At 61.7% G+C, this 57,671-nt stretch carries 27 protein-coding genes (1 of these 27 running past the window's edge); 24 read left to right on the top strand and 3 right to left on the bottom strand.

Features of this window, described 5'->3' with window-relative positions:
- The 12 genes from I8N66_RS05025 to I8N66_RS04970 all read left to right on the top strand — a co-directional run.
- Positions 1–1,263, top strand: partial view of an aspartate aminotransferase family protein gene (locus tag I8N66_RS05025; RefSeq protein WP_291150387.1) — the 3' portion only. 105 nt of this gene lie to the left of the window's left edge; 1,263 of the gene's 1,368 nt are visible here — the last part of the coding sequence; the start codon falls outside the window, past its left edge; the stop codon is at positions 1,261–1,263.
- 10 nt (positions 1,264–1,273) lie between these two features.
- Positions 1,274–2,218, top strand: a complete 945-nt coding sequence (locus I8N66_RS05020; RefSeq protein WP_291150385.1) for a 3-keto-5-aminohexanoate cleavage protein — start codon at positions 1,274–1,276, stop codon at positions 2,216–2,218.
- Between the two features lie 70 nt (positions 2,219–2,288).
- Complete coding sequence (locus I8N66_RS05015) at positions 2,289–2,792, top strand: GNAT family N-acetyltransferase (protein ID WP_291150382.1); 504 nt, start codon at positions 2,289–2,291, stop codon at positions 2,790–2,792.
- Positions 2,793–2,814: 22 nt separating this feature from the next.
- Positions 2,815–3,846 (top strand): histone deacetylase family protein, encoded by a 1,032-nt coding sequence (locus I8N66_RS05010; RefSeq protein WP_291150379.1) that lies wholly within the window; start codon positions 2,815–2,817, stop codon positions 3,844–3,846.
- A gap of 467 nt (positions 3,847–4,313) precedes the next feature.
- Entirely contained in the window at positions 4,314–5,834 is a 1,521-nt protein-coding gene (locus I8N66_RS05005) for an ABC transporter substrate-binding protein (RefSeq protein WP_291150432.1), read from the top strand.
- A gap of 58 nt (positions 5,835–5,892) precedes the next feature.
- Positions 5,893–6,864 carry an ABC transporter permease gene (locus I8N66_RS05000; RefSeq protein ID WP_113540653.1) on the top strand — a complete coding sequence of 324 codons (972 nt, stop codon included), beginning with the start codon at positions 5,893–5,895 and terminating at the stop codon, positions 6,862–6,864.
- Positions 6,865–6,874: 10 nt separating this feature from the next.
- Positions 6,875–7,825 (top strand): ABC transporter permease, encoded by a 951-nt coding sequence (locus tag I8N66_RS04995; protein ID WP_291150375.1) that lies wholly within the window; start codon positions 6,875–6,877, stop codon positions 7,823–7,825.
- Between the two features lie 3 nt (positions 7,826–7,828).
- Positions 7,829–9,022, top strand: coding sequence for an amidohydrolase family protein (locus tag I8N66_RS04990; RefSeq protein ID WP_291150373.1), 1,194 nt, complete (start codon positions 7,829–7,831; stop codon positions 9,020–9,022).
- On the top strand, positions 9,019–10,503 hold the full coding sequence (locus tag I8N66_RS04985) for an amidohydrolase family protein (RefSeq protein WP_291150370.1): 1,485 nt from the start codon (positions 9,019–9,021) through the stop codon (positions 10,501–10,503). The genes I8N66_RS04990 and I8N66_RS04985 overlap by 4 nt, the downstream gene beginning before the upstream one ends.
- Positions 10,500–11,486, top strand: a complete 987-nt coding sequence (locus I8N66_RS04980) for an ABC transporter ATP-binding protein (protein ID WP_291150368.1) — start codon at positions 10,500–10,502, stop codon at positions 11,484–11,486. The genes I8N66_RS04985 and I8N66_RS04980 overlap by 4 nt, the downstream gene beginning before the upstream one ends.
- A complete protein-coding gene (locus I8N66_RS04975; protein ID WP_291150365.1) occupies positions 11,483–12,463 on the top strand; it encodes an ABC transporter ATP-binding protein in 981 nt (326 codons plus the stop codon). Before I8N66_RS04980 ends, I8N66_RS04975 begins: the two co-directional genes overlap by 4 nt.
- A 271-nt stretch (positions 12,464–12,734) precedes the next feature.
- Positions 12,735–13,385 carry a DUF480 domain-containing protein gene (locus I8N66_RS04970; protein WP_291150362.1) on the top strand — a complete coding sequence of 217 codons (651 nt, stop codon included), beginning with the start codon at positions 12,735–12,737 and terminating at the stop codon, positions 13,383–13,385.
- A 67-nt stretch (positions 13,386–13,452) separates the two neighbouring features.
- On the opposite strand, the gene I8N66_RS04965 is transcribed toward I8N66_RS04970, so the two are convergent.
- Positions 13,453–14,187: an aspartate/glutamate racemase family protein gene (locus I8N66_RS04965; RefSeq protein ID WP_291150359.1), complete on the bottom strand. Its 735-nt coding sequence runs from the start codon at positions 14,185–14,187 to the stop codon at positions 13,453–13,455.
- Between the two features lie 369 nt (positions 14,188–14,556).
- Between I8N66_RS04965 and I8N66_RS04960 the strand changes: the two genes are divergently transcribed.
- Positions 14,557–15,243 (top strand): GntR family transcriptional regulator, encoded by a 687-nt coding sequence (locus tag I8N66_RS04960; protein WP_113540660.1) that lies wholly within the window; start codon positions 14,557–14,559, stop codon positions 15,241–15,243.
- A 69-nt stretch (positions 15,244–15,312) separates the two neighbouring features.
- Complete coding sequence (locus tag I8N66_RS04955) at positions 15,313–16,140, top strand: bifunctional allantoicase/(S)-ureidoglycine aminohydrolase (RefSeq protein ID WP_291150349.1); 828 nt, start codon at positions 15,313–15,315, stop codon at positions 16,138–16,140.
- Between the two features lie 132 nt (positions 16,141–16,272).
- Here I8N66_RS04955 and I8N66_RS04950 read toward each other — a convergent pair whose 3' ends face one another.
- Positions 16,273–18,081, bottom strand: coding sequence for an ABC transporter ATP-binding protein/permease (locus I8N66_RS04950; RefSeq protein ID WP_291150347.1), 1,809 nt, complete (start codon positions 18,079–18,081; stop codon positions 16,273–16,275).
- A gap of 204 nt (positions 18,082–18,285) precedes the next feature.
- Here I8N66_RS04950 and I8N66_RS04945 point away from each other — a divergent pair, with 204 nt between their 5' ends.
- Positions 18,286–19,131, top strand: a complete 846-nt coding sequence (locus I8N66_RS04945) for a methyltransferase domain-containing protein (protein WP_291150344.1) — start codon at positions 18,286–18,288, stop codon at positions 19,129–19,131.
- Between the two features lie 65 nt (positions 19,132–19,196).
- Here I8N66_RS04945 and I8N66_RS04940 read toward each other — a convergent pair whose 3' ends face one another.
- The gene (locus I8N66_RS04940) at positions 19,197–20,495 is read right to left on the bottom strand and encodes a S41 family peptidase (RefSeq protein ID WP_291150341.1); all 1,299 of its coding nucleotides are present in this window, start codon (positions 20,493–20,495) and stop codon (positions 19,197–19,199) included.
- Between the two features lie 631 nt (positions 20,496–21,126).
- Between I8N66_RS04940 and I8N66_RS04935 the strand changes: the two genes are divergently transcribed.
- The 9 genes from I8N66_RS04935 to I8N66_RS04895 all read left to right on the top strand — a co-directional run.
- Positions 21,127–35,385 (top strand): LEPR-XLL domain-containing protein, encoded by a 14,259-nt coding sequence (locus I8N66_RS04935; protein WP_291150339.1) that lies wholly within the window; start codon positions 21,127–21,129, stop codon positions 35,383–35,385.
- A gap of 150 nt (positions 35,386–35,535) precedes the next feature.
- Positions 35,536–48,096, top strand: a complete 12,561-nt coding sequence (locus I8N66_RS04930; protein WP_291150337.1) for a hypothetical protein — start codon at positions 35,536–35,538, stop codon at positions 48,094–48,096.
- Between the two features lie 164 nt (positions 48,097–48,260).
- Complete coding sequence (locus tag I8N66_RS04925) at positions 48,261–50,006, top strand: HlyD family efflux transporter periplasmic adaptor subunit (RefSeq protein WP_291150334.1); 1,746 nt, start codon at positions 48,261–48,263, stop codon at positions 50,004–50,006.
- 10 nt (positions 50,007–50,016) lie between these two features.
- The gene (locus I8N66_RS04920; RefSeq protein WP_291150332.1) at positions 50,017–52,164 is read left to right on the top strand and encodes an efflux RND transporter periplasmic adaptor subunit; all 2,148 of its coding nucleotides are present in this window, start codon (positions 50,017–50,019) and stop codon (positions 52,162–52,164) included.
- A gap of 111 nt (positions 52,165–52,275) precedes the next feature.
- The gene (locus I8N66_RS04915) at positions 52,276–53,100 is read left to right on the top strand and encodes a SapC family protein (RefSeq protein ID WP_291150329.1); all 825 of its coding nucleotides are present in this window, start codon (positions 52,276–52,278) and stop codon (positions 53,098–53,100) included.
- Between the two features lie 21 nt (positions 53,101–53,121).
- Complete coding sequence (locus tag I8N66_RS04910; RefSeq protein WP_291150326.1) at positions 53,122–55,098, top strand: preprotein translocase subunit SecA; 1,977 nt, start codon at positions 53,122–53,124, stop codon at positions 55,096–55,098.
- A 76-nt stretch (positions 55,099–55,174) separates the two neighbouring features.
- Positions 55,175–55,978 (top strand): efflux RND transporter periplasmic adaptor subunit, encoded by an 804-nt coding sequence (locus tag I8N66_RS04905; protein WP_291150323.1) that lies wholly within the window; start codon positions 55,175–55,177, stop codon positions 55,976–55,978.
- Between the two features lie 200 nt (positions 55,979–56,178).
- Complete coding sequence (cmoA, locus tag I8N66_RS04900) at positions 56,179–56,946, top strand: carboxy-S-adenosyl-L-methionine synthase CmoA (RefSeq protein WP_291150319.1); 768 nt, start codon at positions 56,179–56,181, stop codon at positions 56,944–56,946.
- A 12-nt stretch (positions 56,947–56,958) separates the two neighbouring features.
- Positions 56,959–57,671 (top strand): isoprenylcysteine carboxylmethyltransferase family protein (locus tag I8N66_RS04895; protein ID WP_291150316.1); only part of this gene is annotated, 713 nt, incomplete at its 3' end.

Here is a 57,671-nt window from a genome sequence, read left to right as displayed (position 1 = left end):
GACCAGGACGGACGCCGGGTGATCGACGGCTCCAGCGGCGCCATGGTGGTCAATATCGGCCACGGCAACCGCAATGTGCTTGACGCGATGAAGCGCCAGATGGACCGCGTAACCTTCGCCTATCGGCTGCACTTCGAGAACGAGCCTGCGGAAGACTTGGCGCGCCGTGCGGCCGAAAAATTGCCCGTGGGCATGGACAAGATCTTCTTCGTCTCCGGCGGCTCGGAAGCGGTCGAATCCTGCCTGAAGCTCGCGCGGCAATGGGCCGTCGCCACCGGCCAGAAGGATCGCTGGAAAGTGATCTCGCGCTTTCCGTCCTATCACGGCGGTACGCTTGGCGCCTTGGCGGTGACAGGCTATGCGGCACTCTCCGAACCCTTCTCGCCGATGATGCGCGAGATGCCGAAGGTGGCAGCGCCAACCGCCTATCTCGATCGCGACAACCTGACGATGGAGCAGCGCGGCATCAAATATGCCGACCTGCTGGAGGAAAAGATCCAGGCGGAAGGCCCGGAGAGCGTGCTGGCCTTCATCATGGAGCCGATCGGCGGCGCTTCCACCGGGGCGCTGGTTGCGCCAGACAGCTACTATCCGCGTATTCGCGAAATCTGCGACAAGTATGGCATCCTCTTGATCCACGATGAGGTAATGAGCGGCGCGGGCCGGACCGGAAAGTTCCTCGGCGGCGACCACTGGAACTGCCGTCCGGACCTGATCGCTTTGTCGAAGGGCTTTGCGTCGGGCTATTGCCCGCTCGGTGCCATGGCGGCACCGTCACGGATCGTCCAGCCGGTGCTTGACGCCGGCGGTTTTCAGCATGGGTTCACCTATGCCGGCAATCCGCTCGCTTGCGCCGCCGGCCTTGCCGTTCTCGACGAGATCGATCGCCTCGGCCTGATCGACAATGCCGCTGCCATGGGTGACGCCTTGAAGGCGGAACTGATGGCACTTTCCAACCGCTTCCCCTTCATTGGCGACGTGCGCGGCAAGGGGCTGCTGCTCGCCGCCGAGTTCGTCTCCGACCGCGAAACCATGAAGCCGTTGCCGAAGGAGTTGAATGCGCATCAGCGCATGGTCGATCTCGCCTATGAGCGCGGCCTGATCATCTATTCCAGGCGTACGCGTGGTGGCGTCGAAGGCGATCATTTCCTCGTCTGCCCACCGATGATCATCACGCGTGAACAGATCGGTGAGATCGTCGCCATCCTCGGCGACGTGCTCGAAGTGCTCGCCGAAGAACTCAATCTCCCCGTCAACCGCTGAGGGTTTGACCATGACGAAAGCCAGAACATCGCGCAAAGTGATCATCACCTGCGCGGTGACGGGATCGGTGCATACGCCGACCATGTCGCCCTATCTGCCTGTAACGCCCGACCAGATTGCATCGGAAGCGATCGCGGCCGCCGAAGCCGGCGCCTCCATCCTGCATCTGCACGCACGGAATCCTGAGGACGGTCGGCCATCGGCGGATCCGGCATTGTTCATGCAGTTCCTGCCGCGCATCAAACAGTCGACCGATGCCGTCGTGAACATTTCCACCGGCGGCTCGTCGCTGATGGCGCTCGAAGATCGGCTCGCCGCTGCAATACGCGCCGAACCGGAAATGTGCTCTCTGAACATGGGCTCGATGAATTTCGCGCTCTTTCCGGCACTCGACAAGCCGACGGAGTGGAAACACGAATGGGAGCCGCAGCTCCTTGAAGCGACCCGCAGCTCGATCTTCAAGAACACGTTTGCCGATATGGAGTTCATCCTGACGCGGCTCGGCCAGGGCTGTGGCACGCGCTTCGAGTTCGAGTGCTATGACGTCGGCCACCTCTATTCGCTGGCGCATTTCCGCGATCGGGGCTTGGTCTCCGGCCATCTCTTCATCCAGTTCGTCTTCGGCATTCTCGGCGGTATCGGTGCCGACCCTGAGAACCTGACACATATGAAGCGCATCGCCGACAAGCTCTTCGGCGACGACTACTCGTTCTCGGTGCTTGCCGCCGGCCGCCATCAGATGCCGATGATCACCATGGCTGCCGCCATGGGCGGCAATGTGCGCGTCGGGCTCGAAGACAGCCTCTATAACGGTCGGGGCACGCTTGCGACCAGCAATGCCGAGCAGGTTCAGCGCATCCGCACCGTTCTCGACGCCTTATCACTGGAAGTTGCAACCCCTAAGGAAGCACGCGCGCTTCTTGGCCTGAAGGGCGCAGATCAGGTGGCATTCTGAGACCGGCGGCATAGCATGCTTGGACTTAAGCCTTCGCCTGCCGGCAGTGAAAGGGAAGACTGTGACGACGATGCAGAGTTTAACATCCGATATCCGAATTCGCGCAGGCGAACCGGAGGATGCAGGCAGCATACATAGTGCGATCCTGGCCATGGGGCGCGGTCTTGATATGGCGGACAAGGTCACCTGCACGGTCGAGGACTTCAGCCGTTTCGGTTTCGGTCCGAATGCCGCCTTCCACAGCCTGATCGCCGAGGCGGGTGGAGACCTTGCCGGTCTTTGCCTGTTCTTCCCGATCTTTTCCACCTGGCGCGGGCGTGCGGGCGTCTTCGTACAGGACCTCTATGTTGAAGATCGTTTCCGGGGCTTCGGGGTCGGCGAAGCCCTGCTTCGCGAAGTTGCCGCATGGTCGAGCGTGCGGGGCGGAGACTACCTCCGGCTGGAGGTGGACGTGGATAATCTGCCGGCGCAACGGCTTTACGAGCGGATCGGCATTACCTGGCAGGCGAAGGACCGCGCCCATGCCGCCTATGATGAGGCCTTCGCGGCTCTCGCAGGCGGTCTGAAAGTTTGAAGACGAAGGAACTGGAGAGAGCATGAAAGCCTTCTACGCACTGGAACAGAAGCGACATAATCCGAAGGCTTTTCTTTCGAGCGGTGCGCCGCAGCCGAACCCGGAGCAACCCGAGCGCGTCGAGCGCCTTTTGGTCGGCGCCCGAAATGCGGGATGTAACGTCGTTCGGCCGCGCGATCACGGACTTGGGCCAATCGCCGCGGTGCATACGCCCGAATACCTCGAGTTCCTCGAAAATATCTATGCCCGCTGGCAGCGTATCGTCGATGCCTCTGAGGAGGTTATTCCGAATATCCATCCGCTCGCGCGCGATGGTCGTTATCCGGCGTCAGCCGTCGGGCAGGCCGGCTATCACATGGCCGATACCGCATGCCCGATCTCCGGGGAAACCTGGGACAGCGTGCGCTGGAGCGCCTGGAGCGCGGTCGACGCTGCTGATGCCGTGATGGCGGGAGAGCGGGCGGCCTATGCGCTTTGCCGTCCGCCGGGCCATCACGCCTTTGCCGACGTTGCCGGCGGATTCTGCTTCGTCAACAATTCTGCCGTCGCGGCGCAACGCTTCCTTTCGAATGCGGCCCGGGTGGTCATCCTCGATATCGACTTGCACCACGGCAATGGCACGCAAGGCATCTTCTATCAGCGGGCCGATGTACTGACGGTCTCGATCCACGCGGATCCGGTGCGGTTCTACCCATTCTTCTGGGGGCATGCGGACGAGCGCGGCGAAGGGCCAGGTCTCGGCTACAACTTCAATCTCCCGCTCGAACGTAAATCGGGCGACGGCGAATTCCTGGCCGCTCTCGACGTTGCCTTCCGTCGCATTCGTGCCTACGCGCCGGACGCACTCGTCGTCGCTCTCGGCCTCGATGCCTTCGAAGGCGATCCCTTCGGCGGCCTTTCCGTATCGACGCCCGGTTTTGCCCGGATCGGCGAGGCGATCTCCGGCCTCGGCATCCCGACAGCAATCGTGCAGGAGGGCGGCTACCTCTGTGACGCGCTCTCCGACAATCTGACGGCATTCCTCACGGGTTTCGGTGCCGCTGCCGCTCGGTAACCGTTAGAACCCGGCCCCCATTTGACAAAGGCGCGGACGTGTAGCCGCGCTCGCAACTTTTTTAGGGACTGATGGGCAGGCGCAATTCGGTGTTCCGCAAGAGCAGATAGCCCTAACCACTTGTCTTTTCGGTAAATTCCCAATCACCTGACGGTGTCTCGATACGCCGTCGGGTGATTTGGTTTGGGATTTTTCTTGGACGAGATTCGCGCTTTGGTTGTCTTTGTGCCTGCTATTCGTGGCTCTGGGCGTCCGGAAAATGACCCGTATTTTTGGGCTGTATTCCATATTAAACATTTATGCATACAAAATTGTCGACAAAATAGTTGACATTGTCGCCAACAGCTTCAAATCTAGGGCGGCTTGCTCACGGGTGGGCGAGGGCGCCGTTCTGTGGCGACTGACGAGAAAACAGAGGGAACGACATGAAACTGAGAAAGCATCTCCTCGCGGGGTTGGCATTTGCCATGCTCGCATCCTCCGCATCTGCGGAAACGCTGCGCTGGGGAAGCCCGCGGGATATCTTCTCGCTCGACCCCTATTCCTACGGCAGCACCTCGAACCTGGCCTTCCTCAATCACGTCTATGAGGGCCTGACCCGCTACACGCCCGAGTTCAAGGTTGAGCCGGCGCTCGCCACCAGCTGGGAGATGGTTTCCGAGAAGGTCTGGCGCTTCCATCTGCGCAAGGGCGTGAAGTTCCACAACGGCGCCGATTTCAACGCTGACGACGTCGTCGCCTCCATGGCCCGCGTCAGCCACCCGACGTCGCCGCTGCGCGGCAACATTCCGGCCTATGTCTCGACCACCAAGGTCGACGACTACACCGTCGATATCGAAGTGACCTCGCCGAACCCGCTGTTCCTCAACGACATGACCAACATCTTCATGTTCGACAAGGACTGGCTGGTCGACAACAAGTCCGAGCTGCCGACCGACGTCGGCGCCAAGGTCGAAGGCTTTGCCACCTACAACACAAACGGTACCGGCCCGTTCAAGGTTGAATCCCGCGTTCCCGACAGCAAGACCGTGCTGATCAAGAACGACGGCTGGTGGGATACACCGAAGCACAATCTCGACCGTATTGAATTCATGCCGATCACCTCGGCAGCAACTCGTGTTGCAGCGCTTCTTTCGGGCGAAATCGATCTCACGGACGGCGCCCCAGTACAGGACCTGGAACGCCTGAAGAGCTCGCCGGAGATCAAGGTCATCGAGCGCACTGACCTGCGCACGGTCCATATGGTCTTCAACCGTCACGAGACCTTCGCCGACGGTCGTGAGAACATCTTCAACAACATCAAGGTGCGCCAGGCAATCGATCACGCGATCGACCGCCAGCTCATCTTCAAACGCGTGATGCGCGGCAAGTCGCATGTCGCCGGCACCATGGTCGCACCGGAAATCCCGGGCTACAGCGCCGAGCTCGACGTGCCGACGAGCTACGATCCGGAACTCTCCAAGAAGCTGCTCGAAGAAGCAGGCGCCGTCGGCAAGGAGTTCACGCTCGTCTGCATGAACGATGAAAGCGTCAACGAAGAGGACGTCTGCAGCGCGCTGGTCTCGATGCTGTCGCGCGTCGGCCTCAAGCCGACCCTCGACATCGGCCCGCGTGCCGTCCAGGCGCCGAAGCGCGCAAGCGGCAAGTCCGACGCCTACATGATCGGCTGGGCCAACGAGCCGACGCTCGATGCCTATTCGATCCTCGTTCAGGTGCTTTCGACCCGCGAAGGTGCGGCAGGCGTCGCCAACTATGGCGGCTGGTCCTATCCGGAACTGGACGCGATGGTGAAGAAGGCCGCGGTTGAGATGGACCACGACAAGCGTCTGGCGATCGAAACCGAAGCGCTGAAGTTCGCCAAGGACGAGGTCATCATGATCCCGCTGCACCAGCAGCCGATGGCCTGGGCAATGTCCAAGAACGTGACCGACGTGACCATCCGCGCCGACAACAAGCCGCGCCACTGGCTGACCCGTATCGGCGATTGAGTTTCCTTGCCCCGGCGGAGTGTCCTTCGCCGGGGCTCCTCATTCTGCGAGAAACCCAATGATTGTCTTTCTCATCAAGCGGCTGGCCAATGCCGTGCTGGTCATGCTCGCCGTCGCGCTGCTCGCCTTTCTGATCTTCCGCTTTGCCGGAGATCCGGTCGAGCTGATGGCAAACGAACAGATGTCGCAGGCCGACAGGATCGAGCTGCGCGAAAAGCTCGGGCTCAATGATTCCTTCCTGACCCAGTTCGGCCGGTTCGTCGGCAACGCTGCCCAGGGCGATTTCGGTATCAGCTACCGCAACGGCCAGGACGTCATGAAGCTTATTGCCGAGCGATTCCCGGCGACGATGGAGCTTGCGCTCGTCGCAACCGTCCTGTCGCTACTGATCGGCATTCCGCTTGGCGTTCTAACCGCGATCCATCGAGGGCGATGGTACTCGGAAGGGCTCCAATTCGTCAGCATCATCGGCGTCTCGTTGCCGAGCTTCGTCGTCGGCATCCTTTTGATCCTCGTCTTTGCCGTAACGCTTGGCCTCGTGCCCGCCTTCGGGCGCGGCGATGTGGTGCAACTCGGCTGGTGGAGCACTGGCCTCTTGACGCCATCCGGCCGGGCATCGCTGCTTCTGCCATCTCTCGCGCTTGCGCTCTACCAGATCACCCTGGTCATGCGGCTCGTCCGCGCCGAGATGATGGAAGTGCTTCGTTCCGACTTCGTCAAGTTCGCCCGCGCCCGCGGCGTACCGCGCTGGCGGATCTATTTCCGTCACGCGCTCAGGAACTGTCTGATGCCCGTCGTTACCATGACGGCGATGAATTTCGGTTCGCTGATCGCTTTCGCGCTGATCACCGAAACCGTGTTCCAGTGGCCGGGCATGGGCATGCTCTTCATCCAGGCGGTAACCTTCCTCGATATGCCTGTCATGGCTGGTTATCTCTGCATCGTCTCCTTCATCTTCGTCACGCTCAATACGCTCGTCGATATCGCTTATGCGGTCATCGATCCGCGGCTGCGCGACGCTACCCGTTGAGGTCGCTGCCATGACAGATCACGTCCAGCAATCCACACAGCCACGCCGACCCTCGCGGCTTGCCCGCTGGCGCCAGAGCGACCTCTGGTGGTCCTTCACCCACAAGCCTTCGGCAATCATCGGTGCGGCCATCCTCACCTTCCTGATCGTGACCGCGTTTGCCGCTCCGCTGATTGCGCCGCAGAACCCCTTCGATCCGGCTCAGCTCGAACTCTGGAATTCCGAGTTGCCACCGATCTGGGAGGCAGACGGCCAGTGGCCCTATGTGCTCGGTACCGACACGCAGGGCCGCGACATGCTCTCGGCCATCCTCTACGGCTCGCGCATCTCGATCCTGATCGGCGTCGCGTCGGTCGTGCTTTCACTCGCCGTCGGTCTTAGCCTCGGCCTCGTCGCCGGCTATTTCGGCCGCGTCATCGACAACGTGCTGATGCGCATTGGCGATGTACTTCTGTCGATCCCGACGATCCTGATCGCGATCCTCGTCAGTGCCGTCGCACGCCAGATGCTGCCGCCGGAACTGAGGGACGTCGGCTCGGCCGCTGTCCTGGTGTTGGCAATCACGCTCAGCGCCTGGGTGCAATATGCCCGTACCGTCCGCGCCCAGACGATCGTCGAACGCGGCAAGGAATATGTTCAGGCCGCGCGCCTTCTGAAGACGCCGGCACGGCGGATCATGCTGAAGCACATCCTGCCGAACACGCTGACGCCGATCATGGTCGCCGCGACTTTGAACTTCGGCATGGCGATTCTGACGGAGGCGACGCTCTCCTTCCTCGGCATCGGCATGCCGCCGAGCCAGCCGAGCCTCGGAACGCTGATCCGCCTCGGCAATCAGTTCCTGTTTTCTGGCGTATGGTGGGTCGTGCTCTTCCCCGTCGTCCAGCTTTGCCTTCTCGTGGTCTCGGTCAACCTGCTCGGTGACTGGCTGCGCGATGCGCTCAATCCGAAATTGAGGTGAATGATGTCCAATCTTCTGATCCGTAACGTCAGGCCCAACGCCGGCGAAGCGACCGACATCCTCGTTCGCGACGGCAAGATCGCCGCCTTTGGCAAGGAGCTTGCAGCCGAAGGCGTGGAGAGCGAAGACGGCAACGGCCATATCGTGATCTCCGGTCTCGTCGAAGCCCATACCCATCTCGACAAGTCCGTCTGGGGCATGCCCTGGCATGTCAATGCCAAGTCTGCGACGCTGCGCGAACGCATCGACTTCGAACGCGAGCAGCGGCTCGAAATCGGCATCGACCCGCACCGCCAGTCCATGCGCCAGGCGATCATGCTCGCTGCCAACGGTGCAAGCCACATCCGCAGCCATGTCGACATCGATACCACCCATGGCCTTAGGCTGATGGAAGGCATCATGGAGACGCGCAGGGTCCTCGAAGGCATCATCGACATCGAGATCGTTGCCTTCCCGCAGTCGGGCCTCCTTACCCGTCCGGGCACACTCGAACTCCTCGACAAGGCTCTGAGCAATGGCGCGGAAGTCCTTGGTGGCATTGACCCTTGTGGCATCGACAGAGACCCGAAGGGGCACCTCGACGCGATCTTCGGCCTTGCCGACAAACATGCCAAGCCGATCGACATTCACCTGCACGAGCAGGGCGAACTCGGCGCCTTCAGCATGGAGATGATGTTCGAGCGCATCCGCGTGCTCGGCATGCAGGGCAAGGTGGCGATCAGCCACGCCTTCGCACTCGGAGCCCCGGATTATCTGCGGGTAGCCGGGCTGATCGAACAGATCGCCGAGCTCGATATCCGCATCATCACGACCGGTTCACCATCCTCGACCGTGCCGCAGATCCTTCGGTTGAAGGAGGCAGGCGTCAAGGTGGCGGCCGGCTGCGACGGCATTCGCGACACCTGGGGTCCGTGGGGACAACCCGACATGATGGATCGTGCCCGCATCCTCGGCATGAAGAACGGCCTGCGCCGTGACGTCGACCTCGAGCATGCGCTCCATGTCTGCTCGAAGGGCGGCGCCGAGGTCATGGACATCAAGGGGTACGGTCTTGAGGTCGGCTGCAACGCCGATTTCACCCTGCTTACCGGCGAGACGCTGGCGCATGCCGTCGTCGACGTCGCGCCGCGGCCGCTGGTCGTCAAGCGCGGACGTATCGTCGCCCGCAACGGCGTCTCGGAGGTAGCCATCCCATGAACAGCATCAAGGATTTGACACTCGGTCACCGTGCCGAGGGACGCACGCTTCTGACCGCGCAATGGGTGCTCGGTCACCGTGACGGCTCCCATCTGCTTATCCCGAACGGCGAGGTTGTGATCGAAGGCGGCACGCTGCTCTACGTCGGGCAGCACTTCGAGGGCGAGGTGGCCCGGCGGATCGATCTTGGAGCGGCGATGATCAGCCCCGGCCTGATCGACCTCGATGCGCTCTCCGATCTCGATACGACGATCCTCTCGATCGACCATCAGCCCGGCTGGGCCAAGGGTCGCGTCTGGCCACGTTCCTACATCGAGCGCGGCCCCTATGAGATGTACACGCAGGAGGAACTGGCGTTCCAGAAGCGCTTTGCCTTCGCCCAGCTTCTCCTGAACGGCATCACCACGGCCGCTCCGATCGCCTCGCTCTTTTATCGCGAGTGGGGCGAGACCGTTGCGGAATTCGCCGCGGCTTCGGATGCGGCTGGCGATCTGGGCTTGCGCGTCTATCTGAGCCCGGCCTATCGCGCCGGCGGCATGATGGTCACAGCGCCTGGCCAGCTCGAAGCGATCTTCGACGAGGCAAGGGGCCTCAAGGGCCTCGATGATGCCATCGGCTTCATCCGCGAGCACGAAGGGCGTCACGGCGGTCTGGTCAAGGGCCTGCTGGCTCCGGACCGGGTGGAAACGTGCACCGAGAAGCTCTTGGTCCGTACGGCAGACGCGGCGCGTGATCTTGATTGCCCGATCCGCCTGCATGCGGCGCAGGGCACCATGGAAGTCGATACCGTTCGCCGCCTGCACAACAAGACGGCGCCGGAGTGGCTGGCCAGCCTCGGTTTCTTAAGCGACCGGCTGATTGCGCCGCATGCGACCCAGGCGACCGACAACGATCTGCGGCTCTATGCGGAAAACGGCGTCAGCATCGTTCACTGCCCGCTGGTTTCGGCCCGCGGCGGCAGCACGCTGAACTCGTTCCGCTCCGTCAAGGCTCGCGGCGTCAACATTGCCATGGGTACGGATACGACGCCTCCGGACATGCTGATGAACCTGCTGGTCGGGTTGATCACTTGTCGCGTTGTGGAGGGTGATGCGTCCGCTGTCAGCTGTGCCGATCTTTTCGACGCCGCGACGCTTGGCGGCGCCAAGGCGCTCGGCCGGCCGGACCTCGGTCGCCTGGAAGCAGGTGCCCGCGCCGACATCGCCGTCTTCGACCTCATGGACCACCACATGGCACCGGCAATCGATCCGATCACCACGCTGGTGGTCGGTGGTTCCGGACGCGTCACCAAGGCTGTCTTCGTCGATGGCCGGCTGTCGATGCGTGATGGCGAGGTTGCAGGTTTCGACATGAACGAGGCGCGCGCAAAGGCGCAGGTGCAGTTCGATGGCCTGATCGCCAAGTATCCGGAAAGAAGCTTCGGCCATCCGCCGGTCAGCGAGATCTTCCCGCCGAGCTATCCTCTGGAGGTGCAGCGATGACGGAACACCACTCATCGGCCGTGCTTGACGTGCGCGGCCTCTGCGTCGAATTCCCCGGGCGCCATGGAACGGTGCAGGCGCTTTCGGACGTCTCCCTCAGCATCCGTCCAGGCGAAATCCTCGGCGTCGTCGGCGAATCCGGCGCCGGAAAGTCGATGACCGGCCTTGCGGTCCAGGGTCTGCTGGAGCCGCCCGGCCGTGTTTCCGGCGGCGAAGTCTGGCTCTCGGGACGGCGTATCGACCAACTCGACGACACCCAGATGCAGCAAGTACGTGGCCGGCAGATCGGCGCGATCTTCCAGGATCCGTTGACCTCGCTGAACCCGCTCTTTACCATCGGCGCGCAGCTCGTCGAAACGATCCGTCTTCACCTGAAGCTCTCCAAGGCCGATGCAAAGGCCCGTGCGATCAAGCTCCTCAAGGAAGTCGGCATTCCGGCTCCCGAGGCGCGCTACGACCACTATCCGCATCAGTTCTCCGGCGGCATGCGTCAGCGCGTCGTCATCGCCTTGGCGCTCGCCGCCGAGCCGAAGCTGATCATTGCCGACGAGCCGACGACCGCGCTCGACGTCTCGATCCAGGCGCAGATCACCTCGCTGTTGCGTCGTCTCTGCGACGACCATGGAACTGCGGTCATGCTGGTCACACACGACATGGGCGTTATCGCAGAGACCGCCGACCGTGTCGCCGTGATGTATGCCGGTCGACTGGTCGAGATCGGCCCGGTCGACGACGTGCTGAAGAACGCGCGCCACCCCTATACCCGCGGCCTGATGGGCTCGATCCCGGCTCTCGGCCGTCGCGTCGAGCGGCTGAACCAGATCGACGGTTCGATGCCGCGTCTCAACGCGATCCCCCCCGGCTGCGCCTTCAACCCGCGCTGCCCGGAGGCGGGCCCGCGCTGCCGCAAGGATCGCCCCGAAACGGCGCCGGTCGGCACCGGCGTCGCCGCTTGCTGGCTCAATGCAGGAGGAGTTCTATGAGTGATGCCCTGACGGTCAACGACCTGACCTGCAATTTCGATGTTTCCGCGCCCTGGCTCAACCGGGTGATCGAGCGCAAGCCGCAGCAGTTCGTGCGGGCGGTCGACGACATCAGCTTCACCGTGCCAATGGGCGGCTGCCTCAGCCTCGTCGGCGAATCCGGTTGCGGCAAGTCGACGGTGGCGCGGCTCGTCACCGGTCTCTACCGGCCGACGGAAGGCGAGGTGCGGTTTGCGCCGGGCAAGGACGGGCAACCGCTTTCGGCCCAGATGATCTTTCAAGATCCCTATGCCAGCCTCAATCCACGCTGGCGCGTTCGCAACATCATCGCCGAGCCGCTGCGCGAGCTGAAGCTGCGCAATTCGGAAGCCGAGATCATGGAACGTGTCGGTGAGTTGCTGACCATCGTCGGTCTCGCGCCCTCCGATGGCGCGAAGTTCCCACACGAATTCTCGGGCGGACAGCGCCAGCGCATCTCGATTGCACGCGCTCTTGCCGGCGAACCGGAATTCCTCGTCTGCGACGAGCCGACCTCGGCACTCGACGTTTCGGTACAGGCACAGATCCTGAACCTCATGCGCAAGCTGCAGGACGAGATGGGGCTGACCTATCTGTTCATCAGTCACGACATGAGCGTGGTGCGCCACATGTCGGACCGTATCGCGGTGATGTATCTCGGACGGATCGTCGAAGAGGCGGACACCGAAACGCTATTCGCCAATCCGCGGCACCCCTATACGCAGCTGCTGCTGGAGACGATCCCGGACATCACCCATCCCAAGCGCGGACGCAGCATCGCTGCCAGTGAGGTGCCAAGTCCGCTCAATCCGCCGTCCGGCTGCACGTTCCATCCACGCTGCCCCTTCGCTGACCAGCGCTGCAAGAGCGAGCGGCCCGAAATGCGCGGTTTTGCCGATGGCTCGCGAGCCGCATGCCACCGCATCGAAGAGACGGTGAAGGCGATCCACGCGGCCTGAGACAATTTAGTTCCCTGAAGCCTTGGGCTCCGTGTCGTGCCAGACGCGGAGCCTCTTTTTTTCGTGCGGTTCAAGTGAACTGCTTTGCGGGCCAATGGTCCTCGCATTCCCGTCGTCAGGTGAATGCTACGGTGCTAACCGGAATTCAACGAAATCGGCCCATGACCATTTCCGGGCTTCGATACTCACGTTAGGGTAGGGGCCGAAAGCCGGGCCGGACCCGCAACGAGGCTTGGCTGGGATCGAATGCGTTGATTTGAAGAGTTGGCTTATGAACACGACCTCCGACACCGATTTCCCCGTCCTCAATGCCGTTGAAGCCCGCGTTCTCGGATGCCTGATCGAGAAGAAGGAAACGACACCAGACGTCTATCCGCTGACGCTCAATTCGGCCCATGCTGCAGCCAATCAGAAGACGGCACGCGATCCCGTCATGGTGGTCGAGCAGGTGGACGTTCATCGCGCGCTCTCGTCGCTGTCGCAGAAGGGACTGGTGCGCCAGGCATTTGCATCGCGCGTCGAGCGCTACGAACACCTGGTCGCCAACCGCTTCTCGCTGACATCGCCGCAGATCGCCATGCTGGGCCTCCTGCTTCTTCGTGGCCCGCAGACGGCCTACGAGCTCTGGGCGCGCAGCGAGCGCATGGCGCGTTTCGCCTCGATCGAGGATCTGAAGGACAATATCGATCTGATGATGGGCCGCAGGCCGCCACTGATCGTTCAACTGAACCGTGGAGCAGGTCAGCGAGAGGACCGTTTTGCGCATCTGCTGTGCGGCGAAGTCGAGCAGCCGACGGCCGAAAGGGTGGCGGTATCTTCGGCGCCGAGTGGTTCGGCGCTGTCTGCCCTCGAAGAACGACTGGAAGCACTCGAGCAGAAGGTGGCGACACTGCAGGAGCAGCTTGACGCCCTGTTGCGCTGAAACAGCCATCCTATGTCAGCGATATCCACCGGACGGGTCGCCGCCCGGTGGTCGTGACAGCCGGGGTTTAGCCGGCGACGTCGACCAGCCTGCAGGCCGGGCCTTCCTTGACGCGAGGATAATCATAGGCGCCGACCTTCGAGGTGGCATAGCCGCCGCCAACCAGGGCTTCGGCCAGCTTCACCGCAGCGGTCACGCCGTCGATAACCGGCATCCCTGTGCGCGTCTTCAGGCGGTCGCACAGTTCGGACATTCCCGCACAGCCGAGGATGATTGCCTCGGCACCATCTTCCTGCCGCGCCTTGAGGATCTCCTGTACCAGCATTTCCTCTGTGTGGGCGAGATCTTCCTCCAATGCCAGCACAGGCATGTCTACCGAGCGGACCTTGCGGCAGCGATGGCCGGCACCATAGGCCTCGGCGAGATCCTCAATGATCGGCACCGAGCGGGGCAGGGTCGTGATGATCGTAAACCGGGTGGCTATGTTCATCGCCACTTGCACTGCCGCCTGACAGATGCCGATCACCGGACCGCGGGCGATTTCACGCGCAGCGCCAAGACCGGGATCGTCGAAGCAGGCGATAACGTAGGCGTCGACGCCGCGCTGCTCACCCTTGCGTATTTCGGCAAGCATGGCCGGCACGGCCATGGCTTCGTCGGCGTGGCCTTCAATGCTGGCTGGGCTTGACGTTGGGTTAACAGACTCCAGTTGGGTCTGGGGTGCTGCAACACGCTCGGCGCTTCGATGCGCCTGTTCGGTCATGGAGCGGGTGGAATTCGGGTTGATGAGCAGGAGGCGCATGGATCAGCTCGATTTCCGAAGAGCAGCAAGGAGGGGGGCGGCCGCCGTATCAGGCGTCAGCATTGCGGACCGCTTGGCGAGAGCGCCGGTACCGCCGCATTCGGCCGTCGTCCGGTGAAATCCGGCAGCAGGCGATAAATAGTCCTGGGCCGGCAGTTCAGTGAAATCAAAGTCCATCGGGGCTCTCAAGTGGCGCCGCGCCTGGGTCTCAAGCCCCGTCGCACGGTCGTGTTTAAGCAGTTGCCATTGCACATCAAGTTGCGGTACACAATATTGTCTACAATTTTGTAGTCAATATCTAACTGCAGCGGGTGGAATTGACTTTGAGCGCCGCACGGCGAGAGTAAGTGAACGGCTAAGGGAGATTTCATGTACAACGCGGACGAAGCCGCCGGTGCTCCGACGGCGATCATTTGCGAGAAGATCTGGCTTGCGATTGCAGAACGGCGGCTAAGGCCGGGAACGCGATTGAAGGAAGAGCAACTTGCCGAAATATTCTCCGTCAGCAGGGCCCGGATCCGCCAGGCACTGACTGCGCTCGAGCGCGACGGCTTGGTGACGATCATGCCGAACCGCGGCGCCTTTGTCTCTGAGCCCTCCGTGGATGAGGCGCGCGATGTCTTCGTTGCCCGCCGGGCTATCGAGCAGCGCGTGGTCGAGCGCCTTTGCGAACGCGCCAACCCCAAGGATATCGTGCGGCTGCGCGCACATATCGAAGAAGAGCGCATCGCAGGTCGGTCCGGCAATCTCTCTGATATCGTTCGGCTTTCCGGAGGTTTTCACCTGTTGCTCGCCGAACTCTCGGGCTCGGCCTTCCTCTTCGGCATCCTGCGTGACCTCGTTTCCCGTACATCCTTGATCACCGCGATGTACCGCTCGAACCACCTGCACAACTGCGGTCCGGACGAACATCTGGCTGTGGTCGAGCACGTCGCGTCGCGCGATGCCGCAAGTGCGATCAAGGAAATGGCCGAACACTTGAACCACGTGGAAGCGGAACTGGACTTGGACGAGGAAAAGGACCAGCCCCGCGATCTGCGCACTGCCTTGCTTTGACGCCCGGCGCCCGACCCATTGCACCGCACTTTAGAGGAGGCGGTGCCTGCCAGCAGACTGAAGGAAGATATGACCAAACGTAGTTACTATGCGCCCCATGGCGGCAACCCGCCGCAAACCCAACTCCTTTCGGATCGCGCGGTCTTTACCGAAGCCTACGCGGTGATTCCGAAGGGGACGATGATGGACATCGTCACCAGCTATCTGCCGTTCTGGGACAAGACCCGGCTGTGGATATTGTCCCGTCCGCTCTCCGGTTTTGCTGAAACATTTTCACAATATATCATGGAAGTCGCTCCGGGCGGCGGTAGCGAGCGGCCGGAACTCGACGCGGGCGCCGAGGGCGCAATCTTCGTCGTCGAGGGTGAACTGACCGTCACGCTCGACGGCAAGGCGCACAAGATGCAGCCGGGCGGGTTCGCCTTCATTCCGCCGGCCAGCAATTGGACCGTTCGCAACGGAAGCGAAGCGCCGGTTCGTTTCCACTGGGTGCGTAAGGCCTATGAGCACGTCGACGGCTTGCCCGTGCCGGAAGCCTTCTTCGCCAACGAAGCCGAGATCACCCCGTCACCGATGCCAGGCACCGACGGCAAGTGGGCAACGACCCGGTTCGTTGATCCGGCCGATCTGCGCCACGACATGCACATCACCATCGTGACGTTTGAGCCTGGCGCGATCATCCCCTTTGCCGAAACCCACGTTATGGAGCACGGCCTCTATGTGTTGGAAGGCAAGGCGGTCTATCGGCTCAATCAGGATTGGGTTGAAGTCGAGGCCGGTGACTACATGTGGCTGCGCGCCTTCTGCCCGCAGGCCTGCTACGCCGGTGGCCCGGGCAAGTTCCGCTACCTGCTCTACAAGGACGTGAACCGCCACATGAAGTTGAAGACGCGTTAAGGCGACCGACGCCGGGTAAAGCAAAACCGCGCATTCACAGAATGCGCGGTTTTCTAATTCCATTACATTTTACGCCGGACCGAGCCGTGCGTTCGAGACATTGCCGCGACCGCGCGAACACGATCGCTTGCTTCAATCCACCAGTTGCGGATCGGCTGGCTGGAGGCTCCTTGGCTGCAACCGCCGCAGCGTATTGCCGGCCGGGTTCTTGTCGAGATGCAGGACGCGCGTGAAGAAGTCGTTGCCACGCTCGGTCCGTCCGATGTTGACGATCGTGACGCCTTTGAGTTCCTCGTCCATGAACTTCAGGACGCGCTGATAGGCATCGTCCTCCAGAGTGTCGAGCGCCTCGTCGATGATCAGCCACCGCGGCTTGTGCAAGCTGAGCCGGGCGATGGCCAGAAGCCGTTGCTCCGCCTCGCTGAGGTTCATCTGCTTGCGCGCATCCTGGTCGAGCCGGCCACTCAGCCGACCAAGTCCGACCTTCGAGAGCACGCCTGCGAGCTCGCCCTTGCCGTAGGTATCTGCAGCACCGGGATAGGCGAGAACGTCGCCAAGGGTTCCGGGCGGAAAGTAGGGTGACTTCGGGACGAAGGCGAGGCCATCATCCACCGGCAGTGCGATGCGGCCATGGCCCCAGGGCCAAAGTCCGGCGATCGCCCGGAAGAATGGCGCCTTCTCCACCTCGGGAGCACCGGTAACGAGCACCCGTTCGCCCGGATCGATCGTAACGCTTTGCTCCCGAAGCTTGATGCAGCCGGTTGGCGAGACGATCTCGACATTGTCGAAGCTCATCTGCGGCGTTTCCGACGTCTTAAAGTCGATACGCTTGTCGCCCTCATGCCTTTCGTCGGTCATCAGCAATGCCGAACGGAAGGCGGCGACACGCAGCAGCGTGGCACGCCAGTCGGCGATCGCGCCGATGTTGTCGACGAACCAGCGCAAGGATGCATGCACCTGGTTGAAGGCGCCGACCGCCATCATCAGCCCGCCGAAGCTCAAGTCTCCCGAGAAATAGACCGGTGCGGCGATGACGATCGGGGCGACGACGGTGATCCAGCCATAGCCCCCGGTTACCCAGGTCAGCCTCGTCACGGCGCGTAAGAGGCCGTAACTGATCTCAAGTACAGAAGCAAGATCGCGCTGTAAGCGTTTCTTTTCATTTGCTTCACCTGACGAGAGGGATACAGCCTCGATATGTTCGCTGACGCGCATGAGCGAAAACCGCAGCGCCGCCTCGCGGGCATAGTGCTCTCCGTTGAGCGCCACCAGCGGCCGGCCGACGAGCCAGCTTAGCCAGGAAGCTGTGCCCGCGTAGAGAATGGCAGCCCAGACCATGTAGCCGGGTATGGCAAAGGCATAGTCCGCGACATGGAAGACGAAGCCGTCGGAGAGTGACCACAGCACGCCGATGAAGCTCACCAGCAGAATGCCCGATTGGAAAAGGCCGATCGAAAGCCCTGCAGAGAGATCGGTCAGATGGCGCGCATCCTCATGGATGCGTTGATCCGGGTTGATGCCGATCGCACCCGCATTCGCCAGCCGAAATGCACGCGAGGGGCGCATCCATTCGTTGATGAGATCTTCGGTCAGCCCTTCTCGCAGACGCAGCTTTATCACCTGTCCGAGCCAGGTTTGCAGAACGTTGAGGACGAGAAGCACGCCTGCGATCTGGGCAAAAACGACAAGCTGATGCAAAAAGGCTGGCAGGTCGCGGCGCTCGAGCGTGTCGTAGAATGGCTTGTACCATTGATTGAGGATGATTTGGCCGAAGGCTGTCACCACAATGACAACGACGATGCTTATGGTCAGCCAAATGATCTTGTTGCGTAGCGGCGAGGCCATAAAGGCCCGATGCATCATCCGCAATTGATCACCGAGGGATTGTTCGTCGCTGGGTTCTATCCGGCCGTTATTTTTGCCGTTGGTCCGGTTCGACATCGGTGCGAATCTCTCCTTCCCGGTCTCCTCAATTAGAATATAGCGTGCCTCGCCCCCTCACCCTAGAGCGGATTGTCTGAGATCACATGTAACCGCGGTCACAAAGCCCCGCTTGTCCCGGCGCAAAAGTGATTTGTAACGTTTGGCAGCGGGTCCATAGTTTCGCCAGACGAGGGCGAAAACGGCGCCATGGGAGGAACCTGCATGTCCGCGCATCTCGATCAAATCCGCGATCAGCAAAGAGAAACCTGGGATCGATTTTCCGCCGGCTGGAAAAAGTGGGACGCTCTCGTCCTCGGTTGGCTTGCCCCCTTCGGCCAGGCGATGATCCGCCAGGCAGCGATCAAGGACGGCGATCAGGTGCTTGACGTCGCCGCCGGAACGGGCGAGCCGGGACTGACAGTCGCCGCGTCGATCCCGAAAGGCCGCGTCACCGTCACCGATCTCTCGGAGCGCATGCTGCAGGTGGCGAACGAAAACGCCAGCAACCGCGGTCTGACGAACTTTGAAACCAGGATCAGTGATGCCGGTGCCTTGCCTTTCTCCGACGCGACGTTCGATGCTGTCCTGTGCCGGTTCGGGTTCATGTTCTTCCCGGACGTTGCGGCAGCCGCCGAGCAATTGCGACGGGTAGCAAAGCCTGATGCGCGCGTCTGTGCCGCCGTCTGGGGGGCACCTGCCAAGAACGCCTGGGCAACGACGATTATGTCGACCATAGCGCGCCACGTCGAATTGCCGAAACCGCCGGCGGGAGCGCCCGGTTTGTTCCGTTGTGCGCCGGAAGGACTGATGACGGCTCTCTTTACCGACGCAGGGCTGCGCGACGTCCGCGAGGAAGAGGTCTCGACCACGATGGTGCACGACACGCCCGAAGACTATTGGGCCTTCATGACCGAAATCGCCGCGCCCGTGGTAGCGGGTCTGGGGCAGGCAGATGTAGCCACTCGGGACCGTATCAAGGTCGCGGTTCTGGATCTTGCCCGACAGGCGAGCAGGGCAGGCAAAGTCGAACTGCGCTCCACCGCGACCATCGTCACCGGTACGCGTTAGCCGACGGGGCACGGTGGTGGACTAAGCCTTGACGTCACGCGCTTTGGGCAAGGCCATTGGCCGGATCAGCGTGTGAACGCTGGATCGCGCGGCGTCGCCGCCTGACCACTTTTTCCGGCCGCGAGCATCCGGACCATCTCGGCGACCGCCGCCTCCCGTTGCGGATCCTTCCCTGCGGCATAGGCAAGTGGCGATGCCACGGAAATATCAGGCTCGATGCCGATCCCTTCAAGCCGCAGATCGTTGTCGATCACGGCGTCGGAAACCGCCAGTTCGAGCAGGCTGTCATCGGGCAGCACATAGGCGCGGCCTGCAAGAAGCGCACCCGCCGTCCGTTCGCCGACCAGCGGAATGGCGTTTTGCCTGAGCGCGTAGGCGAAAAGTTCCAGACCGCTGCGCGTGCCCCTGTCGATCAGCGCGATCACCGGTTTTCGCCACCGAAAGTTCGCAAGCGTTGCATCGCCCTTGCGCGAAATCAGCCGGAAAGAAGGCGTGTCGCCGACGAACAGCTCGGCGGCATCGGCCGGACCGCCACCCCAGCGCCCGCGCAGATCAACAACGAGGCCTTCCGCATCCTTGAGCGCTCCGTTCGCCAGGGCGTCTGCGACGATATCGAGACCATGGCGCGTGGACAGTGTCCACATGCGCACGTAGCCGATCCTGTGGCCATCTCGTTCGCTCAGTGTCACGCTTTCGCCGATTGCCCTCTCGAACATCGGCAGCGGTCGCAATTGCTCCACCGGAACCCTGATCGACATCGGTGCGGCGCCGCGCTCCCTTTGCAATCGGATCTCGACACTGCTGCCGACCTTGCCATCGAACGAGCCGATCTCCCGATAGGGATCCCCATCGACGGCGAGGATTTCGTCTCCGACGAGCAGGCCGGCCTTCTTGGCAGGGGAACCATCATAGACGTCGACGACGAAACGGTGGCCGTTTTCGACGGTCGTCACCATGCCGATGCCGGGATAGCGGACTTCGCCGTCCGGCGGAAACAGGCGGCGTATATCGTCGCGGATCGCGAAACGGAAAATGTCGGACAGCTCGAAATAGTCGATTGTATCGGGCTTGTAGCGCCCGGTATGCGTCACCTTAAGGCTGGCGAGGAGTGACGTGATTGCGTCGTCGACGTCGGCGACCGGGCTGGTCAGAGAGATTGGCCTATTCCCGGGCTCTAATTTCGACCGAACCGCCGCGTTGAAGCGGTCGAGCGCCTTGCCGTCGTAAAAGTTCGAATTCACCAACTCGACGACACGGTCGAACACCGGCTGGCCGGAACGCGGCAAGTCATCTGCGCGCGACACCGCCGAGGCCGATAGCAACAATGACAAGGACAGCGCCACAGCCGACAGTCCTGGGGGCATCGCCATTTCTCCAATTTCCGACGGATCGATTATCGACGAATTCTGCCAACGCCCGTGTTCACCTGTCTGCAAAATCGCGTGATCTCGGTAGGAGCCACCGTGCGCTCTGTTTTCGGGCCAATCTCACGAGGCAGGCGAGAGATCGCGACAAGGCGGGATCCTGTGCCTGCAATCATTGATTGCGCGCCTATCGATCATTTAGCGCGCCGCGATAAATCTAAGCCCGATTTACGGGCAAGACCCGTCCAAGCCCGACTGCGCCAGATCGGGCGTCTGATCACTTTGGGTCATCAGACGCCGGCGGCCAAACTAACTCGTAGGAGCTATTAAAGCCATTCAAACCAATCCGTTAAATGGAGCGGAATTTATTATGACATTTATGTAACGACGTTGTCATATGCTTTACGGTTTAAGTAAAAATCTAACGGATTATGAAGATTTATCGACAGCAACAGATTACGTCTTGTCTTTTCGCATTAGTGTTTGTAAACATTCGAATATAGGGGTTTCATTACAGCTTTGAACGCGGGAGGGTGGCATGCCGCTGTCGTCGATGCTTGATTCCAAGAATTCCCGTCACCTCCGCCGAAAGTCAGCCGCACAGGATGGGCCACCTGCCCAGGAAACGGCGATGATCGAACGCCTTTTCCGGTGGTTCGGTGGCAGGAAGGCGCGAGGCTTCACACCGCGCTCGGAAACCAACCATCTGCCCGGGCTCGCCCTCGAGACACTTGAGCCTCGCTACCTGTTGTCTGCCGATATCATGCCCTTTGCGGTGGACATGGTCGGTGATGGCGGCGCTGACTACAGCCTGCGCTATGACAACCTCATCCAGGCGGTGCAGGTCTACGACAACAGGTCGAGCCTCCTCGTTGCGCAGAGGAATGCCGCGCAGATCGACTATATCCGGGTGACCGGTACAGCGGCGAACGACACGCTGACAATCGATTTCGGTACGGCTTTCCTTCAGGCGCTCGATATCGATTTTCAAGGCGGCGACGGCGACGACAAGCTCTCGCTAACCGGCGGCGTGTTCGATCTCGTCGAGTTCGCATCCGATGGCGCAGGGTCAGGCGTGTTCACCGCCGTCGACGGCCAGATCAGCCATCGGATCGGTATCGGTGGCGTCTCGACCGTGACCGACGCGACGACTGCGCAGGAGCGGATCTTTGCCGACGTGACAGGCGAGGGGCAGACTCTGCGCCTCAGCGATTCTGGCACACCCGGAGATGGGTTCTCAACGCTCGACAGCATCAATGGCGGCGCGCTGGTATCCTACACCTTCGCTTCGCCCAATCTGAAGCTGACGATCGATACCGGTGCCGGCGACGACACCTTTGTACATAATGGGTTCGACAATGCGATCTCCGGCAAGGTTCTCCTGAGTGGCGGTGCAGGCAGCGACGCAGTGATCGGGCCTCCGGTAGATACCAACTGGAACATAACCGGGCTCAACGCCGGCAACGTTTCAGGGGTGTCCTTCGTCGAGGTTGAGAATCTTAGAGGTTCTGCCGACAACGAGGACACCTTCTTCGTTTCAGCTGGCGGCGGACTGACCGGCGTTATGGACGGTGGCGCCGGCGGCTTCGACAGCCTCGTTCTCGATGGCGGTGTTTTCCAATCCGTCACTTACGTTGCGACCGGTCCTGCGTCCGGCACGATCACCCGCGATGGTCAGGTTCTGCGCTACGATGGTCTGGAGCCGATCACAGACAATACGGTCGTCGCCGATCGTATCATCGCGACCAGCGATTTCGACGACGAAGCACGGCTGAAGGACAACGGTGACGGCACTTTGACGCTCGAGTCGCTGTCGCTGATCCCGACCTTCGAGAAGGTCACCTTTGCCAAGCCCACCAACAGCCTGACGATCAAACTTGGCGCCGACCTCGGCATCCCGCTGCTGTCGAAGGATGTCTTGACGGTCACAGGCGTCAACCTCGGGGCTGCAAGCTTTACCGTTTTTGGCGAGAACGCTGCCGATACAGCCGGCGATGACGGCAAGGACGAAGTCCTCATCGAGGGGACAAACACATTCGGCGCCGTGGTGGTTCATGCCGAAAAGATCACGGTTTCAGGTAATGTTTCGGCGACGACGGTCACCCTTGTGGCGCTCGCCGAAGACGACGGTAAAATTACCGGCGGCGCCTATTTCGCGACACCCGAGGCGATCATCGACCTCAGCGGCGCGACCATCACCGCCTCTGGCGCCGTGCAGATCTCGGCGACGGCGGATGCGACCGTTTCGGCTTCAACCGCGGACGTCGGGCCGCTCGAAGGCGTCATTGTCACCGTTCTGCCGGAGGCGAGGATCAAGTTTGATAACAGCACGCTGACGGCTGCGAGCCTTTCGGCCGGCAGTTCGGTCAGCGTTTCGCTGACCGCCGCTGACGAAGGCGATGCAAGCGAGAACGACACGACCAAGGATGCTGCGGTTTCCGTCACGGTTGTTCTCAGCGATTCCATCACCGAAGTGCTGGGCGGCAGCGCCCTCAACGTATCCGGCGCCGTTTCGTTGACCGCCGACACCCAGTTGGCACTGACGACAACAGCCGATGGCGGTTCCGGCTCCAAGGGTGCGAGCGTTGCCGTTTCGGAAGTGAACGCGACGACGCGCGCCTATATGGCGGGCAATTCGGCCCTCAACGCCAATAGTGGTGACCTGCCCGATTCCGTCGCCTTTAGCGCAACACTGACCAGCAATGTCAGCACGACGGCGATCTCGAGCGCTGGCGGTTCGAACCAGGGCGATGGCACGAGCGAATCCGAAAAGCGGCTGGCCGACCCGAACCAGGATAGCAACACCTCGGACAAGGCTGCGACCAGCGGCGGCGACATCACCTTTGCAGGTGCCGTCACGGTTTCCGATTACCGAACCACGACGGAAGCCTATATCGATAGCTCCATCCTCGTTTCCGCAAGCACGCTTGCCTTGACGGCAACCTCCACCGAGAGCGTTACGGCAGGCGCCGACGGTTCGGCCACGGCCAGCGCGGGCACAGGCGTCGGTGTGGCTGTCGCGCTTGGCATTGCCGATGTTACCACCCGCGCCTATGTCGCCGGAACGTCCGATCTGACGGCGAGCGCAGTCGACGTCAATGCCACGCTGAATGCTGGCGAAAGCTTCGTCGTGACGGCGGAAGCCGGTGCTGGCGGCGCCGAAACCAATGTCGCTGGCGCCCTTGCCATCAGCATTATCATGACCGACGTCGAAGCCGTTATCGAGGCGGGTGCCTCCGTTAACCTCCATGGCGGCGACCTGAGCCTCACGGCTTCGTCGACCACCCATGCCGAGACCGCTGCGACCCCGAACGGCGCCGATCTCGGTGAAGCCGGTGAGACCGGCATCGGCGGCTCAGTAGCGCTCGCCGTCATCGACAACAATACGAACGCGCTAATCGAAAACAGCGCGACGGTCACGGCCGCAGACGACGTGACGCTTTCGGCAACCGGCAACCATGAATCCGAGACGACGGCGGAAGCCGGCGGCACCGGCGGCAGCACCGGAATCGGCGGCGCTGTGGCGATCGACGTGATCGACAATACCACCCGCGCCTCGCTCGGGACGGACGATGTCGAACTCGACATAACCGGTGATTTCTTGGCAACGGCGACCCATCATGGCCTGAGCACGACCACGGCCGATGGCACGGCGATTGGCTCGACCGCGGTCGGTGCCGCGATTGCGCTGGCCTTCGTCGACAATCGCGCGATCTCGACCACCAACCGGAATCTGCGCGCTGACGGCTCTGTCAGCCTGTCGGCGTTGGGCGACGGCTCCAGCAAGGCGGAAGCCAGGGCAAGCGCCAAGGGCGCCGACAAGAACGACGAATCCGCCGATGGCAACACCAAGGCCGATCAGCAGAAACAGAAACAGGTGGACTTCGCCAACAGCAAATCAGGCGATGCAGACAGCACAAGCCAGACCGCCAATACTGGTGGTGGCAGCGGTGGCGATGTCGGCGTCGCGGCCGCCCTTGCGATCAACGTCTCCGACAGCGAAGCGCTGGCGAGCATCGGCAATGGCCGCACCGTGACGGCCGGCGACGGCGCCGGAACCGGCGGCGTGAACCTGCAAGCGAAAAACAACATGGATGCCTCGGCGATCGCCGATGGCAGCGCGACGCTCGAAAGCGAAACCTCGGGCACGGCGGTGGGCGCCGCCGTGGCGATCAACGTCGCCGATATGAGCAACAGGGCGATCATCGGCAACGGCGCGATCGTCAATGCCGACGGCAGCGTCACGCTGTCTGCCACGATGAAGAATGCCGGCGGCGACCAGAAGAACATCTTCGAAGCGCATTCGACGTCCGGCGCCAGCGGCGGCGACACCGGCGTTGCCGGATCGTTCGCGCTCAACGTGTCGGATGCCACCGCAGAAGCGGCGATCCGGCCTTCCGCCAGCGTCACGCTCGGCAGCGACGACGCCTCGCTGACGGTCTCCAACACGTCTGAAAGCAGCGCTGTCGCCGAGGCGGATGCGGAGAGCGCCAGCACCGGCGTTGGAGCCTCCTTCGCGATCAATGCGGCCGACAACACAGCGTCGGCAAAAGTCGGAAATGCCGTTGTCCGCACCGGCCTCGACGACCTGACGCTCAGCGCCACCGGTAGCCACAAGACCACCACGACGGCAGAATCCGGCGCGACGGCCGAGGATGGTACCGGCGTTGGCGGCGCCATCGCGATCACCGTTGCCGACAATGTGACGGAGGCGAAGCTCGGCACCGGCGGCCTTATCGACCTTGACGGCGCCTTCAGCGCCACCGCGACCCACCATGGTGAAAGCACCACCTCGGCACTGGGCGATGCGCTTGCCGGCAACACAGCGGTCGGTGCGGCAATCGCGCTGGCCTTCGTCGACGATAGTGCGACTGCGACCACCGTCCGCAACATTACCGCCGATGGCAATGTCAGCTTTGCGGCCCATGGTGACGGCGCCAGCACGGCCGAGGCTAGAGCCAGCGCTGCAGGCGCGGACAAGGATAAGGAAACTGACAGCGGCAATACGACCGCTGATGACCAGAAAAACAAGCAAAAACAGCTCGCCAACGAGAAATCGGGCAAGTCGAACACCGGCGACAAATCCGCAACGAGCCAGGGCGGCACCGGCGGCGGCCAGGTGAGCGTCGCCGCAGCGCTCGCCATCAACGTTTCCTCGTCGCTCGCCGTCGCCTCGATCGGTGATGGCGTCACAATCATTGCGGGGCAAGGTGCGGGCACCGGAGCGCTTCAGCTCCACTCCTCCAACAATATGAATGCTAGTGCCGCGGGTGACGGCCAGGCAACGACGACGAGCAGCGGCACCGGCGTCGGTGTCGCCGTTGCCATCAACGTCGCGACCATGCGGAACGAAGCATCGGTCGGGGCCGGCGCGCATATCACTGCCGACGGCCTCACGGCTTCGGCGACGATGAAGACGGTCAGCGGCAACGCCGAGCACGATTTCGGCGCGGAATCCACGTCAGGTGCGAGCGGCGGCGACACCGGCGTGGCGGGTTCGTTTGCGTTGAGTGTTGCAACCACCAATACGCTCGGCACGATTGGGCTCGACCACGGCGGTGGCGGCACGACGTCTGTGACGCTCACTGGCGGCAACGTCAGCCTGCAGGCAACCAACACAACCAAATCGACGACAGAAGCGACGGCCCATGGTGCCGGCAGCGGTTCGGGAAGCACTGGCGTCGGCGCATCGATAGCGCTTGGTATTTCGCTCAACACGACCTTCGCCGGGATCGAAAACGGCGAAACGATCAGCGGCAACACCGGCAACTTCCAGGCACTTGCCACCTCGAACGATACGGTCACCACCACCGCAAAAGCGGGCGCAGCCGGAAACACTGCCGTCGGTGGCGCAATTGCAGTCGCCTACGTGGATAATGACACGGATGCACATATCGGTTCGGGTGCTGGCGGTGCGATCACTCTGACCGGCAATCTCGCCGCGCAGGCGAGCCATGCCAGCACGATCCACACGCTCGGCGACGGCGAAGCGGCCGGCAGCAATGTCGGCGTCGGCGTTTCGCTCGCTTTGAACATCGCCGAAGTGACCAACGATGCCTTTGTCGGCAGGAACTTCTCCGGCGCCAACAATGTCAGTGTCACCGCCACGTCGACTTTCGACACGAAGGCAGAGTCCAAGGCGAGCGCCAAGGGAAATGATACCTCGAAGGCGAACTCCGACCAGGAGAGCAGCAACCAGACGAACATGGCGCAGAACCAGAGTGGCGGCTCGAAGGCGCCGACCCAATCTGGCAGCAGCAGTCTCGGCACCGCCGATAGCAAGAGCACCAACGAGACGGGTAAGTCGACACAGGGCGGGACCAGCGTCGCCGCAACGATCGCCGTCAACTTCCTCGACGCCGACAACACCGCGACGATCGCAAGCAATGTCGTGATCGGGTCTTCGGGCGCGATGGAAGTCGAAGCGACGATGACCACCGACGCGCGCGCGCTCGGCACCGCGACATCGACCAACACCAGTTCCAACACCGGCGTGGCTGCCGCTGTCGGCCTCAACATCGCCTTGCTAGACAATACCGCGCAGGTCAACTCGGGTGCAGATCTGACAGCTGGGTCGATCCAGGTCCGGGCTGTGACTGCCGAGGGACAGAAGAATACGTTCCAGGCACGGGCGCTTGCTGGCGCCGTGTCGAAGAACACGGCCGTTGGCGGCTCCGTCGCGGTCAACTATCTCGACGTCAATTCGAGCGCCATCATCGGTAATAATGCCGATCTCGACGCCAACGCCGGCGGGATCGCTATCAATGCAGTCAGCGTCAACGAGATGCAGAGCATCGCCGGCGGCGCGGCGCTGAGCCTCAATGGCGGCACCGGTGTCGGCGTCGCGGTTTCCATCAATATCGTCAACGATCTCAACACCAAGGCCGACGTTGGGACCGGCGTCGATGCCGAGGCGAGCGGTGCGATTGGTGTCACGGCCCATGCCGAACTGCTGCCGATTACGGAGAGCATTCCTGTCATCGGCAATCTGGCGGTGACCAGCTTTGCTGCCGGCGTTGCGGCAAGCAACGGAACGGCGGTGGGCGGCTCCTCGAGTGTCAACGTCGTCTTCATGGAGACGCATGCCTTCATCAATGACGGCTCCGACTTCGACGGCGATGGCGGGGTGACCGTCGAAGCGACCGACATCTTGACCATGGTCAGTGGTGCTGGCGGCATCGGACTGTCCGGCGGCAGCAATGCCGGTGTCGGCATCGGCCTCGACGTGAATGTCATCATTCGCAATACCAGCGCCTGGGTCGGCGGAACGGCGGACCTCGGTGCGATTGCCGGCAATATCCTCGTCAATGCCGATTCATTCGACACCATCACCTCGATTGCCGCCACCTTCGGCTTGAGCCTCAGCGGCTCGGGCGTCGCCGCGTCAGTCGGTGTCGTCGTCCTCGACACGTCGACCGAAGCCTATGTCGAGACAGGAACAGCACTCGACAAATCCGAGATTCATGCCGGCGGAAATGTCTCCCTCAAGGCAACTGGTGACGCCAAGATCTTTGCGCTCGCCGGCGGCATCGCCTTTGGGCAGGGGGCCGGTATCGGTATCGGCGGCACGGTCTTCGTTCATATCGACGATGTGAAGGCTGAGATCCGCGGTCATGCCGACGTCGAAACCGGTGGGCCGGTTGGCCTTGACGTCTCGGCGATTTCGACCGAGGACGTGACCACGATCGCCGCCGCCGGCGGTGTATCGGCCAGCAGTGCCGCCGTGGCCGGTTCTGTTGCGGTCACGGTGCTGACGGAAACGACGATTGCACGCATCGGCTCGAATACGGCGGTCACGGCCCAGTCCGGCGCAAACGATCCGGGTGTCGCGGTCTATGCCTATGGCGAGACGGATCTGCTCACCGTTGCCGGGTCACTGGCCGCCTCCGGCGGTAGCGCCGCTGTTGGTGCCGGCGTGAACATCGCCACGCTGATCAAGACCACGCAGGCCTCGATCGACTCCGGCATGGATATGGATGCCGATGGCAACATCAAGGTCGAGGCAACCAGCAGCGAGGACGTCGGCTCCTTCTCGGTTGCAGCCGGCGGGGCCTCCTCGGCCGCGATCACGGTCTCGGCGGATGTGTTCATCTTCGACGTGAAGACTCGCGCCTTCATCGGTGACGATCCGATCGACGGCATTGGCAATGCGGGCCTGACCGACGTTCGCGCCCTTGGCAGCGTGCTGGTGCAGGCAGTCGATGAAACGGAACTCGATCTGATCGTCGGCGGCGTCGCTGTTGGCGGCAGCGCCGGCGTTGGTGTCGCTGCCGGCGTGGCCGTCGTCGACAAGGTGACGGAATCGTTCATCGGCGAAGATGCGCGCGTTACCGGTGAAGGTCATCACAGCGTAGCAGCACGCACCGGCCGGTTCGACATCAGCTTTGCCGGCTCGCAAAGCATGGGCGATGGCTATGACCCGCAGACCGACGGCCAGGTCAGCAAGGACAGCCTCGAAGCCGGCGTGCCGATCAAGCAAGGGGGCGGCGGCCTCGGCCAGTTCAACGACCTCGACCAGGATGAGAGCGATGACGGTACCCCAACCGATCCGGGCTTGACCCAGCAGCGGACCGCAACGGCGTCAGTCGACAGCGGCTTCCGCGGCGTCGCGGTCTCCGCAAGCACCAAGGACGATATCGAAACGGCGGCGATCAGCGTTGGTGGCGGCGGGTCCGTCGGTGTCGCCGTCGGTGCGGCGGTCAACGTCGTCAATACGACGACGAGCGCGCTTATCGGTGAAGGCGCGCGCATTAACCAGGACATGAGCGGTGGCGGCAATGGGGCGCAGTCGGTCCTAGTCGCTGCGGCCAGCGATTTCAGCCATCTCGGCGTTGGCGCAGGTGCAGCCGTCGGCGGATCAGCAGCGGCTGCTCCGGCGGTCGACGTGTCGGTCGTCACGACGAAGACCACGGCCACGATTGGCGACGACACTCTGGTCGATGCCAACAACGACGTGGCGGTTATTGCGACGGCCAAAGAGAAGGTTCTCGTCGTTTCCGCTGGTCTGGCGCTCAGCGGTGCGGTCAGCCTCGCCGGTGGCGTCTCGGTCGTCTCGATCGATGCCGACACCTTTGCGCGCATCGGGGATTCGACGGTTGAGGCCGGCGGCGACGTCGCCGTCATGGCCAAGGACGACTCTCAATTCACGATCGTTTCCGGTGCAGTCGCCATCGGGCTCTCCGGCGGGGGTGCCGCAGGCTCCGTCGGCGTCGTCCACGTCACCAAGGACACCGAGGCAACGATCGGCGAACACGCCACGATCGACGCGCGCGCCAATGGTGCGGGCCTTTCGAACGTGCTCGACGGCGGAATCACGACAAGTGGCGGCGATCCGACCGGCTTCTCGACGCTTTCGGGTGAGGCCCACGGCGTCATCGTCCAGGCGCAATCGTCCGAAGTCGTCACCCATATCGCCGTTGCTGGCGCCGGCGGGCTCTATGTCGGCATTGCCGGAGCGGTCAGCGTGACCATCATCGACTCCGACACTTTGGCCGCCATCGGCGCGGGTGCCGCGATCAACCAGGGCTTTGCGGACTATCAGTTGCATCCGGGCAATGTCGGCCTCGGGCAGGGCGTTTATGTCAACGCCGCCAATGATGTCCGCATCACGTCCTTTGCCGGCTCGGCTGCCGTCGGCTTCGTCGGCATTGGTGGCGGCATCGACTTCGGCAGCATCAAGAACGACACGACCGCTTCGATCGGTGCGAATGCCGATATCCTGGCGCGCAACGATGTCGCGGTTAGCGCGGACTCGATCCAGGTCCTGAAGGGCTTCGCCTTCAGCGGCGTCGGCGGCGTTGTTGGCCTCGGTGCGTCGGTCTCGGTCTGGTCGATTGGACAGGATTTCAAGGACGATTACGCCAACGAGAAGGAAGGCACGTCGGGCGATGCCACCACGGGCGGCGGCGATAATGCGGCCGCCGATGCGGGCGAAAAGACCGATGGCGGCGTCGGCGAACTGACCGGCCAGATGACCGGTTTCAGCGGCGACGGAAACTCCCGCACCGCGGACTCCCGTGTCAGGGACAACATGCAGGGTGCATCGGACCGGCTGAATGACCCGTCGTTCTTCTCGGGCGCGGACCTCGATGCCGCGTTGATCCCGACGAATGAGGAGCACGGTACTACCGCCACGATCGAAGCCGGTGCGGATGTCGAGGCCGGCCATGACATTCTGGTCGTCTCGCGCCAGAACATGAAGGTCGATCTTCTGATCGGCAACGCTGCCGCGGGCCTCGTCGGTGCCGGCGCAGCCGTGACCGTGCTCAACGTCTCCGGACAGGTCAAGGCAAAGGCCGGCGGTAACCTCAGCGCCGGCAACCAGATCAAGGTCGAGGCTGAGCTTGACGAAGAGGTCGATGTGACGACCGTCGCCTTCCAGGGCGGGTTCGTCGGCCTCGGCGCATCGGTCATCGTCATCAACGATACCAGCCGCGTACAGGCGCGCCTGCTCGACGGAACGGTGGTGGATGGCGCCAGCCTGCTGTCGGTCTCCGCTTCGAATACGCAGGATTTCGATGTCACGACCACGGGCATACAGATCGGCGCAGTGGCGGCCGGCGCGTCCTATGTCGACCTCAATATCGGCGACACGGACGACAGCACGATTGAGTCTCTAGCGACCATCGGGGCTGGCAGCCAGATCGGCCAGACCGACGCGGTCGGTGCGATCACTGTGCATGCGGACTCGACCGTCGACGCCAAGGCGGAGACATTTGCGCTCGCCGGCGGTGCGCTCGGCCTCTCGTTCAATTTTGCGCTGATCGATGTCGAGACCAACATCGAAGCATCGATCCTTGGCGGCGCAAACATCGATGCCACCGGCACCGTGACGCTGGAAGCGCTTTCGAGCCACAATGCCAAGGGCGATGTTTTCGCGCTCACCATCGGTCTCGGCGCGGTCGGCACGAGCTTCGTGACCGTGAATGTCGTACCGACGACAAGTGCGCTGATCGGTGGTAATTCGACTATTACAGCCGGCGGCATTGTCATCCTCGCCTCCCATAACTTCTTAGGCGCAACGGCCACCGATCGCGGCGCCAAGGCCTTCGCGGAAGCCTCTGGCGGCGGTCTGTTCAGCGGCCAGGGCGCCGTACCCACAGCCAGGTCCAATGCCGTCGTAACCGCTTCTATCGGCGCGGGCGGTGCCCTGACCATCACCAACGACATCGATATCAAGTCGCGGCTGCGCAACTACGCGGTCGCCAATACCGAGGCGAACTCCTTCGGTGCGGCTGCGGTGGGCGCAACCGATGCCGAGGCGGTCGCCAACGGCCAGTCGAATGCGTCGGTGAACGCCAACATCGTTTCGGTTCGCGATATCGGGATCGACGCGCTTGCGGTCAACGGCGCGCTCGCCGTTGCGGAAGCGACTGGCGGCGGTGTCCTTGGGGCGCTGACGCTCAACAGCGCGACGGCAACGGCAAGCCCGTCCTCCGTGGCGGCGACCATCGGAAACAACACCTCCATCCAGTCGGCTCGCCATATTCGCCTGAAGGCGCTTGCCAACACGGAGGGCGACTCCAAGGTCGTCGGGGTGACAATCGGCGGCGTCTTCGGCGCCGGCGATTCCGACGCGACCACAAATGTCAATCCGACCGTCTCCAGCACGATCGGAACCGGCAGTGTCATCAATGCGACCGGCACCGTCTCGCTGGAGGCGATTGCCGCACCCATTCCAGGTACCCAACCCGATTATGCGGTGATCGACGCCGATGGCGCCGCTGATACGATCACCGTCAACAACCATGGCCTTGTGACCGGCGATACGGTCGAATACGACGCCGGCAGCGGCGGCGCAGTGATCCCTGGCCTCAATTGGCCCGATCCGCAGGACCCGGCCGTAAACCGTCAATACAATGTGATTAACGTCGTCGATGGCGGCAATGTCGACCCGAACAAGCTATACTTCGGCTCGACTTTCGATGCGGCAAGCATCGATTCCGAAACCGAAATAATTACTTTCCAGGGCGCGCATAACTTCATCAGCGGCGATGCCGTACGTTACTATGCCGGCCCCGACGAGACTGTAAACAGCTTCGGCCTGACCGAAGGCAATCTCTACTACGTTCTGGTTATCGACGAGTCCCATATCAAGCTGGTCGATACGCATGACAAGGCGGTCAACCCGCAAAACTACTTCAAGAACTTCCAGCCCGACGACATCGCCGGCAATCAGATCACGATCTCCGGCCATGGCTTCACCAACGGCATGGCCGTCACCTATGACGCGCCCGATCCCAAGACTTTCGTCAGCCGGCAAGTCGACGTCAATCCGACAGGGCTCAATCCCGACGGCTCGCCGATCGACGACGGCAGCCAGAACAACATTCGCTTCTTCGACGATAACGGCAATGCGCTGAACCATGGCTTCAGCGAGGGCGAGCATGTCGTCTATAATGTCGAAACAGAAACGGGAGCGCCCGGAACCGCGATTGTGGGGCTGTCCGATGGCCAGACCTACCGCGTCCACGTCGTCAATTCGACCACGATCCAACTGAAGCATAACGACGTCGTCACCGAGCAGGTGCAGTTCGTTCGCAATGCCGGCGGCGACCGCATCGTTCGCACCGACGGCGAGAACTGGGCCGATTTCGGCTTCGGCACCGGCACGCTGTTCATCAGTGGCGCCGGCGCAAACAGCGGTACCTACACCGTTACCGGCGTCAGTGGCAGCACGTTGATCCTGTCGGTCGTCAACAGCGTCACGGAAACAACGCTTACCAAGACCTTCGATCAGTCGATCATCACGCTCACGCCCAACAAGGCGAAGACCGCCGACGATATCCATTCGCTGATCAACGCCAAGAATCTGCCCATCGGCGGGCTCGAAGACGGCAAGACCTATTATGTCCGTGGCGTCAGTGGCCCCGGAGACGACACTTTCGAACTGTGGGACGCGCCGACCGGCGGCACGCAGATGACGTTGACGCCCACCGGGCTTTCCGGCCCCTACGCCAACCACCGCATTGGCGCACTGGCTGTCGATATCTCAAGCGACGCCGCGAGCGAGCAACAACTCCGGATCGACATCAACAATGCGGTGACCTCGGTTGCTGGCGGACAATTCCTGTTCGGCCCGGGGCGCGTTTCTCTCAGTGAAATCGCGCCGCAGTCGGGCGACGGCGTGTCGTCGGCCTATTCAAAGGGGTCGGGCGGCGGCTTTGTCGGCGTCAACGGTAACGACGCCAATATCACCAGCAATCCGAACGTGACCGCCACGATATCGGCGACGCTTGTAACGACGAGCGGCGATGTCTCGATCACCACGTCAGCCACCACCAATACGACGGCGCACGCGGTCAATGGCACCGGCGGTTTCGTCGCCGTCGGCGACGCCGACGCAAACAGCTACCAGGACGTCAACAGCGTCGCCTCCGTCGGCGATGGCACGCGCATCGTCGCCGGAAAGAACGTCACCGTCACCTCCAGTACGAATGTCAATACCGGAGCCTCGTCGCACGCAAGCGCCGGCGGGGCCGTTGGCGTCGCCTCGCCGACGACCGTTGTCTGGATTGAATACAACAGTGCCGCAACGATCGGCGCGGACGCCATCGTTGTCGCCGGCGAGCTCGCCAAACTGGCGGCCTATTCCGAAGCCGGCGTTTCTGCCAACGCGACCGGTTCGGGCATCGGCTTCGGTGGTGATGGCGACGCCGTCACGCATGTCTATATCGGTATCGCCGATCCGAACCCCGATCCGGATCAAGCGGATACGATCGCAACCCTTGGCGATCGGGCTGTTTTGAGCGCCAAGCGGGCTGTTGCCAGCGCGAAAGTCGGACGTTTCGACATCTTCTCGGGCAGCGACGGCCGTGGCGCAGGCTTCTATGGCGAGGGCCAGGCCGAAAGCACGCTGACGGCGCGGCCGAAGGCGGAAGTGCACATCAATGCCGATTCCGAACTGACCGGCTGGGAAGGTGTCGATCTCGTCACGCGCTACGACAACGTCAAGACACATGCCAAGTCCTATGCCCGCGCGACCGGCCTCTTCGGCTTCGTCGATTCCGATGCGCACAACGACACCGATGTAGCCTCGAAGATATTCGGTGCTGCCGGCGCCCTGGTAACCGCGGGCCCGCGTGACAACGGGGATGCCGTGCTCGGCCATCCGGACTATCCACAGGAGCCTGCAGCGTCGAACGAACACCTGGCGCTCTATGCTTCCACGGTCAACGGCTCGATCTCGCAGACGGATGACGCCGACTATAGCAAGCGCTCGCTTGCTGCCGGCGGCTCCGATGGCAGCAGCCCGGACGACCGGCCGCAGCAGATCGATTTCAACTCGGATGTCCTCATTCTTTCGGGACGTTCACCCGAACTGGTGGTCAAGCAGCTCGTCATCGGCGCCGACGGCCAGATTGACGTCGCAGTCGAAGTCACCGTGAACGACAGTGCCAGTGGTGGCGGCAACAGCGAAGGAGAGGGTGACACGATCCAGAGCGACGACATCGTCGTCAATGACATCGTCAATCCCGGCCCGGGCGACGTCGTCTTCGATTCCAAGGAGATGGTCGGTTCCGGCGGCACCTGGACCTTCCGCGACACGCTGCAGCGCGTCACAATCCGCAACGAGTCCGACAAGGACATCATCATCAACAACATCGACGTCGTGACCGACGAGCAGCCGCTTGCCTGGTTGAACCCGTCGAATTCGGTGACGCTGACGTTCAATATCGAACGCGAGGTAGCGCCGACGCTGATCGAAATCACCGATACCGGCGGCCGATCGGATATCTACATCAACGGCACCATCGAGAACCCGATCGGAACTACCTCGATCGTCAATACCGACGGGTCGGTTTTCGCAACCAACGACCGTGGTGTGACCGGCAGCGACGGCCGTCAGTCCCTCATCCGCACGCATATCCTCAACATCCGTGCCGACTAAAATGTCGGCACGACCGGAAACCGCGTCAACATCGACATTGTTGACAGTGCCGGCCTGCCGCAACTCATCAGCTTCGATACAGGCCGTGTCAGCGGCCTGAGCGAGCAGATCTTCCTCGGACATGAAAACCGCTTCTACACCGGGCAACTCGTGCGCTACGACGCAGTCAGCACTGCGATCGGCGGACTTGTCGATGGCGGCTATTACTACGTCATCTCTTCGTCCGATGGCCTGAGCGTCAGGCTGGCAAGCACGCTGGCGAACGCGCTCGCCGGTGTCGCGATCAATCTTTCGCCGAGCGGGCCGCTCACCAACCAGCACAGCCTGATTTCGGCCGAAACCTTTACGGTCGATGCCTTCCAGAACGTCAATCTCGACCTCAAGGCCCTGCTGCGTGAAGACGTCGCCGGCTATTACATCGTCGACATCGACCGGATCAGCGCAGGCGATACCGCCAATGTTCTGCTACAGGCAAGCGTTGAGCAGAGTGGTGCTGGCGCATCCGGCGGCGTGCTTGTCAAGGCGCCGAGCCAGGCGGCGGGCGTCACGCACTATAATTTCTTCCGGCCCGACAGCGGCTCGCCCGAACCGCTCAGCCGAGGGGTCTTCGGGACCGGCAATACGGCGATCGCCTCCACCTACGACTTCCGCGGCATCGATCCCGCAACCGGCAGCCGGACTCTGCCCGGCCTTCAGGCCGGAGCCGTCACCACTGGTGGCGACATCATCGTCGCCGCGGCCAATTCCGACCCCAGCGCCACCACCATCAACGTGCTCGGCATCACCGAGATTGTCGGCAACGGCGATATCGACGTCGTGACCAACGGCTATATCGCGCTTAGCGAAAAGACCGGCGACATGCGGGTCGAGCGCATCAAGTCGACTGCTTCGGACGTGCTGCTCTATTCGCCGCGGCGCATCCTCGATGCGCGTGGCCTCACGGAAGGTGACGCCGAAGCTGATGTCGCCGGCCGCAACATCACCATGGCGGCCGGTGTCGGTCTCTTCAATCCGAACCATGCGCAGGTCGCTGCACAGGTTCTCAACCCGACGCTGCTTGACATCAATTCACCGCTCGGCGGCATCGGCCTGCCCACGGATTTCCTCGAGATCAACGTCGATATCCGCAACGGCGTCGGTGGCCTCGGCGTGCTGAGGGCGTTTGATACCACCGCCGACAGCACGCTTGGCATCTTCCTCGACGAAGTTGCCGGTGACCTCCTCGTCCACACCGTTCACACGACCAGAGACATCTCGCTGCGTACCGTCGCCGGCTCGATCCTCGATGCCCGCAACAACGGCGCCGGTGACGATTTCGCCAACCTGCTCGGCCAGAGTATTGATCTCGACGCCAATGGTGGCGGCTCCATCGGTGCCTTCAACAACGACCTTGAAATCGACTCCTCGCGTGGTTCGTCCAACGACGACGTCGCCCTTGAAGCCGACAACAACATCTATCTGGCGGAAGCGCCGGTTAATCTCGGCGAAAGTGCCGGAAACCTGAGGCTCCTGCTCGCCCATGCCTATGACGGCGACATTCGCATCACTGTGCGCGAGACGGGGGTCCAGGGTGAAAACCTCGATCTCCTGCATAGTGGCAGCGCACGCTTCTCCGAAGACGGCGCCACCTTCCCGACCTTCCAGGCGGATGCCGAGCGTCTCATCCCGCATGGCCAGATCTTCGCCGAAAAGGGCAATGTGCAATTGCGCGTCGGCGACAACGTCACGCTCGATTCGAACAGCGAGATCCTGGCGGCCAAGCGCATCGATATCTATGGTGACGTCACCGCCTTCGACGAAACCATTAGCCTGCTTGCCAATGCCGATATCGGCTTCGGCTCGGTCATGCTGCTACGTGGGCGTATTATCGCCAATGCCGCAGTAACACCCGGCAACAAGACCAATGGCACGCCTGTTGGTACCGCTGCACCGAAGACCAGTGCACCCCACGCCACGAATCTGACATGGATCTTCGGCAATACCGATGTCGACACGATCCAGTTCGGTGATCCCTCAGGCGCCGGCGGCACCAATACCCAAGGCAGCCCCGGCTATATCTTCCTTGGCTCGAAGACTCGTGCCTATGGCAGCCAGACGCTCAATCCAACGGTTGCCGATGGCGAAGACCGCTTCACCGTCTACTACCTGCAGGACACGGCGACCGAAACCTCGCCGAACAAGACAACGGCCGCCGAGCATACGCTGACGCTTGACGGCGTGTCCGGCAGTGATCTTTACGAGGTCTATACGCTTGGCTCGAACAATCCGGGCCTCGGCAATGCCGGCACGGACTTCAACCGCAACTACGTCATCAACGTGCTCGATACCGGGCGCTCCAACGACGGCGTCGATGCTCTGAACATCTACGGCTACAACTCCGCCTTCAACGGCAAGGACGGCGACGGCAACAAGCCGATCGACGACATCTTCCTGCTGCGCGGCGCGAACTATCTGCCGCATGAAACGGCCGATCGGCCTGCCTATGTTGCAATGGTCTACGGACAGCCCACGACCTATGCGGACACGATCGAAGACAACGAACCTTCGAACGAGAGTGCGCGCATCAACTATGACACGGCGCTCAACGGACGTGTGACCGTCGAAGGCCTCGGTGGCAACGACAATTTCTATTCGGACGATACAACGGCCATCGTGTCGCTGCAGGGCGGAGCGGGCGACGACTCGTTCCAGATCGGCCAGATCTTCGGCAACAAGCGCACCGACGATCCGGAAAACGGCGCGACACCGTTCTTCGGCGGCGGCCTGCTTGCCCAGGATGTCTTCCCGGACATGGTCGCAACGACGCGCGGCTGGCTGAGCCCCGGCATCAGTGCGCCGCTCGTCGCGCAGGGCGGAACCGGCAACGACGAGTTCCGTGTCTATTCGAACCAGGCTGAACTGAGGCTCGAAGGCGACGACAACAACGACCTGTTCATCGTGCGCGCCTTTGCGATTGCAGCGGTCGCCAACCAGGATTGGAATGGCGACGGCACGATCGACCAGGACGACCTGCCGGCTGTCACGCTCGACACCAATGGCGATGGCGTCATCAACTTTGCTGATGCCGATTCCACGCCCGACGACTACACCGACGACGTGATCGTGCGCGACGATCAGGGCGTCGCCATGCCGATCATTGGGCTTGGCTTCTCCGTTGCACGGGCGCCGGACATCCGCGCCGGCGGTGGTGAAGACGAGGTCCAGTACAACGTCAATGCTCCGGTTTCCGTCGACGGCGGCACCGGCTTCGACAAGCTCGTCATCCTCGGCACAGAGTTCGCCGACGACTTCGCGATCACCGAACGTGGCATTTTCGGCGCCGGCCTCAATGTGCGCTACACCACGATCGAAGTGGTCGAGGTCGATGGTCTCGAGGGCGACGACGAATTCTTCGTCCAGTCGACCGCCTTCGGCGTTGCCTATCGCGTCATTGGCGGCCTCGGATCCGATACGATCAACGTTACTGGCGACGTGACCGAAGACATCGTGACCCGCGAGCTCGAAGGCGCCTCTGGCGCTGTCGATCACCTCGTCACGTCCGGTGACGCGCTCTACGACGGCGTGCTGGTCGATGGTTTCGACTATAATGTCGCTTCCGGAGAAGAGGGCATCATCCGTATCGACGAAACCGGCGGCCTTACCGCCGTACGCGAAGGCGGCCCGGTCAATGTCGACACCTATACGGTGAAGCTGGCAATCGCTCCGCTTGCCGGCCAAGTGGTCTATGTCACCGTGTCTGCGGCACGCTCGCCGCAGGAAGAGGAAGACGGCACGCTGTTGAACCCGGCGCCTTTGCCGAACGGCCTCGGCGATACGATCTGGCTGTCCACCGTCAACCCCGGCGTCACCGTCACAGACAGCGACTTCCAACATATTGTCATGGTCAACGGCGTACCGCAGATCATCAAGGATCGCGCGGTGGTGCTGCGGTTCGACAGCAGCAACTGGATGAATCCGCAGACGGTCTATGTTTATGCGCCGGACGACCCGCGGGCAGAGGGCGACCGCGTGGTCGTCATCCAGCACAGCGTGATTTCCGATCTCAGCGGCGTCGACACCAACGCAATCGATATCGATGCCGAATACCCCGATGGCGACCCCTTCGACGCGGCTGACGTCCGCAATGTCGAAGTGCTCGTCAGGGACAACGACACGCCCGGAATTTACGTGACTGAGGTCGCGGCCGGCACGAACATTGAAGACGGCCGGTCTCTCGTCATCGAAGGCAGCCCGACGACCCAGTTGACGGATGAAATCCTCGTTCAGCTTCAGACAGCGCCGGAGGTCGGCGACATCATCGTCGTCAAGCTCTTCCTCAACGAGGCGAGTGACGAGGATATCCAGATCTTCGATGTCGACGATCCGACGAACATCTTCAACTCGGTCGGCGACCGGATGTACAAACATGCCGATGGCTACTGGCGGCTAACCTTCGACCATACCAACTGGGATGACCCGGTTCGCATCGGCGTTCAGGCGCGTGACGATATCCCGCGCGAAGATCCGCATACGGCGGTCATCTACTTCCAGCGCGACGACGTTCTAACGACTGACGCCGACCACGACTACGTCTTCCCGAACCTGCGCTCCGGCCCCGGCTATGTCGACATCGAAGTCATTGACAACGACACGGCCGGCGCCGTCGTGCTCGAAACCGGCGGCACGACGCTGCTCAATGCCGATGGCAGCGACACGGACGACTACACGATCCGGCTGACGAAGGCGCCCAGCACCACCGTACAGGTCGCGATCGTCACCGACGGCCTGGCGGATGTCGTCAGCGTCAACGGCGTCGCCGTCACACCCGGCTCGGGCTATACGGTGATCGGCGGTCTGAGGCCGACGCAGATTTTCGACGGCAACCTCGTCTTCAGCAATGACGGTCTCAACGGCAAGATCACCCGCGGCACGGGCGCCGATCTCGGCAGCTTCGTCGACGAAGGCTTCTTCGTCGGCCAACAGATCCGCATCGGCAACGCCGGTGGCAACAGCGGCGATTATTACATCACCGCGATCGACACGGTGGACGGCAAGTTCATCAAAGTCGACCGCACGTTCGGTACCGGCGGCCAGCTTGCCGACGTCATCCTCTCGGACCTTGCCAGCGAGGGTGCCTTCATCGGCAAAATCCAGTTCCATACGGTTGTCGAGAACGGTGCGCTCACCTATCGGATGACGATCGCCGGCCTTGCCGACGATGCGGATGGCTGGCTCGCCTATGGCTTCCTGGAAGGCCAGTGGATCCGTGTCTTTGACGCCGCCGACAACGTTATCGGCAACTTCAAGATCGCGATTATCCGCGGCGAGAACGATACCAAGGATGCCACGATCCAGATCACCTCGGAAAACGCCGGATTGCTGCCGGTCGGCAGCACGCTTTCGGGCGTCAAGGTGCTGCGCACTGCGGCGGTCGCGACCTTCAATCCGGGGAACTACTCTGTCCAGCAGACAGTCGTCCTGCAGGCGGACGAGAACTACCACGTCCCCGTCACGCGCGAAGGCGTCAAGGTCTTCCCGGTCTCGGGACATTATCTGTCGAAGTTGCGCGGCCCGCTGGCTGTCGAAGGCGGCCCGACGGGTGCCGACCGTTCACTGGAAAACGGCCTGAAACTGCCGGGTGAAACGGACGACTTCCTGATCGCGATCGGCGCCCAGCCGCCAGAATCGCAACAGATCGACGTACTCAACATCTTCAACGACACCAGCAAGGAAGATGTCGACGGCGTCATGACGCAAACGACGCTGACCGGCTTCAACATGGCCGATGATCTCAGCCTCGGCCTCGGTGTCAGCGGTGACCCGACCTTTGGTGAATCTGGCTTCTTCCCGGGCGGTATCAGCTTCGGCAAGATCAGCGTCGGCGCTGACGGCCAGTTCGGCACCAATGCCACGAAGAGCACGATCGAGGTCGTCAACCTCATGCTCGGCGAGGGCAATGACGGCCTCGTCATTCAGGGCACGCTCGATCCGGCACCGTCCGTTCAGGTCACCAATAATTTCACGGTGACGCCGAACGGCAGCAACGGCGGCACGATCGTGCGCGCGGGCTTCGATTGGAAGGCAATGGGCTTCCTCGTCGGCCAGACCGTGCAGATTGCCGGGCAGGCAGGCACCTGGACCGTTGTTGCGATTAATGACGCGCTCATCGATCCGCTGCATCCGGAGGAAGGCGCTGATCCAAACGACAATTCGATCCTGGTCTTGAGCGGCTCGTCGCTCGTCGGCGTTGCCAGCGGCCCGCTGACAATCACCGCGATCGACAAGGACGTGATCACCGTCAACAAATCCGTCGACGTCGCCCAGACGATTGCCGGCGGGATCATCGTGCGCACCGACGGCGGCGCATGGAGCGGCTTTGCGGTCGGCGACTTCATCAGCATCAACGAAGACTTCGCCAAGGGCGAGTACCAGATCGTCTCGATCTCCGGTTCGACCATGCGTGTCGCCGGCGGCCAGCTTGCGCTGGTCAGCGATGCGCCCCGGACCATCAATCGCATCAACCCGGACACCAATGCGATCCTGCAAACGGTGGTCACCGACGTCAGCATCGATCCGACCTATACTGGTGGCATCGTCACCCGTCAGGACGGCATCAAGTGGGCGGACGAGGGTTATCTTGCCGGTCACCTCGTCACCATGGTCGATGAAAACGGAAAGCGCGACTTCCGCATCATCGAGATCTCCGATGACGGCTTCTCGCTGAAGCTCGAAGGGGCGCTGCTCGCCACACAGAACGATGCCGTCAAGAGCTTCTATGTGCAGGGTGCGCATGGCGGCCTGACGCTCGTCCATGGCGGCGGTAACATGTACCTCGAAAGCGCCGGCAAGATGAACATCGCCAGCGCCGGCGGTGGCTCGATCGTCGTAACCCGCCTCGATGGGCGCGACTGGTCGGAAGATCGCTACCAGGTTGGCCAGGTCATCCAGCTGGAGGGCGAGACCTATACCCGGACGATCCTTGCTGTCGTCGATGCGACCCTGCCGCCGCCGCCGAATTCTGCCCTGACCTGGGGCGACCTCAGCACCCTGGTGCTGAGCGCGCCGAACACCCACGTCGGGCAGGGGGCAGGCGTCACGCTGGCGGCCGATGCGTTCAACAGCTATGCTGAACGCTCGCTGCATGTCGCCGAAGCACGCACCGTCACGGCTTCCGGCACGATGCACGTTGCCACCAACAGCCTGACCCGCGGCACCGGGAGCTGGTTGGCGGATGGCTTCTACGCCGGCCAGAAGGTCTATGTCAGCGGCTATGCCGGACCGTTCACGATCCAGGCGCTGACCGCTGCCGTGATGACGCTGCAGAACGTTGCGCTGACACCCGCAAGCGGGGTCTCGCTTACCGTCTTCGGCTACGACGCCTCACTTGATGGCGGCAAGCGCGTCGGCGGCGACTACATCAAGGTCAATGGTGGCGCCGGTCCGAACTCGCCGCTCGTCATCTATGGCGACACCAGCCAGGACGGCATCTGGTATTCCGGCCAGCCGCACAACGTGCTCGGCATGGAATTCGGTGAAAAGCCGTTCGATCCCTTCCCGCAACTGCAGGATGGCGAGAACGAAGACGATGAGTGGGTCTTCCCGCTCGCCAACCCCTACAAGCTCGCTGGCAACGACGTCATCGACGCCAGCGCACTGTTTGCGGGCGTTGCAGGGGGGGCGCTGCCCAGCGTCGGCCTGACGATCTATGGCGGCGCCGGCAACGACACGATCTATGGCAGCCAGGCCGGCGATCATCTGGCCGGCGGTTCCGGCGACGACCTGATCATCGGCAACCGCGGCGTCGATCACATCTATGGCGACAGCGGCGTGAACGTGAACATCTTCACCCGCCAGCTCTTCATTGACACGGTCGACAACAGCCCGCTGCCTTCCGCCAACCCGAACACCGACACCAACGGCACCACGATCAAGCCGGTAAAATCCTCGGTTCGCGATCTCATGGAGGCAGGCCGCGACCTGATTTTCGGTGATGGTGCTTCGCATCTCGGCTACGGTCCGAGTGCGGTTGCTACCGCCGGCGTGCTTGGCGATTCCGACGATATCATCTTCGCTGACCATGGCATCATCGAAATGTTCGTCGACGATCCGAACCTTCCGTCCGGTCTCAAACAGCGGATCCAGACGACCGAGCTCGTGCTCGTCACGGCGATCAAGTCGGCCGAGCTGCAGAACGGCGCCGACGATATCGTGTTTGGCGGGCTTGACCGCGACGTGATCGTCGGCGGTGCCGGCCATGACATGCTTGACGGCGACCAGCAGGACGACCGCATCTTCGGCGACAACGTCTACCTCACCCGCCAGGGCGGCGCGGACGGCAACCTGCTGGACGATACCTTCAGCCTGCGCTTCCAGACGCTTGCCGCAGCGCTTCTCTACAGCCGCACCGACCGGCCGATCCCGGGAGGCTTCGGCACTGTCACCGGTGACAACAGCGGTCTGCTGCTTGTCGACAGTATTGCACGCCGTTATCGCGACCCCGACGGCGCGCCGTGGTGGAGCGAATATGCGGTCGACTATGCGGCCCTTCACACCTTCGCCTTCGACCAGGGAACTGCCGGCGTCGGCAGTTTCGGCAACGACTACATCGCCGGCAGCGAAGGTCATGACGAGATCTTCGGTCAGCTCGGCAATGATGTCATCCAGGGCGACGGTGGTATCGAACTCGCGTTTGCCGGAACTTCGCATGTCGGTGCATCCCGGACATCGGGTGGTGTTGCCGATCCGATCGGTCCATTGACCGTGATCGCATCCTTCGCCGCTGCAAGCGACGGTCAGGATTACATCGAAGGCGGTGGTGGCGATGACCAATTGTTCGGCGGCCTCGGCCAGGACGATCTGATCGGCGGTTCGTCAACGTTCTTCAGTCTGACTGATGCCAATACACGGCCTGACGGCGATGACTATATCTTCGGCGGTACCGGCGGAGAAATCGACCGCAACGACCTCGACCTTCCGGGCGACGGCACTCTCGCGACTGCGCGTTATGCCCGCGATGCCGACACCATGGTCGGCGACAACGGAAATATCGTGCGTATTGTCGGGATCAATGGCGTCGATATCAACGTGAACGGACTGTCAAACCAGCAGCTCTACGTCCAATTCAATTACGATGTGAACGATCCGGCCCGCGCCGGCGCCGAACGCATCGTCGTTCGCGGCGTGCATCTCCTCGACTACACGCCGGGCGGCCCGGACTTCCGTCCCGACCTGTTCTCGAAGACCAATCCGAACAATCCGGCCTATCGGTATGAATTCGGTCTTTGGGCAAAGATCGACATCGGCGGCCATGACGAGTTCCATGGCGAAACCGGCGATGACATCGCCTATGGCGGCGGTGGTCACGACCGCATATTCGGCGATGCCGAAAACGACGATCTGATTGGTGGCTGGGGCAATGACTGGATCTCCGGTGGTACCGGCCAGGACGGCATTCTCGGCGATGACGGCCGGATCTTCACGAGCCGCAACAGCGCCACCTATGCCGAACCGCTTTATGGCGTCCTGGCGCTCCTTGCCACCGACCCGGATGATCGCACAAGCCAGGGCGACGTGCTCAACGAGTTCATCTATACGCCCGGGCAGGTACAGACCGAGACGATCAACATTGGCGGTCAGTTGAAGAAGTCCGTCGATCTGACCCCCTATAACCAGAAGCCGAATGCGCAAGGGGCGGACGATCCGTTGTTTGACGCCAATGTCGTCGATGACATCATCTTCGGCGGCCTTGGAGACGACTTCATCCACGGCGGGGCCGGTGACGACGCCATCGGCGGAGGCGAAGCTCTGCCACTCAGCTATACGCAGCGCTTCGAAAACGGCGCCGTCGTCGGACTGGTGCGCACCGACTTCACCCGGCCGTGGAACCCGGGCGACGTCCTGCGCTTCGGCGCCGACACCGATCCCTGGAACGCGCCAAAGCCGGTTCAGAGCAAGCTTGGCGAATTCTTCCTTTACGACGAGTACGACCCGCGTCGGGCCATTCTGTTCAATGCGAACGGCAGCGTCTGGAAGTCGGGTGCCGCGCCGACGCAGTTCCAGTATTTCCTCAATCTGGTCGACAATGAAGGCCCGCTGGTCAGTGGCGCAATCGCGTTTTCGCCCAACGGCACGCCGATTGCGTTTGCCGACCGCAACACCGACGGCAACGACGCCGTCTTCGGCGATCTCGGCAACGACTGGATTGTCGGTGGAACCGGACGCGACCACATCTATGGCGGCTGGGGCAACGACCTCATGAATGCCGATGATGTGCTCAGCACCAACGGTTGGCTTAACGACCAGCCGGAGACCCATCCGGTTTACGAGGACCGCGTCTTTGGTGGCGCCGGGCTCGACATCCTGATCGGCAATACCGGCGGCGATCGCCTGATCGATTGGGTCGGCGAGTTCAACAGCTATCTCGTGCCATTTGCGCCGTTCGGCATCGCGACGGTCAGCCGTCAGGTGCCGCCGCAGCTCTTCGACTTCCTCTACGCCCAAGCCTTCAGCGACGGTGTCGACATTACGCGGACGGCTGATACCGGCAATGTCAATGGCAGCGACAAGTATAGCCACGTGTCGCAATTCCAGGGCGGCGTCGAAGGCGAACTCGGCCTTGTGACCCAGAAGGATCACGGTATCTGGCAAGACCAGACTGGTGGCCCGACTGATCCACAGGCCGGCAACATCCCTGGCGGCAAGCGCGACGTGTTGCGGACCGCCGACTTCAACGATGGGACGATGGATGTCTTCGCCGCTGACCAGGGCAAGTTTGCGGTCTCGAGCGGCATGATGTCGGTCGAATCCGAAAACACCTGGGAGCAGGCGGCCGCCGTCTTCTATGCCGACCAGTATCTGCCGATCTATTTCGAAATTTCGGCCAAGATCACGGCGCAAAAGCCTGTCGGCGGTTGGAAGGCGAACTCCTATGTCATCTTCGACTACCGCTCACCGACGGACTTCAAATGGGCCGGCATCAACATTTCGAACGACCAGATCGAAATGGGGTATCGCGATGCCAACGGCTGGCATCAGGTCGCCAAGTCCAACAAGCCCGTCCAGTTGAAGGCTGGCATAACCTATGACGTCCTCGTCGCCGTCAACGGCACGAACGTCACGGTGACTGTCGCGGGTGTGAACTGGTTCGGTTACACGTTTACGCCGAGGATCGAGGATGGCGTGCCCGTGGGCCTAAACCGCGGCATGGTGGGTGTCGGCAATGACGGCTCCAAGTCGAAGGTGGACAACTTCTCGGTTCAGATCCTGCCGCCGAACCTGTCGCTCGACTATACCGATAACTTCGACGGAACGGGGCGCTTCTCGATGACGGGGACGGTCGCGACAGGCTGGACCGTCGCCGGCGGCCGGCTTGCCGGCGCGGCAGGCGCTGCTATCAACACGTTCAACCTCGGCACCACCCTCAGGGCAGATTCATACCTTGAGCTGGAGGCCAAGCTTTCGACCGTGGGTAACGGCGGTATCGTCTTCGACAGCTATGGTCCGAACGACTACAAGTTCGTCGCCCTCGATGCGGTCAACGACAAGGTGCTTGTCGGTCATGTCAGCGCCAAGGGCGGCTACAAGGTCGATCAGTCCTTCAGCCGTGTCCTTGATGCCGGCGTCGACTACACGTTGAAGGTGATTTTCAAGGGGGCGGCGATCAGCATCCAGGTGAACGGCGGCCTCGTCGGCACCTACGGCTTCAATGCCGCACTGGTCGATGGTGGCTTCGGCACGATGTCGCGTGTCGGATCAAGCTCGTTCGATCGCTTCCTGATCCGCTCCAACGATCCCGCCTTCAACACATCGGCCAATCTGCTGGCGGCGACCGGCGCTACGACCGTCGCGGGTGGCGAGATCACCAAAGCACAGGCACTCTCGGTGCTCGGCGACGCCATCGCCCTGTGGGCAAAATCGAGATTGCTCGATGCGGCAACCCTGGCACGCCTCGGTACGATCGACCTGCAGATCGCCGATCTTGAGGGCGAGAGACTGGCAGAAGCCGTGTTCGGCGCAATCAGGATCGACCGTAACGCCGCGGGACGGGGCTGGTTCGTCGATCTGACGCCGCAGGATAAAGAAGAGTACAGCCTGGTCGACGGTAAGTGGCATGCGATCGTCGGCGGTCCGGCCGAGGGACGCTTCGATCTGCTCTCGGTTCTGCTTCATGAAATGGGCCACGAGGCCGGATTGGTCCACTCTACCGACGATGCTGTCGGCGGCGTCATGGCCGAGACGCTCAGCGTCGGCGAGCGCCGGTTGCCGCTGGCGGCAACCCAGCCCGAAGCGCGAAACGACGCCCAGGTATTCGATGAGGAACTGGGTCTGTTCGTAACCCCGACTGAGCGACGGTTGATGAGACTTGCGGGCATCAGCGCCTCGGATCTTGAGATCTCAGGTGGTGGTGAAGCGAACGAGGCCGCCACAGCATCAGGCTCGACTGAAAGTGGGCGAGACGCTCTGACCGCTACCTGGCAACCGGCAACAGGCGGGGGCCATGGCATAGCGCGCTTCGACAACGGCGCGAAGGCATGGGTCTTCGACGAGGCAACCGGCACGTTCGTCGACTCAACGGCCTGGACGGCGCAAGTCGGTGATCACGCTGTCAAGACTTCCGGCGCCGGTGAGAACGACGCCGAGGCAAGCGAGCAGGACGTATTGAACGGCATGATCGAGTGGGAGGCCCGAAAGGGACTGCTTTCTCGATTGGTCAGTCTCTTTGGAGGGCGTTAGCGTGCGAATAAACTGTCTGGCCACCGCGTGCCGGCATGACTGATCAGATTGCCAGAGAATATGCGCCACCGCCCCCGGTCGAAAGTCCGGGGGCGGTAAAGTACGCTATTTTGGATCAAGCGCTCTGGCAAAAGTTCCGCAATGCCACCAAGCCAGAAGACTTCGTGGAGACGTGGCTGGCCATACTCTGCCGGCAGATCTCTGGCGTCGCCAGCGGCATGGTCATGCTCGGGGAACCGGACACCGGGCCCTATACGCCTATCGCCTTCTGGCCGGAAAGGGGCGCCGACGAGGGATTGGCGGCCGCCGCCGAAAAGGCCCTGAGCCAACGTCAGGGCATATCCACCGGAACGAACGGCAACCGCATGGTGCAATTGATCGCGTCTCCGTTGATCGTCAACGAACGCTTGTATGGCGCCTGCGCACTTTCGCTTTCCGTCGATCCTTCTGCCATCAACGAGGTGATGCGTAAGGTGCAATGGGCCTCCGGCTGGATCGAGGTGCTGTTAAGGCGCCAGCTCCAAGTCGAAAACGAAGAAATCAGTGAACGAAACAGGCTGGCCTTCGACATGCTTGCCGCGGTGCTTGAGGCGAAGGGTTTCGTCGAGGCGGCCACCGCGCTCGTTACGGAACTCGCCATGCGGCTTGCCTGCGACCCCGTCAGCGTCGGTTTCGTCCGCGGACGCAGATGTCGCGTCGCGACCGTGTCGCATGCGGCCGGCTTCGGCAACAAGGTCAACATTATTCGCGACATCGGCGCAGCGATGGACGAGGCTGTCGATCAGCGTGCGATCGTTCTCTACCCGCCGCAGGAGCACTGGGAGTATCGCGTCGTCCGGGCACACGAAGAGCTGGTCGAAACGCACAAGTGCGGAGGCGTGCTGACGATCCCCCTGCAATCCGGGCACCGGATCGTCGGCGCTCTGACGCTGCAGCGCCCACGCGGCAGTATTTTTGACGAGACGACCGTCGACCTGTGCGATGCAGTGGCAGCGGTCGTCGGACCGGTTCTTGAGGAAAAACGCCTCAACGACAGGAACGTATTGGTGAAGCTCTGGGAAGCCGCCGGCAACCAGTTGCGACGCCTCCTGGGACCAGGCTATTTCGGCCGCAAGCTCGCGACGCTGATCGCCGTCGTCCTCGCCTCCTACTTTAGTGTAGCCACGACGCAATACTCCGTCACGTCTTCGGCCGTTGTTCGCGGTACAATCCAGCGAACGGTCGTGGCGCCGTTCAACGGTTATGTTTCCAGTCAGTCGGCAAGGGCCGGCGAAGTCGTCAGGCAAGGTCAGATCCTAGCGCAGCTCGACGACCAGGATCTGACACTCGAACGGCTTCGGCTGACGACCACACGACAGCAGAAAACGACAGAATATGACCGGGCACTGATGCAGCACGAGCGCGCCGAAGCGCTCATCGTGAAGGCGCAGATCGACCAGGCCGACGCCCAGCTCGCTCTGATCGACGAGCAGCTCAAACGCACCCGGCTGCTCGCCCCCTTCGATGGCTATGTCGTCAGCGGTGACCTCAGCCAGTCAATCGGCGCTGCGGTCGAGCGCGGGCAGGAACTCTTTACAGTCGCGCCACTCGAATCCTATCGCGTCATCCTCGAAGTCGATGAAAGCGATATTGACGATGTCGAGATCGGCCGTAAGGGAGTGCTGAGGGTTTCCGCGCTTCCGCAGGAGCCACTCACCTATCGGATCGAACAGATCACCGCGATTTCCAGCCAGAAGGAGGGACACAATTTCTTCAAGGTCGAAGCAACTCTGGATCATGCCAGCGATCGGCTCAGACCTGGCATGGAGGGTATTGCCAAGACTTCCGTGGACGAACGCCTCCTGATCCGCGTTTACACCGACAAGATGGTGCAATGGGCCTATCTTGCCGCGTGGCGCTGGATGCCGTGAGGGCGTGCAGATGGAACGGTCCTACTTCAGCTCATCCTGGTATCGTGTTTCGCAACTGAAGCTGAAACTGCGCGGCCATGTCCGCATCCATCGCACGGTCTTTCGCAGCCAGCTTTGGTACGTGCTGCAGGACCGGACGTCCGGGCGTTTCCACCGTTTCACGCCCGAGACCTATTTCATCATCAGCCTGATGGATGGCCACCGAACGATGCAGGCCATCTGGGACATCGCTTGCGACAAGCTCACCGACAAGGTTGTGACCCAGGATGAGGTCATCCAGCTTCTCGGGCAGTTACACGCGGCGGACGTGCTATTCGGCAGTGTTCCGCCCGACATCAATGAGATTGCCGAGCGCGGCAAGAAGGTGCGCAATCGCAAGCTCTTGATGAGTTTTGGCAATCCACTCGCCATTCGCTTCGGCCTTCTCGATCCGAACGAGTTTCTGGACGCCACCGCCATCGTCGGACGGGTGCTTTTTTCGTGGTTCGGCGCGCTCGTCTTCACCTGTCTTGTCGCCTATGCCGCCGTTCTTGCCGGCATGAACTGGAACGCGCTAACCGCCAACGTGACCGACCGCGTAGTTTCAACGTCGAACCTCTTCCTGATGCTGATCGCCTATCCGCTCATCAAGACTCTGCATGAGCTCGGGCACGCCTACGCAGTCAAGCGATGGGGCGGCGATGTCCACGAAGTCGGCGCAATGATGCTGGTCTTCATGCCGGTCCCATATGTCGATGCGTCCGACAGCTTGGCCTTTGCAAGCAAGTGGCAGCGCGCCCTCGTCGGTGCCGCCGGTATTTTTGTCGAAATGGCGCTCGCTGCGGTCGCCCTCATCGTGTGGGTCAATGCGGAGGAGGGGCTCGCTCGGGCCTTTGCCTTCAACGTCATGCTGATCGGCGGCGTGTCAACCTTGCTCTTCAATGGTAACCCGCTTCTGCGCTTCGACGGTTACTATGTCCTCAGCGATCTTCTGGAGATTCCGAACCTCGCGAGCCGAGCCAATAAATACCTCGCCTATCTTGTCCAGCGTTACGCTTTCAAGATTGGGTCGGTGAATTCTCCCGCCACGGCGCCCGGGGAGGAATTCTGGTTCGTCCTCTACGGGGTCTCGGCATTTTTTTACCGCTTCGTGGTCACTGGGGCGATCATCGCGCTCGTCAGCCAGAAGTTTTTCATCATCGGCACATTGCTTGCAATATGGGCGCTGATCCTGATGTTGGCCGTACCATTGGCGAAAGCCTTCTGGTTCCTGTTGGCAAGCCCGCTGCTGCGACGAAATCGGGGGCGAGCCTTCGCTGTCGTCGGCTCGGTGCTTGCCGCCGCTGCGCTGCTGCTCTTCGTCTTGCCCATCCCGCATTCGACCGTCGTACAAGGTGTCGTCTGGCTGCCGGGCGAAGCTATCGTCCATGTTCAGGCGGATGGCACAGTCGATGATATCGCTGCCGCGCCCGCCGCCGAAGTCAAGGCTGGCGATCCACTTATCCGGCTGGAGGATCCGCTGCTGGCTGCGCGCGTCGATCTGCTCGAACTGCGTGTCGCCGAGCTCCAACGACGCATTACCAAGCAGGATCTGTCCGACCTTGCCCATGCGCGCATGGTCAAGGAGGAATTGCGCCTTGCTCGTGCCGATCTCGGCCTAGCACGGCAACGGCAGGAGAATTTGGTCGTCCGGGCGCAATCGAGCGGCACGCTGATCCTGCCCGACGATCACGATCTGCCCGGAAAGTTCGTGCAACGTGGCAAGGTGATCGCCTATGTCGCGCACTTCGACAAGCCAACCATTCGCATCATCGTCCCGGAGGAGGACGCCGACCTCGTACGCTCGCAAACCCGGGACGTAAGCCTGCGCTTCGTCGAGGATATTTCGAAGGTCTACAGGGCGGCCGTTGTCCGAGAGGTTCCGGCGCTAACTGACACGTTGCCCAATGCGGCGCTCAGTACCGCCGGCGGCGGTACCATTGCGCTCGACCCGCGTGACGCGTCACAGCGGCGCGTGCTTGCCAATCTTTTGCATCTCGATCTTGTGCTGACCGAGAGCCCAACCGTGCCTCGAATAGGAGGACGTGTCTTTGTGAGGTTCTCTCATGGGACTTCTCCTGTGGCCAGTAGAATTTATCGCTCGACGAGGCAAATATTTCTCCGTTTATTTAAAGTTTGACTGGACACGAAGTCTAATAAAGTGTTCGATCAAGTTAGCCAGAGTAAAAATCCGGCGGTTGTTTCCTGAGATACCTGAGTAACGCTTACAAGATACTAGAGGGAAAACACCATGGCAGCGCAACTTCTTTTCTATCAAGACGTGCATCCGGTATCGGCCGATCGCCATAAGGATGTTTCCATTAAAACAGGAACTTCGTACAAGTTCGCAAGAGAAGTGAACTCGGTTCCGGTGACAGCCATCGAATTTGCTCAGGCTGCCGCCGAATATCCGATCGTCTTTGCCGGTACGGATGATACGGTAACCCCTGCGGTGGTTCTGGGAGCCCAGCAAACCCAGAACCTCTTTGTCGACGACGACGGCGCCTGGCTCGGCAAATATGTACCGGCGTTCGTTCGTCGCTATCCGTTCGTGTTCTCAACGGACCGCGGGGGTAAAACGTTCATCCTACACATCGATGAGAGTTTCGACGGCTTCAATCGCGAGGGGCGCGGCGAGCGTCTGTTCGACAGCGAGGGACAGCAGACCCAATATCTGAAGAGCGTGCTTGGCTTCCTGCAGGACTATCAGGCCAGGCATCAGCGAACCCGCCAATACTGCGAGAGGTTGAAATCGCTGGGCCTGCTGCAGCCGATGCAGGCGCAGTTCAACCTCAATAGCGGCGAACGGCGGTCGCTCTCCGGCTTCATGACCGTGAACAGGGAAAAGCTGAAAGCACTGCCAAGCGAAGACCTGCAGTCCATGTTCACCAACGACGAACTGGAATGCACGTACTTGCATCTTCACTCGCTCAGGCATTTCTCGAGCATGCTGGAGCGCATGCCGGAAGCGATCGATACCGCCGGCAAGGGCGACGCCCCACCCGCGGTATCAAAGCCGCAGAAAAGCTACCGGAACGGCCATGATGCGCCGCCTGTCGAGGAAGCGAGCGCTTAAGCCGGATAGGGCAGAGCGGCCATGAATACGCTCGCCGCGAGCTGGTCGCCGCCTCCGTTGGTCGCCTATCCCGAACGTCAAGACAGGCCCGAACACTGGCTTGACGGCATTGAGAAGATGGTGACTAGCTTTCCGCAGATGGTTGCCGGTCGTTTGAATCGGCACCATCTGAAGGAACTTGTCCAGAGGATCAATGCGGCGGGAACCGCGCTGCGCGGAGAAACCGGACTGGGGCTCGCCGCGCGCATCAGCGAAATCCGCGCGGCCCTGCGATGTCACGGCCTCACCGATGCCAATATTTGTCTCGGCTTTGCGATCGTGCGTGAAGTCTCTCAGCGCACCATCGGGTTGCGCCACCTCGACGTGCAGATCCTTGCAGGACTTGCCATGCTTAAGGGCCGCGTGGCGGAGATGGACACGGGCGAGGGCAAGACGCTGACCGCCGGCCTGCCGGCGTCGGTCGCCGCGCTTGCGGGGCTTCCGGTCCACGTGATTACCGTCAATGATTACTTGGCGGAGCGCGATCTGGATATACTTAGACCTATCTACGATTTTCTTGGACTGACCGTCGGCCTCGTCAATAGTACTGTGCCAAGGCCGGAGCGGCCCGCTGCCTATAGGTGCGACATCGTCTATGCCAGCAACAAAGAAATCGCCTTCGACTATCTGCGCGACCGCATCACGTTCGGTGGCCAGCCACGGACCGTTCATGCGAAGGTGAGCCGCATGCTGGACGAGCGCCGAGGCCAGGAGCCGCCTTTCGTCATGCGTGGGCTGCATTTTGCCATCATCGATGAAGCCGACAGTGTGCTGGTGGACGAGGCAAGAACGCCGCTCATCATTTCCCAGGAAACGGACGCCGACGACGAGCGCCAATGGGTGGAACAGACCTTTGCGCTGATCGACGGCTTCAAACAGGCGATCCACTATCACCTGCTGGCCGACGAGCGCAGGCTCGAACTGACCGAAGCAGGAAAAACCAAGCTCTTAGAGCGAGCCGAAACGATCGGCGGCATCTGGCGCAATCGCATCCGGCGCGAAGAGGCTGCCAGCCAGGCCCTCGTCGCGCTGCTTCTCTTCAGGAAGGGCGAGCATTATCTCGTCAACGACGGCAAGGTGCAGATCGTCGACGAATACACCGGTCGGGTGATGCCCGATCGCTCCTGGAGCGACGGACTGCATCAACTGGTAGAGGGAAAGGAAGGCTGCGCGATCACCAGCCGCAAGCAGACAATGGCGCGGATGACCTATCAGCGTTTTTTCCGGCGGTATCTCCATTTGGCGGGGATGACGGGAACCGCTCGCGAAATCACCGCGGAGCTTCGGCATGTCTATGGGCTGCAGGTGATGCGCATCCCTCCGAACACGCCTTCGCGGCGCATGAAACTGCCGACGACGATTTCCACAACGCTCGATGACAAGTGGTCCAAGATCGCCCTGCGGGTTCAGGAACTGCAGGCCGCCGGCCGACCTGTCCTGATTGCCACGCGTTCGGTTTCGGCTTCCGAGGCTGTCAGCGCCGTACTCTACGATCATGGGATCACACATCGCGTGCTCAATGCCGAACAGAGTTCGGAGGAGGCCGAGATCATTGCGCAGGCAGGCGGCGTCGGTCGGGTGACGGTCGCCACCAATATGGCGGGACGCGGCGTCGACATTGCGGTGGTTCCGCAGGCGCTCGCGCTGGGTGGCTTGCACGTTCTACTCAGCGAACGACACGACGCGGGGCGCATCGACAGACAAATGGAGGGGCGAACAGCCCGCAAGGGAGATCCGGGAAGTACGGAAGAGATCCTGTCTCTACAAGACCCGCTGCTTGATCTCATTCCCTTTCAGTCGCTGCGTCTGTTCGGCCGCTGCGGAAAGCGCGCCCGGCTATGGCTTTTTCATATGGCCCAGCAGAGGGCGGAACGCACGCATGCCAAGGACCGAAAGAACCTTCTCGCCCAGGATCGACGCCTAGGCACATTGCTGGCCTTTTCAGGCTTGCCGGAGTGACACGATGACAAGCGATGGGATGACAGCAGACCGGATGGGTAGACCACTGGCAGGTGGGCGCGCGAAAAAGCGGCAAATGCCTGCCGTACTCCTTGCGCTTTGCGCTCTCGTGCCGGCTTCGGCACAAGCTTTCGATTGCGTCATCGACCCTTCCGTCGTCGTGCGCGTCGGCAGTCCAGTTCCCGGTCTTTTGAAAGAAGTTCTTATCGCTCGCGGTGACCATGTGAACGAAAACCAGGTCATTGCCAGGCTCCATTCCGATACGGAGCAGGCGACCGTGGAATTGATGTCCGAGCAGGCCGCGAGTACCTCCGAGATCGAGGCACAAAAGGCGCGGCTCGACCTTGCTCGAAACCGCATGAAACGGGCGGAGGCGCTTCTGGCGCGCAACGTCACCTCGACCGACAAGCTCGAAGAGGCCGTGGCCGAAATGGAAGTCATCCAAAAGGAGCTCGCGACCGCCGAAACCCGTAAGCGCAGCGCCGAACTGGAACTGCAAAGGGCACAGACCGTGCTTGAGCAAAGAACGATCCGCAGCCCGATCAGTGGCGTCGTCCTCGAGCGTTCACTCTTCAATGGGGAATACTTGGATCAGGACGGCAAGCTGGCGACGATCGCCAGGCTCGACCCTCTGTTTGTCGAAGCGTTCATCCCGGTCAGCGAATTCGGAAAGATGCGTGTGGGAATGGATGCGCAAGTGGTTCCGAATGCTCCGATCCGTGGAAGCTTCACTGGAAAGGTGAAGGTGATCGATCAGGTTCTCGACGCCGCAAGCGGGACATTTGGCTTGCGGATAGAACTGCCCAATCCGGACAACTACATACCGGCTGGGCATCGGTGCACGGTGACTTTCGAGGGCGTGGTACCCGACCTCGAATAGTCGGCATCCGGGCAGCCGGCGCCGAAATGCCTAAAATCACCGTGTCACCGTGTCGCTCTCGAAGCGTCGTGTGCTTTGGCGCCCCCTTTCAGGTTCATGTCAGGTTTCAATGGCCCTCTAGCCAGCAAATCGGTCCAAGCCGCAATGCGGGCAGAGGTCCGAATGCCGGAAGTGCTTTGGAAGGACAAAGGAACCTGCGTATGGCTAGCAAGGTACCGCACCTGCAGGTGCACGAGAACAACAACAGGCGAGACGAGGTCTTCGCAGAGCCGGACCAGCCGGTCGGCGATTTCGCGTTCAATGCGAAGGTGGCTGCCGTCTTCGACGACATGGTCAGCCGCTCGGTTCCCTATTACGGCGAGATCCAGCGCATGGTCTGCGAGCTGGCCTCGGATTTCGCAGAGGGCGGTACAGATCTCTACGATATCGGCTGTTCGACGGCCACGACGCTCCTTGGTCTTGACGCCAAGGTTGATCCTTCCGTGCGTTTTGTCGGCATCGACAATGCACCCGACATGATTGAGAAAGCCAAGGAAAAGATTGCACAGGCCGAGACGAACCGCGCGATCGACCTGAGGGTCGGAGACCTGCACCAGGGGCTCGACGTGCACAATGCTAGCGTCGTGATGATGCTGCTGACGCTGCAGTTCGTTCGTCCGCTCCATCGCGAGCGAATCATGCGCACGATCTATAACGGCCTCAATGAACGCGGCGCGCTCTTGCTCGTCGAAAAGCTCACCAGCGAGGATTCGACGTTCAACCGTCTCTTCATCGAGCACTACTACGACTACAAGCGCCGCAACGGCTATTCCGAGATCGAGATCGCCAAGAAGCGCGAGGCGCTTGAAAACGTCCTCATTCCCTATCGCCTGGATGAAAACGTGCAGCTTCTGAAGGAGGCAGGTTTCCGCAGCGTCGAGGTCTTTTTCCGCTGGTACAATTTCTGCGGCATCATCGCGATCAAATAGGAAAGTCGGACCATGATCGCGATCGGCAATTTTCTCTTCCGTTTCCGGAACCAGCTGTTTCCAGCCATCATCATCGTTCTGTTCCTGCTGGCGCCGGCTCCAGCCCTTGTGCTGGATAACCCGGCACTCACGCTGGTCAAGGACCTCGCCGCCGTGCTGGTCATCCTGGCGGGTCTCGCTTTGCGCGCGACCGTAGTCGGCTACAAATACATTCAGCGCGGCGGCCTGAAAAAAAAGGTCTATGCCAAGGATCTTGTGACCGAAGGCATGTTCGGTGTCTGCCGCAACCCGCTCTACGTAGGAAACATGCTGCTCTATTCCGGCGTGTTCCTGCTGCACGGCAACCCGCTTCTGGTCATCCTCGGTATCGGGCTCTTTGCCTTCATGTACCAGTGCATCGTCTATGCCGAAGAAGCCTTCCTCGACAGGACTTTCGGGGAAGCCTACCGGGAGTACTGCCGCGACGTGCCGCGGTGGGCGTTGCGTTTGAGAAATTTCGCGCAGTCTACCGAGGGCATGACTTTCAACGTGAAGCGCGTCATCGGCAAGGACTATTCGACCGTCTCGGCAGCCCTGATCGCCATCCTTGCGACCGAAATGTACAAGTTCGCGAGCAATGCGCCCGTGGAACACAATACTGGTGCACTCACGGTGCTCGGGGTTTTGATGGCGCTTGTCGGTATCGCCACGGCGATCATCAGCTACAAAAAAAGGCGCGGTGCGTT

It is taken from the genome of Ensifer sp. SSB1, from assembly GCF_016652895.1.
Classification (GTDB): Bacteria; Pseudomonadota; Alphaproteobacteria; order Rhizobiales; family Rhizobiaceae; genus Ensifer.
This window is presented reverse-complemented; position numbering and strand designations above follow the sequence as displayed.

Excerpts from the sequence above, each read along its gene's own strand:
- I8N66_RS05020 (WP_291150385.1), top strand. The coding sequence starts at position 1,274 with ATGACGAAAGCCAGAACATCGCGCAAAGTGATCATCACCTGCGCGGTG.
- I8N66_RS05015 (WP_291150382.1), top strand. The coding sequence starts at position 2,289 with ATGCAGAGTTTAACATCCGATATCCGAATTCGCGCAGGCGAACCGGAG.
- I8N66_RS05010 (WP_291150379.1), top strand. The coding sequence starts at position 2,815 with ATGAAAGCCTTCTACGCACTGGAACAGAAGCGACATAATCCGAAGGCT.
- I8N66_RS05005 (WP_291150432.1), top strand. The coding sequence starts at position 4,314 with ATGCTCGCATCCTCCGCATCTGCGGAAACGCTGCGCTGGGGAAGCCCG.
- I8N66_RS05000 (WP_113540653.1), top strand. The coding sequence starts at position 5,893 with ATGATTGTCTTTCTCATCAAGCGGCTGGCCAATGCCGTGCTGGTCATG.
- I8N66_RS04995 (WP_291150375.1), top strand. The coding sequence starts at position 6,875 with ATGACAGATCACGTCCAGCAATCCACACAGCCACGCCGACCCTCGCGG.
- I8N66_RS04990 (WP_291150373.1), top strand. The coding sequence starts at position 7,829 with ATGTCCAATCTTCTGATCCGTAACGTCAGGCCCAACGCCGGCGAAGCG.
- I8N66_RS04985 (WP_291150370.1), top strand. The coding sequence starts at position 9,019 with ATGAACAGCATCAAGGATTTGACACTCGGTCACCGTGCCGAGGGACGC.
- I8N66_RS04980 (WP_291150368.1), top strand. The coding sequence starts at position 10,500 with ATGACGGAACACCACTCATCGGCCGTGCTTGACGTGCGCGGCCTCTGC.
- I8N66_RS04975 (WP_291150365.1), top strand. The coding sequence starts at position 11,483 with ATGAGTGATGCCCTGACGGTCAACGACCTGACCTGCAATTTCGATGTT.
- I8N66_RS04970 (WP_291150362.1), top strand. The coding sequence starts at position 12,735 with ATGAACACGACCTCCGACACCGATTTCCCCGTCCTCAATGCCGTTGAA.
- I8N66_RS04965 (WP_291150359.1), bottom strand. The coding sequence starts at position 14,187 with ATGCGCCTCCTGCTCATCAACCCGAATTCCACCCGCTCCATGACCGAA.
- I8N66_RS04960 (WP_113540660.1), top strand. The coding sequence starts at position 14,557 with ATGTACAACGCGGACGAAGCCGCCGGTGCTCCGACGGCGATCATTTGC.
- I8N66_RS04955 (WP_291150349.1), top strand. The coding sequence starts at position 15,313 with ATGACCAAACGTAGTTACTATGCGCCCCATGGCGGCAACCCGCCGCAA.
- I8N66_RS04950 (WP_291150347.1), bottom strand. The coding sequence starts at position 18,081 with ATGTCGAACCGGACCAACGGCAAAAATAACGGCCGGATAGAACCCAGC.
- I8N66_RS04945 (WP_291150344.1), top strand. The coding sequence starts at position 18,286 with ATGTCCGCGCATCTCGATCAAATCCGCGATCAGCAAAGAGAAACCTGG.
- I8N66_RS04940 (WP_291150341.1), bottom strand. The coding sequence starts at position 20,495 with ATGCCCCCAGGACTGTCGGCTGTGGCGCTGTCCTTGTCATTGTTGCTA.
- I8N66_RS04935 (WP_291150339.1), top strand. The coding sequence starts at position 21,127 with ATGATCGAACGCCTTTTCCGGTGGTTCGGTGGCAGGAAGGCGCGAGGC.
- I8N66_RS04920 (WP_291150332.1), top strand. The coding sequence starts at position 50,017 with ATGGAACGGTCCTACTTCAGCTCATCCTGGTATCGTGTTTCGCAACTG.
- I8N66_RS04915 (WP_291150329.1), top strand. The coding sequence starts at position 52,276 with ATGGCAGCGCAACTTCTTTTCTATCAAGACGTGCATCCGGTATCGGCC.
- I8N66_RS04910 (WP_291150326.1), top strand. The coding sequence starts at position 53,122 with ATGAATACGCTCGCCGCGAGCTGGTCGCCGCCTCCGTTGGTCGCCTAT.
- I8N66_RS04905 (WP_291150323.1), top strand. The coding sequence starts at position 55,175 with ATGCCTGCCGTACTCCTTGCGCTTTGCGCTCTCGTGCCGGCTTCGGCA.
- cmoA (WP_291150319.1), top strand. The coding sequence starts at position 56,179 with ATGGCTAGCAAGGTACCGCACCTGCAGGTGCACGAGAACAACAACAGG.